At 35.3% G+C, this 57671-nt stretch carries 56 protein-coding genes and 8 pseudogenes; 21 read left to right on the forward strand and 43 right to left on the reverse strand.

Annotated features, from left to right (window positions below):
* The first annotated feature begins 180 nt into the window (after positions 1-180).
* The gene (locus LIT25_15770) at positions 181-798 is read left to right on the forward strand and encodes a cell wall hydrolase (GenBank protein ID USK32077.1); all 618 of its coding nucleotides are present in this window, start codon (positions 181-183) and stop codon (positions 796-798) included.
* A gap of 142 nt (positions 799-940) precedes the next feature.
* On the opposite strand, the gene LIT25_15775 is transcribed toward LIT25_15770, so the two are convergent.
* The 3 genes from LIT25_15775 to LIT25_15785 form a co-directional block, all read right to left on the reverse strand.
* Entirely contained in the window at positions 941-1573 is a 633-nt protein-coding gene (locus LIT25_15775; protein ID USK32078.1) for a glutamine amidotransferase, read from the reverse strand.
* Positions 1574-1648: 75 nt separating this feature from the next.
* Positions 1649-2611 carry a YafY family transcriptional regulator gene (locus tag LIT25_15780; protein ID USK32079.1) on the reverse strand — a complete coding sequence of 321 codons (963 nt, stop codon included), beginning with the start codon at positions 2609-2611 and terminating at the stop codon, positions 1649-1651.
* A 63-nt stretch (positions 2612-2674) separates the two neighbouring features.
* Positions 2675-3250 (reverse strand): recombinase family protein, encoded by a 576-nt coding sequence (locus tag LIT25_15785; protein ID USK32080.1) that lies wholly within the window; start codon positions 3248-3250, stop codon positions 2675-2677.
* A gap of 150 nt (positions 3251-3400) precedes the next feature.
* On the opposite strand from LIT25_15785, the pseudogene LIT25_15790 reads away from it, so the two are divergent.
* Positions 3401-4646: pseudogene (locus tag LIT25_15790) on the forward strand (DUF4158 domain-containing protein).
* 1 nt (position 4647) lies between these two features.
* On the opposite strand, the pseudogene LIT25_15795 reads toward LIT25_15790, so the two are convergent.
* Positions 4648-4971: pseudogene (locus LIT25_15795) on the reverse strand (Tn3 family transposase).
* Here LIT25_15795 and LIT25_15800 point away from each other — a divergent pair.
* Positions 4968-6365: pseudogene (locus tag LIT25_15800) on the forward strand (Tn3 family transposase). The pseudogenes LIT25_15795 and LIT25_15800 sit on opposite strands and share 4 nt — an antisense overlap.
* Before the next feature lie 190 nt (positions 6366-6555).
* On the opposite strand, the gene LIT25_15805 reads toward LIT25_15800, so the two are convergent.
* Complete coding sequence (locus LIT25_15805) at positions 6556-7986, reverse strand: IS4 family transposase (protein ID USK32081.1); 1431 nt, start codon at positions 7984-7986, stop codon at positions 6556-6558.
* Positions 7987-8170: 184 nt separating this feature from the next.
* Here LIT25_15805 and LIT25_15810 point away from each other — a divergent pair, with 184 nt between their 5' ends.
* Positions 8171-8482, forward strand: coding sequence for a metalloregulator ArsR/SmtB family transcription factor (locus LIT25_15810; protein USK32082.1), 312 nt, complete (start codon positions 8171-8173; stop codon positions 8480-8482).
* Between the two features lie 120 nt (positions 8483-8602).
* Positions 8603-9691 (forward strand): saccharopine dehydrogenase, encoded by a 1089-nt coding sequence (locus LIT25_15815; protein USK32083.1) that lies wholly within the window; start codon positions 8603-8605, stop codon positions 9689-9691.
* A 279-nt stretch (positions 9692-9970) separates the two neighbouring features.
* Here LIT25_15815 and LIT25_15820 read toward each other — a convergent pair whose 3' ends face one another.
* The 11 genes and pseudogenes from LIT25_15820 to LIT25_15870 form a co-directional block, all read right to left on the reverse strand.
* Complete coding sequence (locus LIT25_15820) at positions 9971-10114, reverse strand: FbpB family small basic protein (protein USK32084.1); 144 nt, start codon at positions 10112-10114, stop codon at positions 9971-9973.
* Positions 10111-10197, reverse strand: a pseudogene (gene fbpA, locus LIT25_15825) (Fur-regulated basic protein FbpA). The gene LIT25_15820 and the pseudogene fbpA overlap by 4 nt, the downstream one beginning before the upstream one ends.
* A gap of 158 nt (positions 10198-10355) precedes the next feature.
* The gene (locus LIT25_15830) at positions 10356-11534 is read right to left on the reverse strand and encodes an MFS transporter (protein USK32085.1); all 1179 of its coding nucleotides are present in this window, start codon (positions 11532-11534) and stop codon (positions 10356-10358) included.
* A 51-nt stretch (positions 11535-11585) separates the two neighbouring features.
* Positions 11586-12332 (reverse strand): ABC transporter ATP-binding protein, encoded by a 747-nt coding sequence (locus LIT25_15835; GenBank protein ID USK32086.1) that lies wholly within the window; start codon positions 12330-12332, stop codon positions 11586-11588.
* Positions 12319-13143 carry an ABC transporter ATP-binding protein gene (locus tag LIT25_15840; GenBank protein USK36304.1) on the reverse strand — a complete coding sequence of 275 codons (825 nt, stop codon included), beginning with the start codon at positions 13141-13143 and terminating at the stop codon, positions 12319-12321. The genes LIT25_15835 and LIT25_15840 overlap by 14 nt, the downstream gene beginning before the upstream one ends.
* Positions 13144-13146: 3 nt before the next feature.
* Positions 13147-14043: an ABC transporter permease subunit gene (locus LIT25_15845; protein USK32087.1), complete on the reverse strand. Its 897-nt coding sequence runs from the start codon at positions 14041-14043 to the stop codon at positions 13147-13149.
* A complete protein-coding gene (locus LIT25_15850; protein ID USK32088.1) occupies positions 14044-14976 on the reverse strand; it encodes an ABC transporter permease in 933 nt (310 codons plus the stop codon). It abuts the gene before it with no gap.
* A gap of 85 nt (positions 14977-15061) precedes the next feature.
* Positions 15062-16678: a nickel ABC transporter substrate-binding protein gene (gene nikA / locus LIT25_15855; protein ID USK36305.1), complete on the reverse strand. Its 1617-nt coding sequence runs from the start codon at positions 16676-16678 to the stop codon at positions 15062-15064.
* A 116-nt stretch (positions 16679-16794) separates the two neighbouring features.
* Positions 16795-18123, reverse strand: a complete 1329-nt coding sequence (locus LIT25_15860; protein ID USK32089.1) for an opine metallophore biosynthesis dehydrogenase — start codon at positions 18121-18123, stop codon at positions 16795-16797.
* 28 nt (positions 18124-18151) lie between these two features.
* Positions 18152-18946, reverse strand: a complete 795-nt coding sequence (locus tag LIT25_15865) for a methyltransferase domain-containing protein (GenBank protein ID USK32090.1) — start codon at positions 18944-18946, stop codon at positions 18152-18154.
* 27 nt (positions 18947-18973) lie between these two features.
* Positions 18974-19807 (reverse strand): diaminopimelate epimerase, encoded by an 834-nt coding sequence (locus LIT25_15870; GenBank protein USK32091.1) that lies wholly within the window; start codon positions 19805-19807, stop codon positions 18974-18976.
* 394 nt (positions 19808-20201) lie between these two features.
* On the opposite strand from LIT25_15870, the gene LIT25_15875 reads away from it, so the two are divergent.
* The 3 genes from LIT25_15875 (at position 20202) to LIT25_15885 (ending at position 22035) form a co-directional block, all read left to right on the forward strand.
* Positions 20202-20753 (forward strand): recombinase family protein, encoded by a 552-nt coding sequence (locus LIT25_15875; protein ID USK32092.1) that lies wholly within the window; start codon positions 20202-20204, stop codon positions 20751-20753.
* Between the two features lie 70 nt (positions 20754-20823).
* The gene (locus tag LIT25_15880) at positions 20824-21801 is read left to right on the forward strand and encodes a DUF4158 domain-containing protein (GenBank protein USK32093.1); all 978 of its coding nucleotides are present in this window, start codon (positions 20824-20826) and stop codon (positions 21799-21801) included.
* Positions 21802-21933: 132 nt separating this feature from the next.
* Positions 21934-22035, forward strand: a complete 102-nt coding sequence (locus tag LIT25_15885; protein USK32094.1) for a YjcZ family sporulation protein — start codon at positions 21934-21936, stop codon at positions 22033-22035.
* A 391-nt stretch (positions 22036-22426) separates the two neighbouring features.
* Here LIT25_15885 and LIT25_15890 read toward each other — a convergent pair whose 3' ends face one another.
* The 6 genes from LIT25_15890 to LIT25_15915 form a co-directional block, all read right to left on the reverse strand.
* Entirely contained in the window at positions 22427-22930 is a 504-nt protein-coding gene (locus tag LIT25_15890) for a DinB family protein (protein USK32095.1), read from the reverse strand.
* Between the two features lie 231 nt (positions 22931-23161).
* On the reverse strand, positions 23162-23749 hold the full coding sequence (locus LIT25_15895; protein ID USK32096.1) for a GNAT family N-acetyltransferase: 588 nt from the start codon (positions 23747-23749) through the stop codon (positions 23162-23164).
* 259 nt (positions 23750-24008) lie between these two features.
* Positions 24009-24671, reverse strand: a complete 663-nt coding sequence (locus tag LIT25_15900) for a hypothetical protein (GenBank protein ID USK32097.1) — start codon at positions 24669-24671, stop codon at positions 24009-24011.
* Positions 24672-25067: 396 nt separating this feature from the next.
* Positions 25068-25361, reverse strand: a complete 294-nt coding sequence (locus LIT25_15905; GenBank protein ID USK32098.1) for an antibiotic biosynthesis monooxygenase — start codon at positions 25359-25361, stop codon at positions 25068-25070.
* 615 nt (positions 25362-25976) lie between these two features.
* The gene (locus tag LIT25_15910; protein ID USK32099.1) at positions 25977-27410 is read right to left on the reverse strand and encodes a cell wall-binding repeat-containing protein; all 1434 of its coding nucleotides are present in this window, start codon (positions 27408-27410) and stop codon (positions 25977-25979) included.
* A 115-nt stretch (positions 27411-27525) separates the two neighbouring features.
* A complete protein-coding gene (locus LIT25_15915) occupies positions 27526-27690 on the reverse strand; it encodes a hypothetical protein (GenBank protein ID USK32100.1) in 165 nt (54 codons plus the stop codon).
* A gap of 336 nt (positions 27691-28026) precedes the next feature.
* Between LIT25_15915 and LIT25_15920 the strand changes: the two genes are divergently transcribed.
* The 3 genes from LIT25_15920 to LIT25_15930 all read left to right on the forward strand — a co-directional run bounded on the left by LIT25_15920 (position 28027) and on the right by LIT25_15930 (position 29965).
* Entirely contained in the window at positions 28027-28401 is a 375-nt protein-coding gene (locus tag LIT25_15920; protein USK32101.1) for a hypothetical protein, read from the forward strand.
* A gap of 329 nt (positions 28402-28730) precedes the next feature.
* Positions 28731-29324 carry a recombinase family protein gene (locus LIT25_15925; GenBank protein ID USK32102.1) on the forward strand — a complete coding sequence of 198 codons (594 nt, stop codon included), beginning with the start codon at positions 28731-28733 and terminating at the stop codon, positions 29322-29324.
* A gap of 383 nt (positions 29325-29707) precedes the next feature.
* Positions 29708-29965: a hypothetical protein gene (locus tag LIT25_15930; protein USK32103.1), complete on the forward strand. Its 258-nt coding sequence runs from the start codon at positions 29708-29710 to the stop codon at positions 29963-29965.
* A 596-nt stretch (positions 29966-30561) separates the two neighbouring features.
* Here the strand turns inward: LIT25_15930 and LIT25_15935 are convergent.
* Positions 30562-30768, reverse strand: a pseudogene (locus LIT25_15935) (sporulation protein YtfJ).
* A 425-nt stretch (positions 30769-31193) separates the two neighbouring features.
* Complete coding sequence (locus LIT25_15940; GenBank protein USK32104.1) at positions 31194-31754, reverse strand: cupin domain-containing protein; 561 nt, start codon at positions 31752-31754, stop codon at positions 31194-31196.
* Between the two features lie 316 nt (positions 31755-32070).
* On the opposite strand from LIT25_15940, the gene LIT25_15945 reads away from it, so the two are divergent.
* Positions 32071-32943 carry a recombinase family protein gene (locus tag LIT25_15945; GenBank protein ID USK32105.1) on the forward strand — a complete coding sequence of 291 codons (873 nt, stop codon included), beginning with the start codon at positions 32071-32073 and terminating at the stop codon, positions 32941-32943.
* Between the two features lie 371 nt (positions 32944-33314).
* Here LIT25_15945 and LIT25_15950 read toward each other — a convergent pair whose 3' ends face one another.
* The 9 genes from LIT25_15950 to LIT25_15990 form a co-directional block, all read right to left on the reverse strand.
* Complete coding sequence (locus LIT25_15950; GenBank protein ID USK32106.1) at positions 33315-34610, reverse strand: neutral/alkaline non-lysosomal ceramidase N-terminal domain-containing protein; 1296 nt, start codon at positions 34608-34610, stop codon at positions 33315-33317.
* 16 nt (positions 34611-34626) lie between these two features.
* Positions 34627-35484, reverse strand: coding sequence for a PTS system mannose/fructose/sorbose family transporter subunit IID (locus LIT25_15955; protein ID USK32107.1), 858 nt, complete (start codon positions 35482-35484; stop codon positions 34627-34629).
* Complete coding sequence (locus LIT25_15960) at positions 35484-36260, reverse strand: PTS sugar transporter subunit IIC (GenBank protein USK32108.1); 777 nt, start codon at positions 36258-36260, stop codon at positions 35484-35486. Before LIT25_15960 ends, LIT25_15955 begins: the two co-directional genes overlap by 1 nt.
* A gap of 18 nt (positions 36261-36278) precedes the next feature.
* On the reverse strand, positions 36279-36755 hold the full coding sequence (locus LIT25_15965) for a PTS sugar transporter subunit IIB (GenBank protein ID USK32109.1): 477 nt from the start codon (positions 36753-36755) through the stop codon (positions 36279-36281).
* 14 nt (positions 36756-36769) lie between these two features.
* Positions 36770-37198, reverse strand: a complete 429-nt coding sequence (locus LIT25_15970; protein USK32110.1) for a hypothetical protein — start codon at positions 37196-37198, stop codon at positions 36770-36772.
* Between the two features lie 79 nt (positions 37199-37277).
* The gene (chbG, locus tag LIT25_15975; protein ID USK32111.1) at positions 37278-37997 is read right to left on the reverse strand and encodes a chitin disaccharide deacetylase; all 720 of its coding nucleotides are present in this window, start codon (positions 37995-37997) and stop codon (positions 37278-37280) included.
* Positions 37985-38974, reverse strand: coding sequence for an ROK family protein (locus tag LIT25_15980; GenBank protein USK32112.1), 990 nt, complete (start codon positions 38972-38974; stop codon positions 37985-37987). Before LIT25_15980 ends, chbG begins: the two co-directional genes overlap by 13 nt.
* Entirely contained in the window at positions 38971-40416 is a 1446-nt protein-coding gene (locus LIT25_15985; protein USK32113.1) for an APC family permease, read from the reverse strand. Before LIT25_15985 ends, LIT25_15980 begins: the two co-directional genes overlap by 4 nt.
* 133 nt (positions 40417-40549) lie before the next feature.
* The gene (locus LIT25_15990; protein USK32114.1) at positions 40550-41263 is read right to left on the reverse strand and encodes a GntR family transcriptional regulator; all 714 of its coding nucleotides are present in this window, start codon (positions 41261-41263) and stop codon (positions 40550-40552) included.
* 229 nt (positions 41264-41492) lie between these two features.
* Here LIT25_15990 and LIT25_15995 point away from each other — a divergent pair, with 229 nt between their 5' ends.
* A complete protein-coding gene (locus LIT25_15995; protein ID USK32115.1) occupies positions 41493-42884 on the forward strand; it encodes an NDP-sugar synthase in 1392 nt (463 codons plus the stop codon).
* A 59-nt stretch (positions 42885-42943) separates the two neighbouring features.
* Positions 42944-43672, forward strand: a complete 729-nt coding sequence (locus tag LIT25_16000; protein ID USK32116.1) for a sugar isomerase domain-containing protein — start codon at positions 42944-42946, stop codon at positions 43670-43672.
* Positions 43673-43697: 25 nt separating this feature from the next.
* Here the strand turns inward: LIT25_16000 and LIT25_16005 are convergent, their stop codons facing one another.
* From LIT25_16005 to LIT25_16015, 3 genes are all read right to left on the reverse strand, one after another.
* Positions 43698-43976, reverse strand: coding sequence for a hypothetical protein (locus tag LIT25_16005; GenBank protein ID USK32117.1), 279 nt, complete (start codon positions 43974-43976; stop codon positions 43698-43700).
* A 1-nt stretch (position 43977) separates the two neighbouring features.
* Positions 43978-44139, reverse strand: a complete 162-nt coding sequence (locus tag LIT25_16010; protein USK32118.1) for a hypothetical protein — start codon at positions 44137-44139, stop codon at positions 43978-43980.
* Positions 44140-44527: 388 nt separating this feature from the next.
* Entirely contained in the window at positions 44528-45037 is a 510-nt protein-coding gene (locus LIT25_16015) for a DUF4158 domain-containing protein (GenBank protein USK36306.1), read from the reverse strand.
* A 198-nt stretch (positions 45038-45235) separates the two neighbouring features.
* Here LIT25_16015 and LIT25_16020 point away from each other — a divergent pair.
* From LIT25_16020 to LIT25_16030, 3 genes and pseudogenes are all read left to right on the forward strand, one after another.
* Positions 45236-45795, forward strand: a pseudogene (locus tag LIT25_16020) (site-specific integrase).
* A 141-nt stretch (positions 45796-45936) separates the two neighbouring features.
* On the forward strand, positions 45937-46392 hold the full coding sequence (locus tag LIT25_16025) for a XoxI protein (GenBank protein ID USK32119.1): 456 nt from the start codon (positions 45937-45939) through the stop codon (positions 46390-46392).
* Positions 46393-46460: 68 nt separating this feature from the next.
* The gene (locus tag LIT25_16030) at positions 46461-47417 is read left to right on the forward strand and encodes a hypothetical protein (protein USK32120.1); all 957 of its coding nucleotides are present in this window, start codon (positions 46461-46463) and stop codon (positions 47415-47417) included.
* A 439-nt stretch (positions 47418-47856) separates the two neighbouring features.
* On the opposite strand, the gene LIT25_16035 is transcribed toward LIT25_16030, so the two are convergent.
* The 4 genes from LIT25_16035 to LIT25_16050 all read right to left on the reverse strand — a co-directional run bounded on the left by LIT25_16035 (position 47857) and on the right by LIT25_16050 (position 50609).
* Entirely contained in the window at positions 47857-48306 is a 450-nt protein-coding gene (locus LIT25_16035; protein ID USK32121.1) for a peptidoglycan-binding protein, read from the reverse strand.
* Positions 48307-48406: 100 nt separating this feature from the next.
* Positions 48407-49228 (reverse strand): hypothetical protein, encoded by an 822-nt coding sequence (locus LIT25_16040; protein ID USK32122.1) that lies wholly within the window; start codon positions 49226-49228, stop codon positions 48407-48409.
* 188 nt (positions 49229-49416) lie between these two features.
* Positions 49417-50358: an IS3 family transposase gene (locus LIT25_16045; protein USK36307.1), complete on the reverse strand. Its 942-nt coding sequence runs from the start codon at positions 50356-50358 to the stop codon at positions 49417-49419.
* Positions 50280-50609, reverse strand: a complete 330-nt coding sequence (locus LIT25_16050; GenBank protein USK32123.1) for a helix-turn-helix domain-containing protein — start codon at positions 50607-50609, stop codon at positions 50280-50282. Before LIT25_16050 ends, LIT25_16045 begins: the two co-directional genes overlap by 79 nt.
* A gap of 794 nt (positions 50610-51403) precedes the next feature.
* Between LIT25_16050 and LIT25_16055 the strand changes: the two genes are divergently transcribed.
* Positions 51404-51544 carry a hypothetical protein gene (locus LIT25_16055; GenBank protein USK32124.1) on the forward strand — a complete coding sequence of 47 codons (141 nt, stop codon included), beginning with the start codon at positions 51404-51406 and terminating at the stop codon, positions 51542-51544.
* Positions 51545-51711: 167 nt separating this feature from the next.
* Here the strand turns inward: LIT25_16055 and LIT25_16060 are convergent, their stop codons facing one another.
* Positions 51712-52251 carry an NAD(P)H-dependent oxidoreductase gene (locus tag LIT25_16060; protein USK32125.1) on the reverse strand — a complete coding sequence of 180 codons (540 nt, stop codon included), beginning with the start codon at positions 52249-52251 and terminating at the stop codon, positions 51712-51714.
* 252 nt (positions 52252-52503) lie between these two features.
* On the opposite strand from LIT25_16060, the gene LIT25_16065 reads away from it, so the two are divergent.
* The 3 genes and pseudogenes from LIT25_16065 (at position 52504) to LIT25_16075 (ending at position 54003) form a co-directional block, all read left to right on the forward strand.
* Entirely contained in the window at positions 52504-52869 is a 366-nt protein-coding gene (locus tag LIT25_16065) for a helix-turn-helix transcriptional regulator (GenBank protein USK32126.1), read from the forward strand.
* Between the two features lie 258 nt (positions 52870-53127).
* The gene (locus LIT25_16070) at positions 53128-53556 is read left to right on the forward strand and encodes a nuclear transport factor 2 family protein (GenBank protein ID USK32127.1); all 429 of its coding nucleotides are present in this window, start codon (positions 53128-53130) and stop codon (positions 53554-53556) included.
* A gap of 120 nt (positions 53557-53676) precedes the next feature.
* Positions 53677-54003 (forward strand): annotated as a pseudogene (locus tag LIT25_16075) (IS4 family transposase).
* Positions 54004-54414: 411 nt separating this feature from the next.
* Here the strand turns inward: LIT25_16075 and LIT25_16080 are convergent.
* Together LIT25_16080 and LIT25_16085 are read right to left on the reverse strand one after the other, a co-directional pair.
* Positions 54415-55688, reverse strand: a pseudogene (locus LIT25_16080) (IS110 family transposase).
* A gap of 444 nt (positions 55689-56132) precedes the next feature.
* Positions 56133-57626, reverse strand: coding sequence for a S8/S53 family peptidase (locus LIT25_16085; GenBank protein USK32128.1), 1494 nt, complete (start codon positions 57624-57626; stop codon positions 56133-56135).
* Between the last annotated feature and the right edge of the window lie 45 nt (positions 57627-57671).

Raw genomic sequence — 57671 nt, forward strand, 5'->3', positions numbered from 1 at the left:
TCCTACCCAATTTTTCATTATGTAGAGAGCGATTACCTTATACAGCAATCGCGCCCTTTAATGGAATAACTTTTTTAGGGAAAATTAGACTAGTTAAAAATAGAACTATTTTATGAGAAATATACTTTGCTTGTATGATAAAGTGAAATTTTAGAAAAAAAACTCGAAGGATGTGGTATCTTGAGGTTAAATGTAAAAATTTTGTTTGTTGTTTTTATTTGTTTCATGTTTTTTATACCAAATTCAACCTTTGCTCAAGAAGTTTTACACAAAGGAAGTCAAGGACAAGCAGTTTATGACTTGCAAGAGAATTTAAAGAAAATGGGTTACTTTACCAGTAATCCTACAGGGTATTATGGTTCTATTACAGATAATGCAGTTAGACAATTTCAGCTAGATACTAGACTATTCCCAGATGGAGTCTTTGGATTCCAAACGCAACAAAAATTAAATAGTATAGAAATGATGGCAAGGGTTGTTCATGGAGAAGCTCGCGGTGAATCTTATGAAGGAAAAGTAGCTGTAGCTGCTGTTATTATGAATCGGATGTCAACGCCAGGTTTTCCTAAAAATACTTACGATGTTATTTTCCAGACGAATGCTTTTACAGCTGTACATGATGGTCAATATTATTTGACCCCTAACAGCTATTCTTATCGAGCAGTCATTGATGCTTTAAAAGGCTGGGACCCTACGCATGGTTCTGTTTATTATTATAATCCCCTCTTGGCATCTGATGAATGGATTTTTACTAGGGAAACAGTAATTAGAATAGGAAACCACTTATTTGCAAAGTAAAAGCTAACCTACATAATACTAAGTAAATCTTATATTATAGGGGTAGCGTCAGGAAAATGCGGATTTACAACGATAAGGAAACAAATTAAAAAGCCCAACTTCTCTGCAAATCAAAATAGAGAAATTGAGCTTTTCAGTTACTTCATTTATTTATTGAATTCATTAACTGGAAGAAGTATTCAGGTTTATGAGTCTTATTTAGGTTATACCATGAATGTAATGTATCTGGTGTAAATACATCTATTTTTTTCAGTACTTCCATCGCAAATTCCAGAGGAGCTACTCCTGATGCAGTAACTAAATTCGCATCAGATACCGCAGGTCCCAACTCATAAAACTTTTCTCCTTTATAATTAGGACATACCATATTAATATACTCTAAGTTATTACTTGTATGCTTTCTAGAATCTAGGTATCCCATATTCGCGAGGCCCTCAGTTGCACCACAAATTGCAGCAACAATAGTGCCAAGCTTTAAAGCTTGGCCAATTCTTTCCAAGATAGGTTGATGAATATCTTCTCTCCAAGTAGTCCCTCCTGGTAAAATTAAAAGATCTTTACTCTCAAGAGTACATTCATCAAGGGAAATATCTGGTTTTATGCTCAGTCCTCCCATGGTAGTAATAATTCCTTTATTAGCTCCCACTGTAATTACTTTTAAAGGTGCTAAATCCTTTTTGAAATATCTTCCTGAGTTTAGTTCAGCAATTAAATGTCCATATTCCCAGTCTGACATTGTATTAAATACATAAAGATAAACTTTTTTTGTTTGCATCCAATAACACTCCAATCACAATTGATATAGCCTATTATAAAATAACTTCCCTGACAGCTAACGTCAGGGAAGTTATCATATTTGATAAAATTTTATTAATTCCGACAGAACTTCAACAAGTCTTTTCTTAAGACTTATTGGCTCAATAACTTGAATAGATTTACCGTACGGTAAAAGTAAATAAGGTACATATGTATGTATCATACCTTTTTCAAGAAGAAATACTGCTTGATTTGAAGTCCGTTCTTGTAAATAATGTCCTAAAAACCAATGTTGGCAAATATCATCCAACGCCCTTGTATTTCCATTAATAACTAAAGAAATAATCCCTTCCTTATCTTCTATAGTTGGAAGGAGGTTTATCATAAAAAAGTCACGTGCTGAAAAGTTTTCTGGCCGGTTAAACTTATTTTCGATTAGCATTAGACTTTCAATTCGATCTACTCTAAAACTTCGGATATCATTCCTAAGATGACAAAATCCAATCACATACCACTTATTATTCCAATAAATAATTCTGTACGGATCAACCAATCTATACTTTGATTTCTCTTCGCCACTTTTATAGTATTGAATTTTTACAGTGTATCCGTCAGCTACGGCCTTCTCCAACTCCCTCAAGAAAGGTTCCATGGAAAGGGAACTTAATCGACTTATTACTTCAAGACTGGTTAAATGTTGGTTTATCTTTGTTTCCTGCTCTTGATTTGAATATTTGCTTAGCTTTGAAATAGCCCTAATTAGTACTTCACCACCATAATATCCGGCTTCTTCTGCAAAAACAGCAGCATGATAAAGTGAGGTTTGCTCTTCAAAATCAAAAAAAAGAGGAGCTTCAATAAAACTGTTCAATAAAGTGTATCCACCGTTATGTCCTGGTTCTGAAATTATAGGTACGCCACTTGTTGAAAGTGTATCAATATAACGATACACAGTCCTTATATTCATCTCTAACTTTTCTGAAATTTGTTTTGCAGTAATTTTTTCACCTGAACTAAGCATCCATAGAATTGCTAGTATATTGTCAATTTTAGGCATATAATTCCACCTCTATATGGAATTTATTTTCTACTATATTTTTCCGATTTTTAGTATAACCCATCAACTGTTCCCTTCTGATAGCTTTCTATATAATGAGGCCCTAGACACATTTGTAATTTCACAAATTTGATTTACAGTCATATTTCCTTCTTTATATAGCTTCACCGCATAATTCATTCCAGCATGATTTTTATGATATTTCTTTAATCGGCCTTTAAATTTTCCTTCTTTCTTGGCCAGATCAATCCCTTCACGTTGACGCATACGAATAAGATCTCGTTCTAATTGGTTAACACCAGCCATTATCGTAATTAAGAATTGGCTGTATGGATTATCTTCTGATAAATCTAACCAAGTATCTTTTAATGATTTTAAATTGGCCTTTTTATCCCGTATGTAATCAATCAATTCAAATAAATCCTGCGTACTTCGAGTGATCCGAGTTAAGTCTGTAACATAAATAATGTCACTCTCCTGTAAATCCTCTAACATTTTTTGAAGTTGCTCACGATCCTTTGTTGCTCCAGAAACTTTTTCTTCAAAAATAATATCCATTCCAATTTCGTTCAATTGCTGAAATTGCCTTGATGGATTTTGGCTAGTCGAACTGACACGTATATAACCGATTTTCCGCAAAATATCACCTCATTTTTGAGACAAGTCTTATGAGACACTCTTAACTACGATTTTATCAGTCTACTATACTTGTATCAATAGAGTACACTCTATTGATACAAGTATAGTAGACTGATAAACTGAATAGTTAAAGAAATGAGGAGATACAATTTGAAAATTGCAAGAGGAAGAGAATTACTTACAACAGATCAAAGGAAGCTTCTTATGGAGATTCCGGAAGATGAGTTGATAGAAGGAACCTACTACACATTTTCTAATCAAGAATTGGCAGTTATTAATAAGAGGCGCAGAGAAGAAAATAGATTAGGATTCGCAGTGCAATTGGCTGTTCTTCGATATCCAGGCTGGTCATATACACATATTAAAAACCTGCCTGATTCGTTTATGCGATACATAGCAAATCAAATTAATGCAGACCCTTCTTCACTTAGTCTTTATCCTCAAAGAGAAAATACATTGTGGGATCACTTGAAAGAGATTCGGAACGAGTATGGTTTTATAACATTTACTCTAAAAGAATATCGAATGACATTTAAACACCTTTATCAATTAGCATTAGAAAATGGTGATGCCCTTCATTTACTACACGAGAGCATAGATTTTTTGAGAAAGAATAGAGTTATACTGCCTGCTATTACAACACTTGAAAGGATGGTATGGGAAGCTAGGGCATTGGCCGAAAAGAAGATATTTAATACCGTCAGTCAATCTCTAACTAATGACCAGAAGGAGAAGCTTGAAGAAATCATTACATCTCCGCATCGATCTGAAAACAATAAAACAATATTGGGTTGGCTAAAGGAAGCACCAGGTCACCCTTCTCCTGAAACATTTTTAAAAGTAATAGAAAGACTTGAATATATTAGAGGAATGGAACTAAGAAGCGTTAAAATTAATCATTTACACCGGAATCGCTTTTTACAGTTTTCTCGCTTAGGTTCAAGATATGAACCTTATGCTTTCCGTGACTTTCAAGAAAACAAGCGTTATACAATTCTAATCGTATATTTATTGCAGCTTACTGAAGAGTTAACCGATAAAGCTTTTGAAATACATGATAGACAAATACTTAGTCTGCTGTCAAAAGGACGAAAAGCTCAAGAAGAAATTCAGAAAAGAAACGGTAAAAAGGTAAATGAAAAAGTCATACACTTTTCTAGCATAGGACAAGCATTAATAAAAGCGAAAACGGAAGGACTAGATGCCTTTGAGGTTTTAGAGTCCGTTATTGAATGGAATTCCTTTGTCACCTCAGTAGAAGAAGCTCAAGAACTAGCCAGACCAGGGGATTATGATTATCTGGATCTACTCCAAAAGCGCTTTTATTCCCTTCGAAAGTATACACCGACACTATATGAAGGTTCTTGATTTTCATTCAACAAAGTCAAACGAACCACCCTTTCTTGGAGGTAGTCTTCGAAAGATAAGCTAACTGATAATCGTGTACGGTCTTTGTCTTGGTTCCACGTTTCTTGTGAAAACAAATATTCCTCAAAATCTCTATATTGTCTACTGCCAGAGATAGACACATCACCAGCCCGAACATGCTCTCTCAATTCCGTTAAAACCGCCATTTCATAATAGTGCCGATTGATTGTACCGTCTTCTTCATACAAATGCTTTTTCCAACGATTTGAAACAAAATCTACAGGTGCTGCTGCAGGGACTTTTCGCTTTCCAGAATCGTTCATTCCACGTATAATCTCAACCGCCTGCAAAAGCCAATATCCTTAATGAAAGACTAAAATGGCTATCTAACAATTGGAATAATCTAGAGGGAGTTTCGCTTGAGAAAGGGAAGCAATCAATTGCACGGTTGGAGAGGGACATTCCAGAGGAAGCCAGAAAATTTAGTGCTTGCCTTTATCAGATGCTTCCTAGGATAAAATTAACCGATTTACTCATGGATGTTGCTCATTTAACTGGATTTCATGAACAATTTACTCACGCCTCAAATAATCGTAAACCTGATAAAGAAGAAACGGTAATCATCATGGCTGCCCTATTAGGAATGGGATTGAATATTGGGTTAAGTAAGATGGCTGAAGCAACGCCTGATCTTACATATAAACAACTTGCCAATGTATCTCAATGGAGAATGCATGAAGATGCCATGAGCAAAGCGCAAGCTGTATTAGTAAACTTTCATCACAAGCTAGACTTATCTTCCTATTGGGGTGACGGTACAACATCTTCGTCAGATGGAATGAGAATGCAGGTAGGCGTTTCATCTTTACACTCAGACGCAAATCCGCATTATGGCTCAGGAAAAGGTACAACAATCTATCGATTTACCAGCGACCAGTTCTCATCGTATTACACAAAAATTATTCATACCAATTCAAGGGATGCAATTCATGTCCTAGATGGATTATTGCATCATGAAACCGACTTAAATATAGAAGAGCATTTCACAGATACAGCTGGTTATACTGATCAAATTTTTGGATTAACTCACCTTTTAGGCTTTAAGTTTGCACCCAGAATAAGGGATTTGTCAGATTCAAAGCTGTTTACATTAGAAAAGGCAAGCGAGTATCCAGAATTAGAGTCTATTTTACGTGGCCAAATAAATATAAAGATTATAAAAGAAAATTATGAGGATGTTTTACGATTAGCTCATTCTATAAGAGAGGGAACTGTCTCAGCATCACTTATTATGGGAAAACTAGGTTCTTACTCTAGGCAAAACAGTTTAGCCACAGCTTTACGTGAAATGGGAAAAATCGAAAAAACTATTTTTATTCTCAATTACCTTGCTAGTGAATCTTTGAGAAGAAAGATTCAAAAAGGCTTAAATAAAGGAGAAGCAATGAATGGTCTCGCAAGAGCTATTTTCTTTGGGAAACAAGGGGAGCTTCGGGAGCGAACGATACAGCACCAACTACAAAGAGCTACCGCATTAAACATAATTATCAATGCCATTAGTGTTTGGAATACGCTGCATCTGACAAAAGCAATGGAATACCAAAAAGGTTTAGGGGATTTTAAAGAGGACTTGTTGCACCATATGTCCCCTTTAGGCTGGGAGCATATTAATTTACTAGGGGAATACCATTTTAGTCCGGAGAAAATGGTCTCGTTAGATTCTTTAAGACCCTTAAAACTTTCTTAACGTTGTTAAAACCAGGCTAAGCGTCAGGAAAATTTGCTTAACGTTGTAAATCCGCATTTTCCTGACGCTACCCCATACCCATCAAGCTAACAACATAAATTACAAGATACGGGTTGATCATTGTTTTAAAACAAACGAGTAATGAAAAAGTTGACATGACAAAAAAGCCTATTAAAATGCTATTTTTTTGCTAGGCAGCTTGTCTATCCTTCACCGTTTTTTCATATACAACTCCAAGAATATCCAAGACAGTCATCTTCTTATAACGATGACATTTACGACCATTCTTTTTGAGCAACTGATAAAGGCGATGCAGAATGTTCAAAAGTTCTTCTGTGCCAACTGCCATCGCTTGAAACAGTAACGGGAAGTAATCTTTAATCATATAAATTGCTTTGTATTCACTCAATTCCTTCTTTTTCTTTTCAAGAAGTAACTGTCGCATTTGAAACATGGTAGAAGAACAGAGGAGAATGCCAATGAGTTGGCCATATAAATGGCACTCAAGGCGTTCTTTTTTGATTGTTTTGCATTCATCGATTTCAAAGAATGACTTCCATGTTTTAAACAAAATTTCGATTTGCCAACGCAGGGAATAGAGGGAATGAACATAGTCAGTGGGAACTTCTTCTGGTGATGTATTCGTTATGTAGACATTCATACCCATCAAGTGCTTACTTTTCTCCTTCATGACAATGCCTTTCTTCTTTTCTCGAATCGCTTGGTTTTTTAGGCGTGTTTGCGTTTGATCATCGGTTAAACGATGGATAATGACACGTGCTGGAAGCTTCTGATTTTGACCAATGTATGCTTCAGTGATTTCCAGTGTTTCACCAGAGGTTAGACGGGACATCATTTGTGTCATATCAAGCTGGATGTATTCGGTTTGTTTTTTTAACGTGCCATTGTTGAAAAATTCTGGATCAGGGTTCTTGATATAAATACGTGTATTTAACTTCAACCGAGAAATATAATAAGCCTCTTTATCATGAATGGCTTGTAAGTCTCCTAAATCAAAGTAACCAAGATCACGTAAACATAAATCGCCTTTCTCTACAGTTTCAAGGCAGATTGTACCGTATGTTTTATCATTGTTTTTTCCTGGTCCTAACTGTACGTTTAAAAATTGGCCACTTAATAAATCGTATTCCAATTGGATTTTCACCCCTGCAGTATGACTACTCCCTCCAGAGCCTTGATAATTTGTGGCGAAGGAATCAGGTAGCTGAAATACAGTCGCATCTAAAATCCGAATACGTTCGAAAGCAGAAATCATGTGTGAAGAAAGCGAATGATTTAAACAGAGATTTTGTGTTAGGAGTGAAGTAAAGACTTCTCGGAGGAATGCGACAGCTGCTGGATTAAAGCGCTGATTCAGCCCTTCTGGGCTTATTAGTACACCCATGGAAGCCTCCAAACGACTACATAATTGCGTAAGTGATGTACTAGCGACTTCTTGGCTGAGCCAAACGCACAGGGCGATAAGTCCATTTGCTTGATACTTACTAGATCGTTGTACAAAGCCCACCTGTTTGGCAGTTTCTTGTAGGACTATTGGGGATAGAAAACGTTGTAATTCTTTTGCAAAAAGTGTCAGTTCACTGGAGACGATAGGATTCATAAAAAAACACCATCCTTTCTCGTAAACTTCTTACGATAAGCATAGCGTTTTTTCATTTTTGAAGGTATTGTTTAAACTTAGCTTGATGGGCATGTGGTGGTACCCCTTTATTGCATTAGATAGTAATGTAATTTATAATACGTTTAAATGATTAAATTCTTAAACGGAAGGTAATGTTAGCGAAATGAACTGTAATGATAAAGTAATGCATATTTTAGAAAATTTAAGACCATGTTTTCAAGGGTTGGGGGATCCAACTCGTCAGCAAATTGTATCACTTTTAATTGATAAAGATAGCTTGAATGTGACGCAAATTGCGGAGAATATTCCCATGTCAAGACCTACTGTATCTCATCATTTGAAAATATTGAAACAATCAGGGTTACTTCAAGTTCAGAAAAAAGGCACTGAAATGTATTATTGTCTTGAATTTAATGAAACAATAAATCTTTTAAAAGAACTTGTTTCTTTAGTTGAAGATGAATGTAAGAACTAGGTATTCATTTATAGTTTAGGGACACCTTTTGTCCCTTTTTTTAGCGATAATATGTTAAAAGGTTTAAGTTTTTAATCATTTAAACTTATAATCTCACACTAATTAAAATGGAGGTTTCAGATGAATAAAAAAACAGTATTAATTGTTGGTGGGTATGGAGTTGTTGGTAGTCAAATAGCTCGAATTTTACATGATCGACATCCTGATTTGGAAATTAGATTAGGAGGAAGAACCTTAGGGAAAGCGTTACCTTTTGAATCAGAGAGAGTAAAAATAGTCAAGGTAGACAACACAACAGATGATCCTTTAAGAAATTTGGATGATAATTTCACATTAGTTGTTAATGCGGTTAATGACCCTCAAGATAGACTACTCCTATCTGCAGTTCGAAAAAAAATTCCATTGGTTGACATTACTCGTTGGACTGAACGCTTTAAGAGTTCTATTGATCGATTAAAAAATGTTGAGGTCCAATCCCCTGTTGTATTAGCTTCAGGGTGGATGGGGGGGACAGCAGCCCTTTTTTCTAAAATTTATTCAAAAGATCTTCAAGAGGTTACGGTTGATATCAACGCACTATATTCTCTTCAAGACAAAGCAGGACCAAATTCAACAGCGTATATGGACCGGTTAACTATTCCGTTTGAAGTCAAAGCTCGAGAGGGAATGCGACAGGCTTATCCAATGACTAATCCAATCAAAGTCCGCTTTCCAAACGGTTATATAACCAAATGTTATCGTTTGGATACTCCCGATCACGTAACCCTGCCAGAATCAATTCATGCTGTTTCGACTAACTTTCGTATTGCTTTTGATAGTAAAATATCTACATATGGACTGGTTTCTCTGGTGAATACAGGGATTTGGAAAATGATTAGTGGAGAAAAATTTACCGATTTACGGAAAAATATTCTCTATAAACCCGGAAGGGGAAGTGCACATAACATAGTTATTCATCTTAAAGGTTATGATGCTACTGGTGTATTGCATAGACGATGTGTGAACATATCAGATCCGTTAGGACAGACACATCTTACTGCTTTAGGAGCAGCTGTCCAAGCAGAGAACATTTTACAAACATCTGATATTGTGGTTCCGGATTCTGAAATTTACTTTCCGGAAAATCTATTAGATTTGGGTGTGAATGCATCTGCAATTTTAGATTTTTATAGGGAATATGGGGTTAATATTACGAAAGAAAATATATAAAAGGTACCGTTCTATTCGTGGTAGTACACATATGGCTATCAAGCTAAGAAAAGTAAATACCCCCAGAACGAAATTTTTTGCTAACTTGTAGCAAAAAAGCTCATTTTTTCGTTTTGGGGTAATTCTGAATGCTTAAGTTGATGGGCATGGGGTCCCACCAACAAAACGCGGAAAACATACGCTAAGCAAATTTCGACATAAAAAAAGCCGATTTTTCCTCTCTAAGGAACCATCGGCTTTTTTTCGAAAAAGAAACAGAGTAAATCTAAACTTGTTTCTTTATTTCAACTCAAAGTTTTTCTGACTTATTGGTTTTAATTGTCTATCTTCAATTTTTTTGTAGATCTTCTCTATGAAGGTTTTATCCTTTAAAATATGGCTTTTATTTTCACTCACTAATTGTTTAAATGTTTTCTTTTTCATTCCTTTTCCTCTTCTCTTTCAAATAACCTATATTCTCTTTCCAGATCACTAAGACAAAGCTCATATAGCTGTGCATTCTCTTTTTTTTATATACACCTATGCTTAAAAGTTATTGAACTGCTTCACGTAATATTTTGCTCATAAAAGGAGAGAAGTCCGTTAGTAAAATTTCAACAAAATAAATCGTAACTATTACTATTTAAAGCGTAAATGATACATTCGAACGACTCCTCCTTTATGATTACCCGACAAATATTTTTCGCCGATCATAAGCAAAAAAGAGCATCGCCACACCAAAAATAGCACAAATCATATACATAGTTGAGTATGAGTAAAAATCTGCTACCGGCCCCATAATCACACCACCTAAGGAAACTCCTAAATCTGCCATCGCAATAAATAAACCAAGTAACACATTGCGATTCATCTGAGGTAAGACAAAGCTTAAATATGTTGTTAATGTTGGATAGAGGAGTGCCTGAGCTATTCCCATTAAAATGGCACCAGCATAGAAAAAGATAGCTCCACCATTTATAGCATAGCTTACAGATTGTGCCCCCATTGCTAAAAGAAGCATTGTTCCCATCATAAAAGATGAATTCCATTTTCCGTCAGAAGGGATTTTTTTTCTTAAGGAAAACCGAGAAAAAACAACGGTCCCTGCCATTAACATTAGAAAAATTCCAGCGTTTCCGTTTTTCACCTGTTCAGCATATAGTGGTATGAAGATAGTAATTGCTCCAAATACAATAGAACCAACTAACATAAGAATACTACATTTAAATAAATGCGGATTTTTCACTAACTGACCAAATGAATTAAACATATTTACACCCTGCTTAGCATTTTTTGTAAAAGGCTGGGCTTCGGCTTTATCCATTTTGGCACTATAGCCAAACACCCCAGTAAAAATGACAATTGCTATCATCACGATTGCAAAGTATTCCATTCCTCCTTGCCAAATACCTAATGCCAATAAAGGACCAATAATACCTGGTATATAGGAAAATAAAGAATAAAGTGAAATTCCCTGAGAACGATCTTTCTCTGGAAGTGCATCAATAATTCCTATCTGTAATGCCATTGAAAAGAAAGCTGTTGACACCCCTTGTAACATACGAGCAACTAGGTAGCCACCTATCCCAGTTATCGTATATAAGATTAAAGCAAAACCATTGATAATAAGAATAATGCGCAACACTTTTATCGGCCCATACTTTTGAATAATATGACCTGCCCATGGTCTAAAAAACATGGTTGTAAACAAATATGCCCCCATAATCAAACCTATTGTTGTATTGGTGGCCCCTAATGCTCCCCCTTGTAAAGGGATAATAACATTTAGTATCGAATTGGCACTAAAATAAAGAAGCACCAACAGATACAAACGTAGAAAAGGCCAAGACATAGCTCCACTCACGATTTTTTCTCCTCCAAACCTGTAACTAATTCTGTTACTTTATGTAGCTGGTTAAAACGTTATCAACGACTGTAATAATTTTCTTGCATAAAGAGATTTAACGTCCTTTAAGTGTTCAATTTCGACTACTTCTTCAATTTGACCATCCCTAAAAATAATGACTCTGTCGCAAATATAGGCAGCAGCCTGTATATCATGCGTGATAAAAACGTAACTAATGTTGTAGACTCTTTTTAATTTCTTAAGTAATTCAAGTACTTGTGTTTGAACAGATACATCTAAAGAGCTGATTGCTTCATCTAATAAAATACATTTTGGTTCTGTTGAGATAGCTCTCGCAATACATACTCTCTGAACCTCTCCCCCTGATAACTCATGAGGATATTTGTTTCGAAAAGACGAAGGTAATCCAACCTGATTTAATAGATTAACAATCTTGTCTTTATTCTCTTTTCTACTCTTGTTCTGAAATTTCAATGGCTCCATGATTGCTTCTTCAACAGTAAAGAATGGATTAATGGAAGATTTGTAGTCTTGAAAAACAGCACTTATATTACCTAGTCTCACTCTTCTGTCTTCTACATTCATACCATTAAACAAAACTGTTCCACGATCAGGCTTTTCAATTCCCAGCATCAAGCGCCCTAAGGTTGATTTACCACTCCCACTTTCTCCGATAATACCAAGACACTCCCCACTTCTGCATTCAAGGCTAACATTCTTTAAAACATTCTGCCTTTCTGCGGAAAACAACCCACCTTTTTTATAGGATTTCTCCACTCTATCAACTTTCAGCAACTATAGTTCCTCCCCCCATTATCCTTTTAAAATTATTGCTCAGAGCCAGTCTAGTGGAGACTAAATATTTTGTATATTCATGTTTTGCTCCTGTAAAAATCTTTTCAGTATTTCCTCTTTCAATGATTTCTCCATCCTTCATCACTAAAACTTCATCCGCAATTTTTCTTACAACACCTAAATCATGGGAAATAAAGATCATCGAACAACCCATTCTTTCTCGCAACTTAATAAATTGTTCAACTACTTCAAATTGTGAGATGGTATCAAGTGCTGTTGTCGGTTCATCAGCTATAATAATATCCGGCTCTAGGACAATGGCCAGCGCAATCATAATTCGTTGCAGCATTCCACCAGATAACTGATGTGGATATTTGTTCATAATTTCTGTTGGGTTTTTCAACATGACACTTTCCATGGCATTTGTCATTTTCACTTCCATTTCGTTTTTACTCCAATTGAAATGTTCAGCAAGTGTTTCCCTTAAATGTACACCGACCATACAAGAGGGATCGAATGCACTCATCCCATTTTGTAGAATCATGCAAAGGTTTCTTCCCCTTTTCTTTCTCATCTCTTTATTAGAAAGTTGGTTCATGTTTTCTCCTTTTAAAAAAATATCCCCTGCTTGGTGAAGAGAGGACCTGTTTAATCTCATGATCGCCCTACAAGTAACAGACTTGCCACTTCCACTTTCCCCTACAATCGCAAGACAGCTTCCGGCCTTTAAGTGGAATGAACTATCTTGAATAATCTTTTTACCAGAATGAACATCCCATACCTTTAAGTTTTTAACTTCTAATATATTCATCATCTAATTAGCCACCTCTTTTTCTTGAACCTTTATCTTAGAAAGTGGTAAATTTTCTTTATGCATGTTTTTAGAGTTTACTAATTTAGGGTCTAGAGTAACTTGAAGTGAATCAGATAAAAAATTAAACGCCGATACCACAATAACAATGGCTAAACCGGGAGCTAACATTAATTCTGGTCTCGTAAACATAACTTCCCTCGCTTCATTTAACATCATCCCCCATTCGGCATTTGGAGCCTGAATTCCTAAACCCAAGAATGAAAACCCTGAAATTTGCAATATCATCGATCCAATAGATCCACTTGAAATCACTGAGATATCAGAAAAGGTAACTGGAACAATGTGCCTACAAATTATTTTCATACCACTAATACCAGATGCTTTGGCAAATTTGATATAATCTAATTCAGCATACTGCCTAACAGACGTTCTGATTACTCGAGCAAACCATGCCCATTTAATCAAAGCAAATGCAATTAGGATATTTTCAAGACCTACGCCTAAGATACCAATAACTGCTAGCGCCATAACGTATCCCGGAAAAGAAAGCATCGTGTCACATATTTTCATAATTATCGCATCGACTTTTCCTCTAAAATAGCCAGCTAGAAAACCTAAAATAGCCCCAATTAAAACAGATATAAATAGAACAACTAAAACCCATAATACACTTGGTCGAATTCCATATATGATTCTGGACAAAATACATCTCCCTAGATGGTCATTACCTAATAGGTATTCCCACGAAGGTGAAGCATATGAAAGACTCATATTGACTTCATTAGGGTCATATGGCGCAAATAATGGCGCGAAAATGCCAACAATAATCGTGACAACAATGATCACTAAAGATATCGTAGCTAACTTATCTTTACTTAAGTTTTTCAATATTCTCATTTAAAGATCATTCCTTAGCTTAGGATTCATCGCAGCATTTATAATGTCGGATATTGTATTAAACAAAACAAAGGCTGCTGCTAATATAAGAACGTATGCCTGGATAATAGGAAAGTCTCTGCTTAGAATTGCTTTAACACTTAGAGTTCCTAACCCTGGCCATGCAAAAACGTTTTCTATAACGACTGTGCTTCCCAATATAATAGGTATAGCCATACCAAATATCGAAATGGCAACTTGCAATGAATTTCTTAGTATGTGCATGGTAATTTTCATTTCAGATAACCCAGATGCCCTTCCATACAGGACATAATCCTCATTTAAATTGTTTAACATGGAAGTTCTAACATTTCTAAAATAGATACCGGCATAACTTATCGTGATAACAATAACCGGTAGAATATAACTTTTATATGAATCCATTCCGCTTGTTGGTAACAAATCCAATTTAACCGAGACATACCAAACCATAATGGACGCCAACCAGTATGACGGCATTGCTGTTAGGAAAAACGAAACCCCTCTTACCGATTTATCGATCATTTTCCCTTCCTTCAACGCACAAATAACACCTAATAGTATAGACATAAAGATAATGACAACAGATGAAACTAACGTTAACTTTAACGTATTTAAAAATGCCGGACCTATTAATGACCACACTGGTTTCCCATTAATATATGAATCTCCAAAGTCCAACTGTAAGCAGGAGATGAGCCAATCAAAATATCGTAAGATAAATGGCTTATCCATCCCCAATTCTTCTTTTGTTTGTTTTAATAATTCTTCTGTTATCTGTGGAACACCTTGCGCTTGTAATACCACTTCAGCTGGGTCTAAAGGAGAAAGGTTAATTAAGATAAAGGTCAAAAACGAAATGGTTAAAAGTAAAGGGACAGAGATTAGTATCCTGCTAATGATGTAACTTACCATAGAAGATCTCCTTTCCATTAAAATATCAATATTTAACGTTTATACTTCCTCATAAAAAAAAGGGGGGAAATTCCCCTTTTTATTTTTATTTAAAGTTCATCAACTCAAATGGCAGCTCAAATTGAGTTTGCTTGAAAGATATTCCGTTTAAATTTTTTTGGGCTACTACAGTAACACTTCCATTTGATATAGGAATAAAAACTGCTTCGTTATGAACAATCGTCAAAATATCAGCGTACAATGATTTTCTGGTTTCCTCATCTGTTGAAACCATAACTTGTTCAATTTTCTTGTAAAGTTCATCTGCTTGCCCGATGCCTTTGGTCGTATGCAAATAAGAAGCCTCAGAAGTAAAAGCAGCGATTGTACTTTGTGGGTCATACGCTAGACCCCAGGTTTGATTGAATAATAAATCATAGTCCCCTGTTGACCTTCTATTAGCGATTGAAGTTGACTCCTCACCGATAATCTCCAGCTGCATACCAATCTTTTTTACTGATGCTTGAATAAATTCAGCCTGGTATTTTTGAGAAGAAGAATTGCTATCATAATAGAGTTTCATGGCTAATTTCTTGCCATTTTTCGTTCTAACTTCAGCACCATTCTCAAATTTCCAGCCAGCTTCTTCTAAAATCTCCTTCGCTTTTTCTACATCATAACCTCGTTTCTTTAAATCAACATCGGCATAATTGACGTTCGGAGAAAATAGTGTGTGGGCTACCGTTTCAGTACCATTCAAAATATCCTCAGTGATGGTTTCTCGATCAACCGAGTCCCAGATAGCTTCACGAACTGCTGTTTCACTAATTGGATTATCAGTTTTACTGCTATTTGCTACGATCATTTTCGTATTCATTGGTTCACTTCTAACAAGTTGATATTCACCTGACTCAACTAATTGATTCATTGCTTCGACAGCAAGACTGTCAGCACCGCGATCATCTGTAAAAACAAAGTTTACTTCCCCTTTTTTTAAGGCTAAGAATGTCGTTTCACCAGCTGGAAGAACTTTAGACGTAATTTTCTTAATTTCAGGTGCGCCATCCCAGTAGTTTTCATTTGCTTTAAAAGTGGCGTACTCATCGGTTTTATGTTTAGTGAGCATATATGGTCCTGTACCGTTAAAACCACTTACGCCATCTTTAGTTTCCCCGTTTTTAAAATCTTTGGGTGATATGAATACATACGGTCTGGTCATAGACAATTCAACCAAAGTTGGATAGTATGCTTCTGACAATACTAATTCAACAGTATACTCATCTATTACATTTACACTTTTTATTTTTGTAGATAACTTAATCCAGGCATGCTTTTCTGCATTATTCTGTACAGCTTCAATATTTTTCTTCACTGCCTCTGCGTTAAACGACTCTCCATCATGGAATTTCACATTTTTTCTTAAGTGAAACGTGTACACTTTTCCATCCTCTGAAACTTCCCAGGATTCAGCAAGCAAAGGCTTGATCCCATCTTCCGTATTTTCAATCAATGATTCATAGACCATTCCTTGAGCCGGCATTGAACCTGTATAGAAATGCGGATTCATATCATTAATATCTTTGGCTGATGCATAAACTAACTCGTTTTCCCCATTAGCTGCATCACCATCCTTTTTCTCACTAGTAGAATTTTCTGCAGAGCAGGCAACTAGAATAGATAAAACCAAAAATATTAGACCCACTAACTTAAATTTTTTAATTATCAATGTATTTCTCTCCCTTTAGCTTTACTTAATTGTCAAATATAATCTAAATTAAAACCATCTCCCTCTCACAAAACGAAATCATTACTATTTACATAGTAAATTACTCTACTAGCTTAAGACAAGTGTTCCTCCGATTTCGTTGCTCCTATACTTCTTCCTATTTCACTGCATATCATATTCAAATCTTCATCAAAACTTTGAACGACAAATGCATTAGACAACAATTCGTTTTTATGAAATTGAGCAACTTCTTCAATTTTACTCTCATATGTTTTAATGAATTTATCTATTGTTGGACAATCTGAGTCTAAATATTTTGCGATTCCTTGTATTATTTTTATACGGTAATAATCTTCCTTAGGCATCCTTGGAATATCCAAATACCCTTCTCTATTGACAAACATCTTTCTAATTGGAACAGCAGAAAAATCAAAATATCTTCCATCCTTATCTGGTTCTGAAAAAGGATCCATTAACAGTGAGGTATAACGTATATACAACAAGTACTCTTGATGAATAGTCTCAAAATGATTAAAACTTTCTATATCATGTCGGGATAAACTTTCCAACCTTATCGGATAATTATCGTCTGTCATAAATTTAAGTAAATTTATACTTTTTATATTTATTTTCTCTAAAACATTCATTATTTCTTTCCATTGGGCCAACATATCACGAATTAAAAATTGCGTAATAGGCCCTTCAGGATAAATTTTATACACATATTTTTTGATATTTAAATCTCCAAATATTGCACTTAATGAAAAGTTATTCATAAACAACGGTGGGTGGACATATAAAGAAATATTTCTTGTTTCCGCCTCAAGTGGAGAATCCATGACTTCTAGTGCAATACCTATTTGCTCATATACCTTATATAGTCTGTCAATATTTTTAGATGGATGGTGCGTCGAGCCTATGTATATTTTTTTCTTGACCGCTGTTGTTAAAACATGATTAGACGGTTTATCGTGCATCCATCGAGTATCACCATAATATGTAGAAAAACTAATAATTTCCGCATTTGAATTATGCTGGTTCATATAATTCTTGATTAAGTTATTTGAACCGAAAGTTGGAGAAATTAAAACAATACACCTTACTTTTTTTAAGAGCTTATCATTGATTTGTTTTATTACTTCTATATAGGCATCTGTTGTTACAGATAGAATAATGGTATCCCATTCCCCCTGTATTGTTTCATACCCATTAAAAACTTGGTCAATGAAGCATTCACCTTTCATAGCACGATGCTTTTCGTTTTGAATACTTACACGAATCAGATGATCACTCTGCCTAAGCGCCGAAAAAAATGTATTTGAGCGAACAGATTCTCTTCCAGCAATCCCTACGTAACAATCCAATTGTTTTTTTAAATTTACAGCAAGTTGAATTGATGTAGGACCAGTTCCTAAAATTAAGACTCGCTTAAAATCACTCATAAAATCCTCCCTTTCCTACAAACACAAGCTATACTTTTTTATACAACGCAATATCAAACACATGATCTGGGCGTAATATATTTTCAACCATCTTCCATTTTTGTTCATTAACCTTTTTCATTGGATAATTAAATAATGATTTCAACCGATCACCATATCTCATGGCCACAACTACATTTTCATTCGACAATGTATGTAACTGATCTAGTATTTCATACTTTATTTCAACGGTTGAACTAAAAATAATATGGGTCGCTTCTTTCGTGAAATCAAGATCTTCTACTAATGATTTTTCTAGTCTAATATTTGATCCACTGCTTAATCTCTCTACAACGTTTAATCCAAGCTTAATGGCCTCATCATCAATATCTATGCCAACAACCTCTGCTCCAGTTTGCTTAGCTATTAACAACGGTGTCATCGGAAATGAACCCGATCCTATTAATAATACTTTTGATTCAGAATTAACTTGAAAACTACCAAATTCTTTTTCAATACATGACTCTATATTTTTAAAATAATCGGACATCTCATCATTTCCGTTCAATAACTTCAATGCACGATATTTTTCCATAATAGCAACACAAAGTGCCGATTTTTTCCTCAAATCCGACAAAAGCTGATTAAAATCACTAGATTCTTGTAGTTCTAGTTGTTCCCAAGTTTTTTTGTTGCTCTCGCTTGTTATGAACTTTGAATAGTCATCTATTAAAGTCTCTAATTCTGAACAATTATTGATTGTATAATCATATCTTCTTGCTAAATCATCGAATTTTTCTAAAAAACCATTTAAATATTCATGAAAAGTTTTTAACGCAATCATTAATATTACCCCTATTCAATGTTATAATTATACATCTATAAAAGCTTTGCCTTGTGCCACTATGCCAACGTATCCTTCAATCTTTAGACTTGTTAATTCTTCTTCCTGACATTTAGCAACTACATTAATAGTGCCACCAGGTTGCCTTATCTTTGCAACAATTCCCCCTTTATTCTTCCAAGCTAGATAGGCTCCTAAGGAGGCTGTACCTGAACCACACCCCCTTTCCCATATCATACTGTCTAGGTGTGGGACGTAAATGAGGGGAGCTAATTCATCAGATTTCGATTTATACAATAAAATGCCAATTAAGTTAGCACCTAAGGTTACTCCAAGCAACTTTGCTAATGATTGCGCTTTTTCCCTCACTGTCTTACTAAATTCATCCACTTCTATCACAATATGTATGAAGTCATGATATCTCACTATAATCATATTCAAGTCGCTGCCTTCATACTTTATTGTTCGCTGCTCTATCTTTTTAGGAATAGGCATAGCAACTTGACAGTAATATTCTTCTAAATTTCTTTTCACTTGACACATAATTAATTGATCTGTACCTGAAGCTTCTAATAATATTTCTGTCAAATCATTTTGCTTTAGTCCTTTTTCAGATGCAATAAAAGCTGCCAATGCCATGCAAGCATTACCACAAAACTCACTACCAGCCATCTGTAGATGTGCAGCAGCTTTATTGTTTACCGGCTTTTCTATAAAACCTACTTGTTCAGCATACACATTGTCATATGACATAATTTTTGAAGCAATGTGCTTATACTTCTCAACTGGATAATTAGTTTTTATAAGAATTGTCATATTTTGTGTGGGATTAAATTTTATAAAATCTATTTCCTGTTTCATCACAACATCCTTTACACTTTTATTTTTATTTGCTTCTGAGTATTATATAATGCAAATCGTAATTATTACGATTTTCATATTACTAAATGAATTATAGCATGATACCAGATACTGTCAATATTGTTCTGGCTAATAAACACTAGTTTTACTTAAAAGAAATAATCCAATATTTAGTTATCTATTTCACTGACCTTAGGGCAAAATGGTCCCCCCCACTATAAGGGAATTATTGTACATAAATTCATCAGTTTCTGTACACTTTTTTTGCGAAGCAATCAATCTATCAATTTTTTGTATTTTGTGTTCATAAACTCTATCAATAAAACTATGTTCAGTTAATCCCTCCCCTCTTAAGTTATGGTACAATTATTTGTAAAAAGATGGGGGATGTTTTATGAAAGTGGGCTATGCACGTGTTTCCACAGGTGTTCAGAATTTAGATTTACAACTTGACGCACTAAAGATACATGGCTGTGAAGAAATCCTGAAGGATAAAATCAGTGGAGCTAAAGAAAAAAGAATAGGACTAGAAGAAGCTCTACGTTTTGTTCGTCCGGGTGACACTTTGGTTGTTTGGCGACTTGATCGCTTAGGAAGAAACATGCAGCATTTAATTAAAATCGTAAATGACCTAAATAGTCGGGGGATTGGTTTTCATAGCTTGCAAGAAAATATTACGATGGACAAATCAAGTGCAACTGGACAATTAATGTTCCACCTGTTTGCTGCATTTGCTGAATTTGAACGGAATTTAATACAAGAACGTTCGGCAGCAGGTAGAATAGCAGCTCGAGCTAGAGGTCGACTGGGAGGTAGGCCAGAAAAATTAAGTAAGAAGGATATCGAAATGTTAAAAACCCTTGTTGCAAATGGAACTCCTATTAAAGATATTGCGCAAATGTTGGGAATTTCTCGGACAACTATTTATCGATATTTAAAAAGGTAAATTAATCACTTGTATTTACATCTCTGAGTTGACAATAAAGCTAAAATCTTTTTAAAAAGGATGGTAGGTAATGTCGTTACGAGGAAGAGAATTACTAACACCTGAACAAAGATTAGAGTTAGTTCGTATTCCAGAGAATATTAGCGAACAAGAATTAGGTAGAAACTTCACCCTATCCGATTTTGATCTAGAGCTTATTAAGAATAGAAGAAGGGATTATAATCGCTTAGGTTTTGCAATTCAGTTATGTGTCCTGCGCTTTCCTGGATGGTCCTTAAACGATGTTGAACCAATTCCTAGAAAAGTCCTTCAACATGTTGCAAGGCAACTTAATGTAGACCCTGACTCCTTTGACTTATATTCATCAAGAGAAGCGACTAGGTATGAACATTTAGAAGAAATTAGGAAGGTTTATGGCTTTAGAAATTTCTCATCCAGTAAATATCGAGCAATTTCACGGTTGTTACTAAAACATGCAATGCAGAATGGGAATACAATGTACTTAGTACAAACTCTTATAGAAGAACTTAGGAAACAGAAAGTTATCCTACCAGGAATGACTACTATGGAAAGACTGGTTTGGGAAACAAAAGCTCGAGCAGAAGAAAAAGTGTTTAACGTTTTAGCACGGTCGCTTACAGAAGATAATATTGCGAGATTAAATGAAGTCATAAATAACGATGGGAATGGATCTAAAACCAAACTAAGCTGGCTTAAAGAAATTCCAGGGCAATCATCTCCCGATGCTTTTCTTAAAGTAATCGAACGATTAGAATTTATTCGTTCTATGCAACTTACATATAATGTCGAATCCATTCATCCTAATAAACTTCTACAAATGGCTCGTCTTGGAGCAAGGTATAATTCCCAGGCTTTACAACGTTTTAAAGAGAACAAACGGTATGCAATATTAGTGGCATACCTCTCTACCCTAAGTCAAAATCTAATTGATCAAGCTATTGAGATTCATGACAGGCAAATGATGATTTTACAGTCTAAAGGTCGTAAAGCTCAAGAAGAAATACAAAAAGTAATGGAAAGTCTTTGAATGAAAAAGTAGTTCATTTTATTGATTTAGGAGCAGCTCTTATTAGAGCTAGAGAAGAAGGTCTTGATCCATTTACTACTATGATAACTCACATAATGTATTAGTAGCTGATATTGGAGGGAGGAATCATAAATGAGTGATTTTTGCAGAAAATACAACGATTTTGTGTTAATCGTTGTATTGTTTATCTTATTGATTATTGTAGGCGCTTCTTTCATGAAAGATCACTACTAAAAGCTGTTTATCTTCCTCTACACAAATGGGGTATACCACCAGATACCTCATTTTTTAGGCTGCTAATGAAGTATCGGCAGCCTTTTTCTATACCTAAGATGCAAGGTAGTCAATCACCTCATACAAGAAATGTCCGTAAAAGAAGAGCGATGAAAGCAGCGATTATATATATCTAAAACCGAAGCTAAAAGGAGTCGTAAAGTATCGCACCTTACAAGAAAGGGATTTTTACGGATACCTTCTTTTGAGCATTGGACAGCATAAAAGCCCTCCTAACGGAAGGCTTTTTCTATTTTTTGTGGCACTTATTCCATTAAAGCCCCCGATTGTGGAATATCGTGTATGTTGTCTTATCGAAGAATAGCGCCCCTTAACGGAAGAATGGATTTGATTACATTTTTGGGGGTTCCATACCAAAATTAGCCCATTCCTCTTTTGAAGGGCCATATATACCTGGAACAGTTAATCCTGCTTGACGCATAAGAACAGTCATTTGTCCTCGATGGTGACTTTGATGCTGAAGTAAGAACATCAAAAGAGAACCATTTGGCATTTGTCTACCCAAAAAGTTGATATGTTCTCCTAAAGTTTGGTCCGTCCATTGAGTTTCTAAAGCTTGTACAAATGCTTCACTGGCTTTCCTATAACTACATGCTATAAACTTAGCTGAATCAGGGACTGGCCAATCTTCTGCTTGGGCTTCAAATCTTAATTTTGTATTTGAAGTAATGATATGAATGGACGCAACTGTATGCCAAGCAATACGTCCTAAATTCCAGTTCTGTGAAGTAATTTCCTGTTTTAGTGACTCATCAGTTAGATTATTCAGTAGGTTCTGTGTGGCTCCAGATTCGTACTCCCAGGATTTTAAAAAATGGTTTAGGTTTTGGAACATAAAAATCCTCCAATTTTATTATAAATAATAGTTTCGCCAAATCTTGTATATTCCCTTCCAATTTATAAAAGTGTCTATACGGTCATATTAGTTTAACTTAAAAAGACTTACTCAAGAATATGGCCCGATTGCTGATCAAACTCTTGAAACCACTCTTCAACTATACTGCCCTTTACTTCATAAGAAGAGGCGACACTTTGTTAAGCAATCGCCCCCGATTGCTGAATAAAATCAACTAAAATGCAAGTCGATTCCATATTGATATAAGTTTAGTTTTCTCGCAACAGACTGTGATGAAAAATTATCCCAGGCAGTGCTATAGAGAGGCTGCAACCCTAATTTCTTCACTTCATTAGCCCAAGATATTACACATCTAGTGGCATAGCCTTGACCTTGATACCTTGGCGATGTTTCCACACTTGCTTCAGCAGCTGTTGAACTTTTTCTAGCACTTGAGCAAACGGACACCGCTTTACCATCTTGTACAATAACATACAATGGCTGTTTCCATTCTAGTTCTCTCATTAGATTAGGAAATTCTTCAGCCAATATCTCTTTATTTTCACTAGTTATCTTAATTGCATCAGATATCATATTAAAGCCTTCAGGAAAGGTGTATGCTGGTCCCAACCATATGGAATTTATCTTCCTGATCATATTAACATTAAAAATGAGTTTTCCAAGATCCTGGTTGTCTACCTGTGTTAGGATTTCATTCTTTTCAATTTCAGAAATAGTTTTATCAAGCCGAATTACATTTCCTGTCTTAGTACGTCCAATGAAAAGGAACGGTGCAGTTGTATCTTCACGTTCGTTCAATCCAGTTATTCTTTTTAGTTTATCGATTTTAAATAATACTTCAGTCTACATTTCCATCATTTTTTTCTCTATACTCATTTTCATTCTCCTAGTGTCGATTTAACCACTTAAAAATGCTTCTGTATACGACAAACGCCCCCGATTGTGGAATATCATTTTTGGTTGTCTTATCGAAGAAAAGCACCCGATTATTGAAGATCATGGCTGCTAAAGATGGCTTACACTTATTGAACTCTAGCACCTTTTAGTTCAACAAGGATTATTCTCTTCTTAATAAATTTCTGTATAGCGTTAAATGAGAAAATGGGTCAATCTCATCTTCATTAGGAACATACATCTCTTTATCATGATAAGGCAGTGTGATCTGTTGCCAATCCTTATTATTTTCTGTTTCACCTGGCAAACATGATATGAACAATTCATAACCTTCACCATCACTTGTTGTGGTAACTAACCTGCCTTCACCATATTGAATAGCATTGTCAATAACATCTCTCAATTCTTTAAGTGCTGTTTTGTTTCCAACTATAATTGCATCATCATGCCAGTGTTTTTGACCATAAATATGAAGATATGGAGATTCTGTATAACCCTCCTTCTTTTCTGCAATCACTTTAATGAATTTAGGAATAAGAATTTCGTGCGATATGTCAGTTGTAAATACATCCATTTCTGTGTGGCTTTGACCAAACATTTCTTCAAATTGTTGAATAAAAGGTGTTACTTCCACAAAAAAAATAAAAGCATCTTTAAAAAAATATGTACGAATTAAGGTATCTTGTTTTTCATAACAAGAAAATGTAACAGTTGGAGACAACTCTTCATACTGTACTCTTCTAATCTTAAATTGTTTTCTCTTTTCCATATTTGATGATTTAGAAAGGCTAGTGTCTATACCAATAAATAATGTTGTTTTAACCAAAACTCTTACCCCTTTTCAATTCATTTGATAAAACAAATCTCATATATCACTAACCAATAAGTAATTTCTTTCCGTTAGCCATACTTATCATTTATTTTATTATTTTCGAATCCTTATTGCACTAAACTGCGACGTTAGCTTAAGTACATTTCTTTACAATCTCTTCGCTATACAATCTAACATGTTATTCAAGAATATGGGACCTTATGTAGAAAAACTTCAGAATCCGCTTACTCCGTTAAACTGCCCTTTAATCATTTCGAGATGAACCACCTAATTGCCTTTTTTACTCCAGAATATGGCCCGATTGTTGAAGGAATAGCAAAATACCTCAATATCATTAAAAAGGGAGCTGTCCGTTTAAGGATTCGCCCCTGTTCGTTCAATAACCACCAATTAAAGATTAACCTTCTCAAAATGTTCAACTGTCGGGAAGGGATCATAAAAATGATGTAATTGCTTTTTCCATTCTTGATACTCGTTTGATTGTCTAAATCCAACTGTATGATCTTCTAATGTTTCCCATTGCACCAGTAATAAATATTTCCCCTTTGCTTCCATACAACGCTGTAATTCGTGAGATACGTACCCTTTCATTGAAGATATAATTTCTGATGCTCTAAGAAAAGCTTCTTCATATTCAGCTTCCATCCCATCCTTAACTTGCAGCATAACAGCTTCCAATATCATTTAATTCACCCCTTTTTCAATCAGTCATACTTTTTGTTGAAATATTCTGCGCATTAGGAAGAATTCAACAAGAAGAGCGTTAATCCTTTTTGGATTAACGCTCTCTTAATATATCTATTATTTCCTATCGTGTGTGTTTTTTTCAATCAGGCTACTGTCCGTAATAAACCATCTTTCATCTTTATAAAAGCTCTATTGTTTAGTATTCCAATGACCCTAAATGGAATGGCTCTTAGAAAGAAAAACAAAGCTAATAAAATGGAAAAAGTGGTCAGTGTTTCATACATTTGTTTCTGAAACAATTACTTTCTTAGGCGCACGAGGGCTTATAGCCCTTATAAGGACTTTTTTTCAATAGGGAACATGGGCTTTTTTTGAAAAAATCTTACTCAGCATCCAGCCATTGTCTTAACTAAAGAGGACGATTACTATATGCTGCAATTGCCCCCGATTGCTGAATATTGCATTCCATCATACATTTTGGGATTTTTAACGTAAGCCCACAGACAGTCTGGAATATTCAGAGAATGCTGTCGGATAAGTGGTTGTATTGAAGGATGTGCTGATAAAGATTAACGCATTTTAAAAAGCGTGGCAATAGGCCACGCTTTCCATCTATTCTTCAAATAATTGATCGATTGCACTTTGTGGAAGAGCTGTCTCTCCTCCAAGGATATAGTAGACGTACATTTGGTCCATATATTTTTCTACTGTCGTTTTGGTAGCTATGTTCGCTTTAGCCGGATTTGTCAAAATGACAGGACTGGAATATTGAGCTGCAAGAGCAGATCCTGCTAATGCATCAGGATAATTAGTGCCAGTTGCGAAATAAGTGAAAAACGTATCAATGTCTTCAATAAACGTATCAATAATTTTACTGTTTGTTGCGTAACGGTCTGCACCGCTGATTCGTTTTACTCCGGGCAGTTTTTTCGCAGCCGCATCTGAAATAGCATTAACTCCTCCGATAACATAGCTTCTTTCTACATCCCAATTATTAATAAAGGTTGAAACAGCGCCTGGTACTGAATCCTTCCTAGAAAGAAGAATTGGCATTTCCAATTGAGCAGCAATCGGAGCTATTGATAAAGCATCAGCGAAGTTGCCTCCTGTTGCAACTACAACCGCACCTGCTCCAATTTCATCTGCAATTTTCACAGAAGTCGAATATCTGTCAGTACCGCTTAGTCTAGTTACTTTAATCCCCATATTCTTAACCTGTTTTTCAACATCTGCTGAAACAGCACTTGTGCCTCCAACGATGAATACTTCGGATACGCCTAAACGAACAAGCTCATTTTTAACAACTGCTGGCAGGGATGCTTGCCTTGTCAGCAGCAATGGTGCACCGTAGCGGTATGCAAGCGGAGTTGCACTGAGGGCATCAGGAAAGTTTGCTCCAGTCGCTAAGACAGCCGTTTTAGCTTCTCCGTCCATCCACCCGTCCTGTGAGATTTTGACTGATGTTTCATAGCGGTCTTCGCCGGCGAGTCTTTCAAATGATTGTCCATACCCGTAAACATCATGAAAGATTGCATAATTTTCATTAAGAACAGTTGAATAGGAATTCGTGACTTCCAAATAGTAGGTTCCAGGTGTAAGAACGCTCTCAACGCTTTGCAGATCATATCCATCCTCACTGAACAAAGTGCTCTTTGCTACTTCTTCTCCATCTGATGAAAGTACACGTATTTTAAGTGTTTGTTCTCTTTGATTCTGAGTATATGCAACGAGAGAATAATCTTCTTCATCTTTTAATGTGAATTTATAAAGATCAATATCCTTTCCATTATTAACAGACTGGTTGTGACTGCTTCCAGCCAAAAAATACCCAGTCTCTACAGGAGTGGCTTTTGCCAAAGTATCGTTTGGCTCATCTTCATAATAAGTTCCTTCATCTTCATTAAATCCAAATAGTTCCATTTCATTTGTCTGATGCTGCTGCAAAGCTGACCATTTTTCTGCCATTGCTGTTTTTCCCTCTGCAAAACCCTGCCCCACAGGAAATGCAAGAAAGAGTCCGCAAGCTAACAATAATTCTTTTTTCATAGTATCCCCCTGAATATATGTATTAAATCTACTAGATTATACCTCCTAATTAATTCAAATGTAACAGGTTATTACAATTATATGTAAAATATATATATTTTTTTTTCGACTTTTTTTACATAAAGAACTCCCTAACAATGGTTAGGTCGATAATGTTTATTTCACAACCATCAAGCCCAGGATTGGTTTCGTCAATGAAACTTGCAACTTCTTTAACAGTAAAGCCTTTATCCAAGTTTTCATCTTGATTATCCGCACCTGGATTTTCACTTTTATTCAAGTTTCCAACCATCTTTCTAACTTAGATCCATACCTGGTTAAGATAGATAAATAGGGTTGATAAGCAAATTTGCAAATGTTTTAATCATTATAATTTAAAATCCATGTGTCTAAAAGTGTAACTTTTAGATATAATACCTTTTCTTAAATACCCAAAGGATACCCACCCCATTATAAATGATACGTACTCAAACAAAGGTTCTGGTCAAAACTCTCGATTCATCTATTTTCTCTTGGTTTTAAAACACATTTTTTTCCTGCATAATGAAATAGTTTAGACAAGTTACTCATTTTTTCCATACGTTATAGTCAGACTGGAAAAAAGGAGGTCCTGTTCTTGGAAGAAGAAACATTTGATAAACCTCTTACTGACCAAGAAACAATAGATTCTGATAGTGTAACGATCAACGTTGAAAGCATAGATGGCGCTGACAGTGCCGATGGCGAAAGCGTTATTATTGGCAGCGTTGACGAAGAAAGTGGTATTAAGATCAATGTTCCCGGTGTGTATGTAAACTTTAATCTTTCCAAACTTCTTCAAGCCATCGGTTCTGTGATAGCAGCAGCAAGAGTCACAGGGGCAACTGCTGATGGTAATGGTGGTAATGGTGGTAATGCAACAGATGGTAACAACACTGGAAGTAGCGCAACTGGTGATCGCGGTGGTGACGCTGAAGGCAGTGACGGCGGCAACGCAAAAGTAAGAAACTAATAGTTTAAATTCTACTACGGTGGTTTTTATGAAGTTGATTTAACCAGTTAGAACATTATTTGCCTGACAACTCAACAAGAAATAGAGATATTGTCACCAACGATAAGGTAATCATTAAAGAGTTGTTCTAAGAGAACAGCTCTTTTTTACGTTAAAAAATATTCAGCAGAACTTTTTTCTATGAAGAGAGCTATCTAAAAGTTGTAACTTCTAGACACTTATGTTTAGAAGTTATTTTTTATGTATTTTTTAGTAGAAATTAGTCTAAAAGATAGTCTATAATTTAAAGTATAAAAGATTGTTAATTTATAGACAAAAGGAGCTTAATAATGAAAATTGGTTATGCGAGAGTCAGTACAGTTGGCCAAGATTTAGCATCTCAAGAAGAAATCTTAAAAGAAAATGGCTGCGAACGTATCTATGTAGAAAAAATTACTGGTACGACCACTAAAAATAGAAAAGAGCTAAAAAAGTTATTAGAAAATGTGAGACCGGGTGATACAGTGATGGTGACAAAAATAGATCGTTTGGCCAGATCGATTATTGATTTAAATAAAATTATAGAAACACTACAAGAAAAAAAAGTTGATATCTTTTTTATCAAAGATAATTTATCTTTTAAGGTCAATGAAACAGCAAACCCTCTACAATCATTATTATTCAATGTTTTAGGTTCTTTTGCGCAGTTTGAAAGAGATATAATAGTTGAACGAACATCTGAAGGTAGAGAAAGAGCAAAATTGATAGGAAAACACATGGGTCGTCCTTCACAACCGAGAAAGAATATAGAAGAAGCCTTACGACTATATAATAGTAGAAACACGAATGGATTAAGTGTGAAAGACATTGTGAAACTTACTAGTGTGCCTAAAGCCACTTTATATGTGGAAATAAGAAAGAAACGTGCAAACAACCTAGAATAGTTGTTGCACGTTTTAAATGTCTCAAATACACCCGGAAAGCCTTCAGTCATCGTGGAGTATACGTGCAATATCTGGAATATTATAGGATTTTAATCTGATCCTCTATTTCCACCTGCCTTTACATTGTCAAAACGTTACTCATTCAATCATATTCTATCAATTGAAATGAAATCATCCGAATACATGAGTATTCATGAGAAATACTTATCTAGCTGAGGGAGTTGAAGAAGAATGCTAAACTACTATACGCTTGGAGTATTGGCTCCAACAAGGATTACAAAAATTTACTTTATCTCCAAAAGATATAACACATATTATCTTTCACATTGGGAAGTTTAAGTAAAGATTTACAATTAAAAATAAAATAAGGAAGGTGTATTACCATGAATAAAAAATGGTTCCACTTGCTTACAAGTGTATTTTTCTCTGCTTTAATATTAGCGGGATGTAATGTTGGAGATAATCAGGATCAGGATCCTGCACCTCCAGAGGAAGAACAAAATAATGATACAGAAGGTGTACCGGGTGTTGATGAAAATGACACTATCAACAAGGATGATGAAGAAGATGCCGAATCAGATCCAGAGGATCCAATAGAAGACCCAGAAGATATGAACGATAAAGATAGGCAAGACGACTAACAAATCACTTAAATAGGAAAGAGTCCTCAATGAGGACTTTTTTAGGTTTTTTATACCAACTTCATTGCGTTTGCTTAATGCTATAATCAAGCCTAATATAGCTTTCCCCTTTGCAAATAATCACTTGCTATGTGAATAGAGATACAATTTATAACCCCGGCTAAAAATCGAAAATAAACGCGATTTTCAATCTTTTTAACACAATATAAAAAACTTTTTATTAAGAACAGGAAGCCTATAGCTATCAACTTAAGGAATAATTTGTTATGTAAATTACATATAAATATTTCCGAACGATCAGAGTAGTGTCGAAAAGGGTATTGAACACCTTTTGGAAATAGCTAAAATTAAAAACAGTCATTTCTAAATAAGTATAGAGCCTTGGTTAGGTTCGACAAGCATAAGGGGAGCCAGCAGGAGGTTGTGTTCATTTACTTTTTTGACGATCTCTAGTCCCGGGCACAGGAGCTAGAGACCTGTCTAACTTCAGAAAGATATAATTTCTGATAGGGTAAAAAATGTTAAACCTTCTCAGAGTAAAAGTTAACGTCTTTCACTTACGAATTCTAAATCCTGCTTTGGTCCATTATAACCTTTCAGATTGAGCTTTGATTCTGTTGATTCTGACTGCTATTGTCATCGCCTTTCTTATTGAACATCTGCTGAATCTTATCTACTGCTTGAGGAGCAAGATCGAGTATCTTTTCATATAAATGCGTGCTTTCATCAAGATGAAGCATTTTCACCTCATTGGAATTCACAATTAAGAAGGCAATGGGGGTAATGGAAACACCGCCTCCGCTTATTGCTCTTTCTCTATATGCCTACACGCATACGTGGTGGGCTCTGCCCCCACACCCGCCAAATGTAGCATCACTCCTTTTTAAAAGGACTATGGCCACATTTATAAAAACTAAAAACACCGATCCGATTATTCGGACGGTGTTTCTGCAATAACCTATCACTTTATGGGAAATTAGAAATAACTTTAATTTCTCAACAGACCGAGTCATTACCCTTGGTCTGTTTCCCTATTTAAAATGAGTTTTTCCTTAAATCCATTTCCTATTCTGGTCAAAAAGTAAAAGACACATTCCTAAAGGAAAGCGCCCGTTAATTGAATAACAAACATATAATATAATTACAAAATAGTTCTCTAATTTCATAAGAACAATTCTAATAATATATTTTTGCAAACACGTTCTTCTTTTTATTATTCACAGTAGTTTTATTCAGCTGCCATGGCATCGGATTTTGTTACATGTACAGTACCGTGTGGATGTTGTGGAGGTGCATATATCGAGTAAATTTTTAACGGGATATTACCTGTATTAGTTACATTGTGCCATGTTCCAGCAGGTATCATTATTGCCGAATCATCATAGACATTTCTTTCAAAGTTTAAATCATCTTTACTCTTGCCCATTTGAACAATCCCCTGGCCTTGTTCAATACGTAAGAATTGATCAACGTTAGGATGCATTTCCAAACCGATATCTTCGCCAACATTGAGACTCATTAAAGTAACTTGTAAATGTGTTCCTGTCCATAAAGCAGTACGATAGGTATTGTTTTGCTTCGTTGCTTCATTGATATTAACGACAAATGATTTTGGTCCATAATCTGTTAAAAAAATTCTTCCATCACCGTTGTAAGAGTGAAAAGAATCAAATCTGTTTGCATGCTCTATCTCATTAGGAAAAGTCCAGTAAACAGATTGTCTTTCATAGTTATACGTTGGTACATTAATATAATAAGGATATGGATTCATATAAGGAACATAATACATTATTCTCAATCCCTTCACAGTATATAAATTATCCTATTCACTTGTTAAGGAAATGTATTTAGATTCAAGATGACTTATTGAAAAAAAGCTTTCTTAGCCCAAAACACTTTACTCCATTAAATGGCCCGTTTATGGAGTTAAGCAAGTAAAGGGGGATTTCAATTTTCTTATCAAAAACGAATGTATTTGATAAACTTTACTTTCGAAAATTTTAACCTGCAAAATCCTTATTCATTCGTTATCAAAACTATTATCAAAAACAAGTTAACAATAACACCCTTTAATGATAAGATTATCGCTAAGAAAAGGGGAGAGTATGATGCAATACACTTATGGATATGCAAGAGTTAGTACCAAGCAACAAGATTTGATTCGACAACTGGATTTGTTAAGCGAATACAACTGTACCGAAATATTAACAGAAAAAATGTCAGGTACAAAAACGAACAGACCAGAACTTATTCGATTAAAGGATAAAGTTAGACCCGGAGATTCAATTGTTGTAGAAAGTTTTTCAAGATTAGGCCGAAGTACAAAAGATTTGATAGAGTTAGTTGAGTATTTTGAAAGTAAAAATGTTAAATTGATTAGCATAAAAGAGAATTTTGATACGAATACTCCACAAGGTAAACTTATGCTTACTGTATTTCAAGCATTTAGCCAATTCGAAAGGGATCTAATTGCTCAACGGACAAAAGAGGGGTTAGAGAGTGCAAGAGCCAGAGGAAGAAATGGCGGACGTCCAAAAGTGAAAGAAAAACAGATAAATAAAGCTTTAAATCTTTATCACTCTAAGGAATACAGTATTAGCGAGATTGTGGAAATGACCGGAATAAGTCAAGCAACATTGTATCGTTACATAGGAACAACACGGCAAAGCAAAGAGAAACAATCTCCTATTGATCTAGAAAACACTGCAAAAATAAGAATGGGGCTGCGAATCGAAAATAACAATAAATTTGTAGGTGGCAAAGGGAAGGTAAGAGAAAGTATCGAACAATTCCTAAAACATCATTATAAAATGGAGATCATTGCAAACGAGTATATAATCTACGTCCCCTATACAACTATCGATGCGTTAAAAAAGGCAGTGTATGATATTCTCGGTGAATTGGATAGTGAGGCTGATATGAGGAATTGTTTTATTGAGGCAGATGTTTATTGCGATGAATTAGGACTTACATGGTAATTTCAATGGGTTTGTTTTGCTTTTTCCTATTGTCATTTCTTTTCTATTCCTTATTAAACAATTAAATTACTTTTTTTGGAAATTATCCTGCGGACTAGAGCAGCTACCCTGTCACTAGGCCATATACACTGGCTTGTGAAAACGAAACATAATGCCAACTATATGAAGTGAACAAACGCCAATCCCTTACGGTTGAAGGGATTGGCGTTTGTTCATTTTTTTTCGTTTATGCAGAATTTTATACATCGTTGATGAATCAACGTTTTCGATTTCTTCAGAATACTATTTCATGGACGCTTTTTATAAAAAATTTGATCATTTTCTGTTTGTGTTGTTAAACAATCGCGCCATTAATGGAGTAAAACACTCACCTACACTTGGTCCATCATATAGAGTATAGTGTCTTTTATTTTTTCTGAGGATCCTTTTTCTAATAACGTCATATATGCCTCATAGCTGTCACTCGCATAGTAGCCTTCTGGGACTATATATCCTATGTAGTCGTTAGTGTTACCAGCTATGAATACTGGTACTCCATTGTAGTTATTAGTTATTTCTGTTCCAGTTTCATTAAATATTTCTCCAGGTATTGATACGAATAAGATCTCACCCAGCTTTAATACTTGTATTTCGGTAGAAATGGTTAACGAGTTTTCTAACACTCCTGATTTCTTGATTAATGCAGAAACACCTTCAATCTCTGATTCTATCTTTCTTAAATAGGCACAGTTGTTTCCAGCTGTTACCCTTTGGATTTTATGTTTTTGTTTAAGTTCGTGCAATTTATGTTGCAGTTGCGCAGAATCTTCTATGTTGTGAAGGGCCAAATCTACTTTCTCTATTTTAGAAGTTACGGTATCAACCTTGATTTGTTTTTTGTGAGTTAATAATTCCAATATCGCTGCAGATAATACTGTTCCTACCCTTCTTACTTCATAAAAACTTGCCTCTTTTCTTGTAAAACGTGTACTAATATCACCTGACGGACCATTTATAAATAATGCAATTTCTACATTATTTTCATTTTCTAAATTAGAGCTAGTTACTCCAGGGAAATCAGCACTAATTAGAAGGTTGTCTCTATTCATTATCGTTGGATGGCATGCAAAGTGATACACTATAACCTTTTTGTTCGTGCTGCAATATTCAAATTCTATTACTTTTAAAATTGAGGAATATTCTATTTCAGCTGATATCCTATTAGCAGCAATGCCGCTGGCTTCCCCCTCACAAATACTAACTTTGCATTCTTCTAAATTTTCCAATGCTAGTTTAACAGCATCAACAATCTTTTTATGTTGTTCATTTACAAGTATTCTATCGTATGGCATCCATAAATCAGGAAATGCTCTCCAGATGGGAGATGTTTCATGAATAGTCCCCCCCGGACCAGAATGAGTATGCGTAGCGTGAAGAAAGATACATTCTTTTAAAACATTTGTTTGGTCTGAAATTTTTTTGCGAAGTTCGACTGTATAGTTTTGATCTATACAAATCAAATCTAAGCTAACCAGAATTATAAAAGTCTGTTGAGATCTGATTGCAATAATTCGTGCATTAATTGGGTCATGAATTCCCTTAGATTGTCTTGTAGCCATATAACCTGCTAAAAGCTTACTTTCAGTAGGTGTGATATCAACTTTAGCTGATCCACAATAAATATTCATTTGATCACCTTATTCATTATAAAATACCAATCCATTTACCCAATACACAAAAAATAATCATTCCCATTAAAATTTTGATTGCACTAAAACCTTTCTTAATTAATAGGAAACTAATAACTGTAATAGCTAAGGGAAGTAAGCTAGGTAAAATCCCATCAAAGATTTCCTGGAACTTTATTTCTGTACCTCCCACTTTTAGTACATAAGGAGTGGCTAATTGTACAAGTTGCGGGATTAAACCACCAATGACTACAATCCCTAACATCGTTGCCATTGCAGTATATCTTTGAACAATTCCTGATTTTCCGGCTTCAGCTAAAAAGTTTACGCCTTTTTCATATCCTATTTTAATACCGTACCATTTAAGTGGAATATTAACTACGTTAAATAGAATAAGAGCAAGAATTGGCCCGAAGATATTTCCATCTTTAGCAAAGGCGGCTCCTATGCTCATTGCAATAGGCATCCAAGTAAGCCACAAAATACTGTCTCCCAGTCCTGCTAGAGGTCCCATTAACCCAACCTTAATGCCCGATACACCTTGGCCAGCGCCATTTCCACCCTTTTCTTCCATAGCAGCAGTCATTCCTAAAATGGGTGCTGCCATTGTAGTGTGGGTATTAAAAAACTCTAGGTGTCTTTTCAAGGCTATTTCTCTCTCATCTTTGGTTTTATAGAGCTTTTCTATGGCCGGTTTTATAGTAAATGCAAATGCTAACGCTTGCATTCTTTCGTAATTCCATGAAACCTGAAATAATTGCAATCTCCAGAACATACTTCTAAGTATTTTTTTATCAATTTTAGTTTCAACATTTTTTTGCACTATTAAATTTTCATTGGCTTCAGCAAAATTATCTTTCGCAACTTCACTCATTATTCAAGACCCCCTCCAGTAGGTGTTTCTACCGAACCACTATCTATAGATTGGTTTACAAAACGGTCATAAAGGACTGCTACGACAACTCCAACTAGTGCTATACCTATTGTAGGAACTTTAAGATAAGCTGCTAAAAAGAATCCTATAATAAGGAATACCCACATTTCTTTGTTGAGCATTAACGATAGGAGCATTGCAAAACCTAAGGCTGGCAGCACCCCACCTGCTAATCCCAAACCATCTAAGATAACTTGAGGTATATGTGAGAATAAATCTTCTACGTACTTTGCTCCTAATAACACGGCTAAAAATACTGGAATAGCCCGCGTAAGTACTACAAAAGGAATACCCAATAGATGATACCGCTGTATTTTATCAAGATCACCATCAAGCGCAGCTTTATCAGCCTTATGCATAAGAGTGATGGTACCTGTTCTGAATAAAATATCCAGTTGTTGACTTGCTACAGCAACTGGAACTGCAATTGCTATGCCTGCGACTGCACCTTCACCTGATAAAATTCCTATTGCTGTTCCAATAATAGAACCTGCCACTACATCAGGCGGAACATAAGCTCCTACACTTACAACACCAAGCCACATTAATTCTAAACTCCCTGCAATAATCAATCCTTGAACCGGATCGCCTAAAATTACTCCTACCCCCGTTCCGGCTACTAGTGGACGCCAAAGGGAAAGTTGAGGTCCGAACAAATCTAAAGTACAGATTGCAGCCCAGATTGCCACAAGTATTGCTGGAACTAACATTTCCATAGATCAAACTCCTTTTTATTAAATGAAATTTTTGATTTGATCATAATCTTTCTTTGGTGAACTGGGTACCATTTGTAAATCGATCTTTATACCGTGGCCTACTAATCTATTAAACGCTTCAATGTCTTCTTCTGTGACAAAAACTGATTCTGTTATTTTTCTCTTTCCGTTTGTAAATTTCATTCCTCCAACATTTAGCGAGGAGATTCTTACCCCCTCTCCCACTATAGATAGTACATCATGGGGGTTGGTCAGAATTAGCATCGTTCTCTTTTTGAAACCTTTTTTATAAGCTTCGGTAAAATCTTTTTTTGTTAAGAGAACTGCATTCACTCCTACCGGTGCAGCCATTTTTATCACTGATGTTTGAATTGGATCATTTACCAATGTGTCACTAATTACGGCTATTTGTTCGACATCAAAATTTCTTACCCAAGTCGTCGCTACTTGGCCATGAATTAAACGGTCATCTATTCTGACAAAAACAATTCCCATTTTGTATTCCTCCCTTAATTAAGCGATTGTGAATCTTCTGTTAAAATATTGGTTCTAATTGTTTGAATCCCTTCTTTACCAACCGTCTCTAACTCTTTAGCTAATGTATCAGGATTTTCAGTAGAAGAAGAATAGAATTGAACTAACATAGGTAAATTCATCCCAGTTATAAGAATAATTCTGTCAGGATAAGATTCTGCCAAAAACACCGATGCATTACTCGGTGTACCCCCAAATAAATCGCTTACAATAAAAACGTGCAAACAATCGCTTAACTGCTGAATATTTTCTTCAATAAGTTCTCTGATATTAGAAAGACCCATACCAGGTTCGAGACTAATTGTTACTGTATTAGATCGAGGTCCCATAATCATCTCTACCGAAGATAATAGACCTTTTGAAAGTCCACCATGGCTAACTAAAATTAATCCAAAAGAGTTCAATATCGTAACCTCCCCACTCGGTTTAAAACATATAATTGTAGAAATGGAAAAGTACTGCATGTAGACAGTATCATTACCATCAGAGCTCCTTGTAAGATCTTAACTGGATCCTAGCTTTTTGAATGGCAGTTATTGTCAAGGGATCAGTTAATATATCTAATTCCTTTATTCTTTGTATGCTATAAGAACTGTGATTTAAAAGTTGTTGATCAACAAAACCAGGATGACACATCATTTCTAAAGGGATCACACTTGCACTCTCAAAAATATCCAATAAAGTTTCATAAGAAGCATTATCATCATGAAATTTAGAAGAAAATTCTAGAGTGTTTATCGATTTATCTTCATTATTTAATCGACGTATTCGTAGCTGATACTCTTCAGCCAAAACTTTTACAATCGAAGAAACCGGTTCTGTTCCGTGTAAATTATGATGAGTATCTAAGTGAGTAGGGATCAATCCAAGAGTGTAAAATTCGTTAATTTGTGCCCTAAGTTCTTTTTCAATATCAAGTACATTAGTTTTGTTTAAAACATCTTTCTTGCTATGGAAATATCCCTTTTGATTGACTAGTGATGGAACATTTAGATGAATAGGTTTACCTGCCGTTAGGTTGAGGTGAACTCCAACACCCAAAGAAGGATATTTTTTTGCTAGGCTTGAGGCATGTTTCGCTGCCGGCATGTTCACCATAAGCGTTGTTGATGTAACAATTCCATTTACATGTGCATCAATAATTCCGTAATTTACTCCTTTTGAAAGACCAAAGTCATCAGCATTTACTATTAAAAATGGCATAATGAGTTTCTCTCCGCACTAGAAGGGAGATTTTTGGCTAAATGCCATGCTCCCCATAAACCGCTCTGTCCGTTAAGTGCAGCCAATTTAAGATCCAGATGACCCCTGTGAATTTTGAACAAGCGTTGATTCATTTCATTTTCTATTAATGGAATTAATAGTTTTGACTGATTATTCATAATTCCGCCTCCTAAAATTATGGCGTCAGGGTTGAAAATCTGTATTATATTTGCCAAACCAATACCTAAATATCGGCAAGTTTGTTGGATGATCGAAAAACAGGCTTGATCTCCCAACCTAACGGCCTCAAAAACCATTTCAGCAGTAACCGAATTCTTACCGGCAAGTTCTAATAATACTTGAGATTGCTCTTGAATCAATAATTGCTCCCCTTTTTTTGAAATAGATGTTCCAGAAGCCAAAGCTTCTAGACAACCAAAATTCCCACAGGAGCATGGTGGTCCGTCTGGTGATACCGTCATATGACCAATTTCGCCCGCAAGATCTTGTTTTCCATAATATAGTTTTTCATCTATAATGATTGCACCTCCAATACCTGTACTGACTGTCAAATATATTTGATTCTTATAGCCTTTTCCTGCTCCATAAATCGCTTCTGCAATACCAGCAGCGTTAGCGTCATCATCTATGATTATTGGAATATCATTGAGACTTTTTCTTAGTTCTTCCACAATCTTAAAATTGGACCACTTTAAATTTCCTGTGAAATGAATAACTCCATTTTGTCGATTTAACGGACCCGGAACACTTATACCGACCGAGTTTAATCTTCCATATTTATGGTCCGTTTCAGCTATTAATGAATCGAATTCTTTCATAAGAATATCTATCAGCATTTGTGGTGATTCTATAGTTTTAGACATCAACTGACGTGTGCCAATAATTTTTTCATTAGTGGCTATTCCAATTAGGGTTTTAGTTCCTCCAATATCCACTATTCCATACAAACCACTCATTTTATCACCTTTTCTACAATTTTTTCTGAACCATCTGAACTAATAATTTTACTAACATCCTGTACAAGGTTTTGCGTTTTTCTTTTTAGGACTAATCCTAAAATAAAACCAACTAGGATATAGACCAAAACTAGTATCAATACCAAATTATATGGCCAGGCCGGAAACGGAAAAATGGAGCCATAGATCGGCAATAACATAACAAGAGCACCAATTATTGGGGCTATACCGTGTGACCACAAGCTAAATTCGTTCCGATGGTTTTTTCTAATAAACATGATTAATGAAATAGAAGCAAGCACATAAAGAAGTAAAATGGGCAAAGTTGCAAACGATCCCAGCATCCCATACCCAACAGGGTAAGGACCAAATATAAAGCCCATTAGTAGTACTATTATAGTTGCCAAGATACCAACAGCATTAATTGCATGGACGGGGGTTGCGTATTTCTTATGGGTAATACCCAATTTGCTAGGAAATACTTTTTCTCTTCCCATAGCATATATTACTCGAACTGCGGCATTGTTTAATGCAAGGCTTATGGCAAAAGCACTCACAATTCCTGCAATTGCAACAGCAATTCTTAACCAGTCCCCTATGTAAGTTGCAGCTAAATAATCCATAGCCAGTACTGATTTAGCAAACTCATCCCCATTATGTGAACCAAATCCAATTGACATTGCATAGGTTACAATGATATAAAAAATCCCCATACCTACTACTGAACCCCAAATAGCTCTTGGGATATTTTTTTTAGGGTCAGAAGTTTCTTCCGCCACGGTAGCTACCGACTCAAAACCCATAAAAGTCATCATTGCAAAAATCATTCCAAAAAAGATGCCAGACCAACCGCTTGGGGATCCCTCAGCTGTCATGACTTCAAAAGTGTGACCGTCAGCTCCTCCCTGAAGGATAATAGCAAATACTACTATTAGGATAATTAGCATTTCCGCACCCACAAAATACAAGTCAGCTTTCATAGAACTACTAATTCCCCTAGTTGATAAATACCAAATAATCACAATGAAAAATATTGAAAATAAACTCCAATGAATATCGATACCAAAATGTTGAGTTATTATCTGCGAACTAAAAAATGATGCCACCAAGATGTTTTGGGGATAAAACACAAAATAACCACTCATTAGCAACCAACCAGATAAGAATCCCATTGTTTGACCGAGACCAGCAGAATTATAGGCAAAAAAGGATCCAGCGTGCGTTATCCGTTTAGCAAATTGCACAATTGTATTAGCTACAAAAAGCGAACCAATTAGAGCGATGAAATATACCAAGGGGACAGATGATCCTGCAGATTGAGCAACTACCTGTGGAACGAACATCATACCCGCTGCAGGTGCCATTATAGCTATGGACATAGCTATCGCTCCAGATAAACTAATAGCGTTTTTCTTAAGATTATTGGAAATTATTAAAACCACCTCCAGAAAAAATATTTATACCAATTTTAAATTGGTATTAACCAATTTACATAAATTTTATATTTGTCTGATATTTTTGTCAATTTAATTTTTAAAAAATACGGATCCCTTATTTTGGATCCGTAGTCATAGTCTAGCTATAAATTTCAGTATCTATTTCATATCTGTCTCCCCTATATACTGAATGAGCAACCTCGAAAATTTCGTTATTTTGATCAAAGGTTATCTGTTTAAAATGAAAGACGGGTACAGAGTAGTTTATTTCAAGTAATTCTGATTCCTGAGGAGTCGGCATTCTTACCTCGATTTTTTGTTGAGCCTTTGTAATCTTTATACTGTATTCATCCTCTAAGATTCGATATAGCGATTCGTTCTCGAAGTTTCTACTTTCAAGATTATTAAACTTTTCAATCGGCAGCATTATTGTTTCAATTGCTAAAGGATACAGATCTGCCAATCTTAAACGCTTCAGCATAAGAAGTTTTCCCTCAGATTTTAAATCAGCAATCATGTTTGCAGGAGGTTCTACAATTATTGTTTTCTCTAGAACCTTGGATCCGGGCAACAGCCCTCGCGCGCGCATGTCTTCACTAAAGCTCTTTAAACGCCTACCTTGTGGAATTTTAAGTTCAGCTACATATGTCCCGCTGCCGTGTCGTCTTATGAGAATATATTCATTGACCAATTCTGAAATAGCTTGCCTCACCGTCATACGACTCATTTCGAATAATTCTGCAAGTTCTCTTTCAGGTGGTAACACATCACCCGGTTTCAACTCCCCTCTTTCAATTTTTTGTATAATTTCCTTTTTCAGTTGTTTATATAAAGGGGTTTTTTTATTGTTCATTTTTCACATTCCTTTTATTTAAGATTATTCTATTGACATTATAAACATATTTTTATAATAATTAAAGAGAATTGGTATATATCAATTTACAAAGGAGGTATAAAATTCGAATTATGGTGTAAATCTTTATGGATATAATCCATTAGATTTAAACAACTTAAAGGACGTAATGCATTACTTTTTAGGGTTTAATTAAATCTTGACTAAATAAATATACGGAGTGATTGATGTGAAAACAGCTATTATATTGGCTGCAGGTAAAGGAAAAAAAATGTGGCCATATAATGATTATTGGCCTAAGACAGCTTTACCGGTAGCTAACCAAGGAAATATCGTTCATCTCGTAAACCATCTTAAGAACTTGTCTTTTGACCGAATTATTATTGTGACTAGTTATCTAGGACGCAGAATTAAATCTCTTGTTTACGATATTGAAGGAGTTGAAACTATTGAACTCTCGGTAACTGAGGGGACTGCAGATAGTTTGGAAAAAGTAGTGTCCCTCGTTAACGACGAAAACTTGTTGATCATGTATGGAGATATATTTATTACTCTAGAGAGATTAACTAGTTTTGTTGATGCCTATCAAAAAGAACTTAATACTGTAGATACACTCATTTTATCTAAACCTATAACAAATGAATTTGCGCCTGATTGGTTTGGAATTTCCAAAGGGACCGGAAACAGCGTTCAGAATATTTATGGTCACCCTCGTCCTCATTATGTACAAGAGCGAATCATGGGCGTCTTTGCTTTAAGTACAAAAGTGCTGAAGAGAATGTTGCACCATAACCCAGGTTTCATGAAAAATGTACCGACAGGAGTTATGCCACAACACGAGATGGAATTTGAGCAAAGTCTACAATGGTTAGTGGAAGAAGGATATACGGTTTCATCCTATCCTGTCACAGATGGAGTAATTGATATAGATAAGCCTTGGCACCTAATGCAAGCTAATCAGCTGGCACTATCGGTTATGACAAATGAACTTCAACATAATGATATTCCTGAGACTTGTAATATCCATCCGACAGCTGATATTCAAGGATGTATAAAGCTTGGAGAACATGTGGAAATAGGAAAATATGTAACGATAAAAGGAAATGCGATTATTGGAGATCATACAAAAATTGAAAATAGTGTAACTATAGAAGGAAACGTAGTAATAGGTTCTCATTGTCGCATAGAAAACTTTTGCAGGATAGGTCCTGATAGCGTCATTGGGAGTAAAAATCGCATTGGACATTGTGCAGAATTTAGAGGTATTACCTTTGATAACGTCAGTTTTATACATTTTGGTGAAGTGTTCGGAATCATAGGTGAATCAACAGATATCGCTGCTGGAGTCACAGTAGGTATTACTCGTTTTGATGATCTGCCTCAAACTCAAAAGGTGAATGGTAGAAGAGAAATTCCTGAGGAATTTGGAAACGCTGTTTATTTTGGCGACTTTACTCGGACCGGTATTTTGAGTCTATATATGCCCGGAACTAAAGTAGGCAGTAATTGCGTTATCGGATCAGGTGTTGCAGTGGAGAAAGATATACCATCCAAGACGTTATTGTATGCCCAACAAACTCTAATTGAAAAAGGATGGGACATTCATCGTTATGGATGGTAAAGCTTAAAAGCTATCGTAGTAATAAATTCAAAATAAAAACTTTTAATGGAGGAAGAACAATGGGATCATTATTTGCGGATTATAGTAAATTCTTTAACAATATTTTAATGGAAGTTCAAGAAACACAAGAAGAAGCCATTATAGAAGGTGCTAACCTCATCTCAAAAGCTGTTAAGTTGGGTGGAAGATTCTATGTATTCGGTTCTGGACACTCCCATATGATTGCCGAAGAGATTTATAATCGTGCAGGTGGACTTGCCTTAGTCACAGCTATTTTACCTCCAGAGCTAATGTTGCATGAACGCCCAAATAAAAGCACCTATCTTGAAAGAATCGAAGGACTTGCGAAGTCGTACTTAAATTTACATGAAGTATCAGACAAAGATGTAATTATGATTGTATCAAATTCAGGAAGAAATATTGTACCCGTTGAAATGGCTATAGAGGCAAGGAAAAAGGGAGCAAAGGTCATTGCTATGACGAGCATTAAACATTCTCAAAGTGTAACTTCAAGACACCAGAGCGGAAAAAAACTATATGAACTTGCTGATGTAGTACTCGATAATGGCGCTGTTATCGGTGATGCTGGTTTCCGGATCTCAAACTCTGACATTTATTCTGGAGCTACTTCAGATGCCGTTGGATGCTTCCTTGCTCAAGCTCTCATCGTTGAATCTCTACAACTTTTAATAGAAGCTGGTTTTACCCCTCCAGTATTTAAGAGTTCAAATGTGGATGGGGCTGATCAATTTAATGATGAGATATTTTCAAATTATGTGAAATGGTAGGTAATCCATAATTTGTGTTTCTTTATTACGCTATTAAAAATAAACCAAGAAAAGGAAGAGAGTGCCAAAAGTCTGACTTTTGGGCACTCTTATTACTTTTCCCTCTCATTACAGCAAGCCAAAAATCCCAAAGCTTGAAGTCTTTTGAATCCTTTCTGAAAAGATCGAAACCAGCTTCCGATATATCTTTATAGTCATTATTCTCAATCAGATTTAAAGCCTCTTCAATGTTAAAAAATCCAACTTCTAAACTTTCTGAACTTGTTTGTAGTTCCCCACTTACAGGTATACCTAACCACCACATATTACAGATATTTTTTCTGAATTACTGCATCTTTAATTGCCTCTTTGGTTTCTACAATACCATCAGGCAATTCCCAACCTCTTCTGGGCTCCTTCTTTAACAATATTCTATTCTGGTTATCGATAACGACCGCACCTGATGTAATTGTGAATTTATTTATCATATAATCATCACCTTTATAATTAAGATATCTCTATTTTAACTTTCCATATGTTTATTCTTCTTTTACAAAACCAATTCTTTCTTAAAAAAACTGCCAAGAAAGCACAATAAGCCTTATTTCATTGAATGGCTCTTCGGAATATACTGAAGTTTTTTACAACAACATCATAAATAAGAAATCAAATTACTGTAACAAAAACGACCGTTTATGGGCATTACCATTACTTAATCAACAAATAGTCTATTAATGCTAATTTACAGTACCAAAACTCATTCCCTAAAACAAGGTAACATTTTTACTATTGAACATCGTTTTTGGTACTACATTTAGGAAGCAGATAACAAATATCCAGAGTAAGATATACATTTTATGTAAAACATCTGACGGACTACAGCAGCAACCCTGTGACTAGGCCTGGTAGAATGACTTTCCACTTACGCAATATCTGGATTGCAGTTTGGATAAGGTGTGTAGGGTTTCCATTAGCCATAGCATCATCGAACAGAAGTCTAGCAAGTTGGCGATATTCTGAAGTTGTAAATGTTCGATATCCATACTCTTTACGGATTTCTACCAAATGTTCATATTTTGTAGCTTCTCGTTTTGAGTACTTTAGAAACTCATTTGGATTCACTTTAATTTGCTTGGCAATATAAGAAATGGCTGTTGAAGGAACTTCATCCATATCAGATAAGGTCCATCCTGAAAATCGGATAATGCAGAGTTGTACTGCAAAGCCCAAACGATTATAGTCTCTTCTATGGCGAAGAGTGACATCCAAATCATGTTGACTAAGCGTGAAGTATGTACCTAATGTCCATTCATCCAATTCATTAGGAATCGACATATACGTTTTACGTTCCTCTGAAGTTAGTAATTCTCTTACTCGGGCATATATAATATAAGAACTCCTTTCTTGAGGAAAATGGTTCTTGCGAATGATACATAACTATCTTTTGTATCATTCGGAATAAAGCGATAACCCTTGATAAATCAGAGTTTCCAAGGACTATTTTAAATCTCTTACTTTTTTTAGCATTTGAATCATACATAATATATAATATTATACATTAAGGATCATAGTTTTGGAGGGTTCATTTGGGAATATGTTCAACCCATTCGGAATAGGAAACAAATAGATGCTATTAAGAAAATTCTAAAGGCTACTAATATAAGAGACTATTGTCTTTTTAATGTAGGAATTAATTCAGGACTTCGAATCAGCGATTTGCTTCAACTAAGAATTGTTGATGTAATCGACGAAAAGGGTAAGATTAAGGATCGAATTTCACTTCGGGAAGTAAAAACAGGAAAAACCAAAGATTTTCCCATTGGGGATACGTCAAAAAAAGCAATTAAGGAGTACTTGATGACAAGAAATTGTGATGAGAACGAACCTTTATTTCGCTCCAGAAAAGGGAAAGAAGCATTAAAGCGACTCGAATTATTAATGAAGCAGCAAGAGCAGTAGGAATTAAAGAGAGAATTGGGACTCATACATTACGAAAAACTTTTGGCTACCACGCTTATCAATCTGGAGTTGACCTCTCAATTCTTCAAAAGTTGTTTAACCATTCAGCACCAAGCGTTACGCTAGCCTATATTGGTATGACACAAGATGATCTCGATAACGTGTATTTAAATTTAAATTTATAAAATTTGACTCTTTATAAATAAGCAATTATACAAATTATCAATTTAATGGTAAATATTACTTAATTTTCAAAATTCCTTATAATATAGAAGGGAATTATTTACTTTTGGGAGAAGTATATAAAAAGGACAGGAGGTATTGCAATGAAGATGAAGAAATCATTAATTTCAACAACATTAGGATTATCGATTTTATGTTTTGGTACGGGAGCAAGTGCTGCAGAGAATGATGCTTTGGTGGACTCCGATGTAACACAATCTATAAAACAAGCAGAAAATCCAAATTTAATTGGCACCATGGCCGCGCCAACGAATTCATCTAGAACAGATACATATAGCCCTTTTTTGGGGGGAACATATGCAGTATCTAAATCTTCTTCAACAGCAACTGAGGATTATATTTACGCAAGAGCTAGAACATTCAATGGTGATGGAGCTTTAATTAATTCAAAATCAGCAAGCGCAAATAAAACGACTTATATTTGTGCAAGAGCTGACAACGGGACAATATACTTTGGAAATGACTGGGCACTTGGAAACCACACATACAAGCTTAGTGGATATAAAGATGTTGTTCATGAAACTAAAGCATATTGGTAAATAAAAAGAAGATAAAAGAGATATGCTCATCGCATATCTCTTTTATTTCACAAGGAGAAGGAAGTTCAATGAAAAAATATCACATCATTCTAGTACTATCTGTATTAATATTACTTGGAGTTTATTTCTTATTTAATAGTAGCTTTTATTCTGAATTATTCTCAAATAAAGGTTCAATCACTTCAGGTACTAATGATAATGGAAAACGAGAAGATGGCAATACAATTGCATATGGACTAAAAAATGTTAATGGTGAAAATATAGATAACGGAAGTGTACTTAATAGTGAAAATAATGAAGTGACAGTGTATGTATCACTAGATCACAATATTAATGAAGATAGAGAGTATGGATTGCTTGTATTTGAAGATTACAAACAAAAGAAATTTAAAGTTGAAAATAATGAGCAGGAATTAAACAAATATTTCTTTGAAATGCGACCTCGAAGTTCATTGGACATAAAAGTTTCTGCACCTATTAAGTCCAATTCTAGTGAACTAACATTTTTACTCGTGAAAAAGCCGGAGTATAAATTGAAGGAAAACGATCTAAATAGAGCAGCCGTTTTGGAAGAAGTTTTAAGTATGCGGTATTCAATTAATAAAACTGTTAGTACTAGTAAGGAAGAATTAAAAGAAGGAAAATCTAAAGCTATTAAAAGAGATGGTTTAAATGACTACTTATTTGTTACGAATAGTACGGAGAAGTTGCAATTTATTTTCACTGAAACGGAAGGAGAAAAACTAACACTCTCTGCCGGTAACGATACAAATACTGAAATTAGATATGCAATCTTAGCTTTAAAAGATTGGGAACAAGATATTATTATTGATAATAATGAGGTTTTATATACAACTGTCCCTCCAGAATCAAGAAAGATTTTTGATTTTAAACTACCCAATGTAGAAAGAGAAAGTAATTTTCAATTTATTGCCCTCCCATTTCCTTATGAAGTAAGTAGCGACAACTATATGAGTCAACAAGCTTTTAGTTCCTTCAGAATTGTGATTCAAAATAAAGAATAAGTTTATGAACAGAAAGGAACGAATAAAATTGTTTACTGTAATTACTTTGGCAATTGTATTTGTCATAATAGTTTTCTTAGCAATAGACAACTCCAAAAAGTAGTTGTTCCCGGAAAATAATTAGAAATGTTTTTACGTGTTTGATTAGGTATTAATTACAACTAAATACATATTCTATTAAGCCGGTAACTCCTTATATTAGGGTAAATCGGCTTTTATATTCCAAAAATTGTCTTAGCGTATATTTACGTTAAAATGTTGGCGGTACCCCATTCATAGAATCACCTCCCATCTATTGAATCGTTCGTTATATCGCTCTAGGCAACTTATTTGCCCAAAAACCATCATTTTGGCAACCATCGACAAACGACAAATAACCCTGAATCAATTCCAGAGTGAAAAACATCTATATTGTGAATCATTGTTTTACTTTGAAGATTTAATAATGCCCGGAAAGCCTTCTTTTTTCAGCTTTTTCCACCATTTGTTCAGCATTTTCTAACTTGCTAAATGCTCCGACTTGAACAAAATATTGCACAGCTGTCGGCTGTTGTTTTTGCTTCTCTTTTGCAAGTTTTTCAGCATAAACCTCAATCAATTCACGCTTCGTATTCGGGCCATAGATCCCATCAGCAGCAATTCCTCTTGTTTTCTGGAATGCTGTAAGATGCTTTTCTGTGTTCGGACCAAAATATCCATCAACTTCAATCGTGTTCGCTCCTAACCAGAAATTCAGATAGGTTTGAATGATCTTCACACCTTCAATGTACTTAGATGTAGGTTTGATCACTCCATCAGGAAGAGCAGCTTCTGCCGATTCCTGAATCGCTGGCACAATATCAGCATTTGTTTTAGGTGCTAAAAGCGAAAGACTTATGAAAAACGCCATCCTTTCCTATTTCTTTACAGAAAGAATAGCGATTTTTTTCGATTTGGGGTATTAATTTGCCTTAGCTTGATGGACATGTGGTAGGACCCCTTATTGACCTTTATTCTGTTAAACACTCTTCTTCAGGTTTCATATTCACCTGTTTCCACTTTTCATCGCCTACTTTGCGAAATTGAGCTATTTCTACGTCAGTTCCATTTGTTAATGTAAAGAATATAAAATAATAATCAGCTTCATCATTACCATGAAAGTAAATATTTTTAATATAACCATTTTTTATCGTTGGGTACATGTGCTGAATCATTTTACACCATTCTCCATATTTTATTTTTACTACCGCTTCCCCGTCATGGTCCCATCCATGATATGGTGCACATAGAAAATCTTCTTTAATCTTACTCAAATCTGAAATTCGATAACCATCCTTTTCGTGTTCAAGCTGGATAAATCCATACGAATAGCCAAAGTACTCAACCATCAAGTCTTTTGACAATTCAATCGTTTCAATTTCATAAAAAAATCTTATTCCTCGTTCTCCACCTGGGACTCGACAAAGCTTTATTAAACTCGTATGTCCTATTCCTGAAAACGAATCTACATATTTTTCAAAGCTTAGTTTATTTTGATAGGCTTTGGATAAAAAATTATAGGCAATTGGAAATGGAAGATCCCCCTGACCGATGGAACCGCAACTCCTCTCTCCTAGATTTACTGCTTCCCGTAAAATACTAAAATAGTTGATAAGTGTACCCTCTGGTGTCCTCGTCAATTCAGGAGGTAACTGGATTTCGTCATACGTTTTATCATAATATGGAGCGAAGAATTTCCAATTGTTAAATTTTACATTTAAAGCTTTCAAGCAAGATGGACGAAAATACTTTTGATGATAAGAAGTTTTGTCCATTTGATTTCGAAATAACACATTCATCCCCCCACTTTTTTAGTTTATGGGCGAACGAAGGATACGTGAAAAACTTCATTTCTTCTCTTTTTCACATGAATACTCTATAAAAATCTAGTTAACATAAAGCATGTTATAGATACTAAAAAAGGATCTTCCAAGTTGGTCTTACCCCCGTCAAGTAGACATTTAATTAAAAGGTGCACTTATTAGGCAGCCTTAGCCCTATATTCAGTAGGGCTAAGGTTATTTAATTTTTTTTGAAAACGTTTATTGTTATAAAACTTAATATAATTTTTTACTGCTGTCTTAACCTCTTTCGAGGTCTCAAATTGGTATCGGTAAAAACATTCAGTTTTAAAGTGACTAAAAAAACTCTCCATACATGCGTTATCTAAACAATTTCCTTTTCTAGACATACTTTGCTTAATATTGTATCTTTTTAATAGTTGGTTATATCTTATTGAGGTGTACTGGAATCCTTGATCGCTATGTAATAGGAGTCCTTTTACGTCTCTTTTTTTTATGGCCTCTTTTACAGTATCAGCTACTAGCCTTAGGTCATTTCTTTCACTTATTTTATATGAGACAATCTCATTGTTATAAAGGTCTAATATCGAAGATAAATAGATTTTTTTCCCATTAAAAAGTAAGTAGGTTATATCTGTTACCCATTTTTCATTCGGGCGTTTAGCTGAAAATTCTCTATTTAAGTAATTATCGGAAAGGACATATTTTTCTTTACGCCCAAAGTGCTTCCACTTTTTTTTTCGTATCTTTGCTTGAATACCATTCGTTTTCATTAAACGATAAATTTTCTTATGGTTGACTTTCAGTCCATACTCTTTTTTTAGCCAAGTTCGAACTCTTGGATAACCGTAGCTCCAATTAATATCAGGGTCTTGTTGGCATTCAATAATTCTAGATACAATCGATTGATCATCTAAATCCCTTTTAGTAGGGTTACTCTGACGTTTTAGCCATTTGTAATAGCCACTCTTTGATACGCCTGCAATTATACATAAAATACTGATAGTAAATTGATTTTTAAGCTCATGAATGATTTTGTATTCTATTGATTTTTCTTTTCCTGCATCCTCCTCCTTTTCGCATCTAAGAGCTTTTTTAAATAGGCATTCTCTGCTTCTAATCGACTTATTTTTTCTGTATCGCTTTCATAGTCTTTTTTAGGTATACCTTTAAGTGGGCTACAAGATGTTCCTCTCTTTTCCTCTAACCCCTGAATTCCTTCTCTTTTATAGTGAGCTATCCATCTTTGTATAGTTGTATATCCAATCCCTAACTCTTTGGAAATTGATCTAATACCCATATCTTTCTTTTGGTATAAATTAATCGCTTTTAGCTTAATTTCTTTTGTATAGGTTGTTCTAATTTTCCCCATGAAAAAATCCCCCCATAGAAGACAGTACAATCCTTTCTTTTTACTGTCTACTATAAGGGGATAATATCAAAGTTGAAGATCCTTTTAGCTATTGTTCAATTAATGCGCCCGTTTTTTTGAATACACCAAGTTATTTTACATGTGTTTTTTTCACAACCTCCCACTCATCAAGTGAATATCTGTTCGAATCATTTTTTAGTGCTTCAGGAACCTCAACAAAACACATAAATTCTAAGCTGTTTCCGTCAAGATCTTCAAAATGGGGTCCCACCAACATTTTGACGTAAAACCCACGTTAAGCCATTCAAGGGTTTTAGCCTTAGCGTGGGAAATGTGATAAATAGTTGGCGGTACCCCTAATTGGATAAAATGTATAATAAAGTAAGAGGTGACCCGAATGAGTATTATCCTTTTTGCTTTAATTCATATATTTGTTGGAATAGCATTAATATACTTTTACAGCAGATTGCCAAAAGCTTTAACTACATTTGCATTTGTATTTTTCACAATGAGCTTTTTGTATTGGGGAAAAGTTGTATTAAATGCTTTTTTTAATTAATGGGGGCGATTGCAGCACATAGTTTTCGCCCATTCAGCTTGGAATTGGGCAGGATTCTTGAGTAGGATAGGGAGAAGAAACAAATGAGATATTTATATGAAATATTACTAGCTATTATTATTTCAGCTCCTGTGGCTGTCCTTTTATCATTACTTAGTGAATTTGTCTTTAACCCAGACGTTTTTGCAGACAGTAAATAAGCGATTCCAATTTTAAACATTTCAGGAGTGGTTTTATGAAAAATAAAAAAAAATATAAGCAGGTATTTTTAGATATTATTAGAGATTTAAAAGCACAGAAAATTAACAGTCTTTACATAAATAGGGTACCGCCAGCAAAACGCGGATTTACAACGTTAAGGATATTCCAGCATTAAAAATCCCAATCTCTCAGTGATATAAATGAGAAATTAGGATTTAATTATTCAACAATTGCGCCCTTTTCTTGAAGAACAATAGCCTGTTCCAGTAAAGAACTTTTTATACAGAACACTAGTTCTCTTTTAGGCGACAACTAATCATCATGTTATTTGGCACATAGAAATTAATGGATAAGCACACCCATGGAAGTTTGGATATGTTCTGCATACTTTTTAGCCTCTTGCTCGAGATATTCATTCGTGCCTTCGTTCGCATTATAGGTGACGAATGCGGGAAGATAGGTGCCGTTGCATCTGGTGAGGGTACTTTGTATTGGTCTTAATAATTCGCTGATCGTGAACCAGTCGTAACCCCCCGAACGGTATTGCCTTTCCGTACCGCCTGTCGTCGTTGCGACCATAAACTCTTTGTCTTTCAAATTATCGCCTCCGGGTCCAAAAGCCCAGCCAAACGTCAATACATCATCGTACCACTTTTTTAAAAGAGGAGGGCAGCTATACCAATAAAAGGGGAATTGAAACACAACCCGGTCATATTGAAGCAGCAATTGTTGTTCCCTCTCCACATCGATATTCCAATTGGGGTACTCCTGATAGAGGTCACGAAAATAGATGTCGGTGTGAGCTCTCAGCTCTCGTGCCAACGCCTGATTGGCCCTGGAATTATTTAGATTGGGATGTGCAGCGATAACCATAATTTTCATAACGATCATCCTTTCTCATTTTTCGTAGCATCGTGATCTACACCCCCATTATTATGCGGAATTTCATTTTTGCAAAGTACGCTTTTTTTTCAGACTAGGTCCTGTGAAACGTACAATAGACGTCGCCTGATGTTGGTAGGTAGTACGGTAAACCGTACTAAGTATGATAAATCATCGTACTGTTTTCATTCTGGATACTTTGATAAAATTACAACTAAGAAGGTAAAGATCATGTGATCGGGAGATGGTAAGATGCGAGAGGAAATTCGCGATTCTAATAAGACACAGGGGATATTGGCCACTCTGCAGGTGATCGGAGGAAAATGGAAGCCACTCATTTTGTTTATTTTACTGCATCAAGGCACAAAGCGGTTCGGGGAATTGAGACGTCTGCTTCCGAATGTCACTCAAGGAATGCTCACCAATCAGCTTCGTGAGATGGAACGGGACGGACTCATCGTACGCCGAGTGTATCAAGAGATTCCGCCCAAAGTTGAATATTTTTTGTCCGATCACGGAAGAACGTTAAGTTCGGTTTTGACCGACATGTGCGGGTGGGGATTTAAGCATATCGAATTTATGAAGAATGCGAATGGGGACGACGCGAACACCCTTTGATCTCAATGAAAAAAAGACTCTGGCAAAGGTGTCTTTTTTCGTTCCTCTACATACCATTTCATTTCGAACATACATGTACTTTTTTATCGTCACGCGGCGTAACTTCCGTCCTTAAAGCTGTTGATTACAAATAAAGTTGTTAACTTCCGAAGCATTTATTAAAGGGCCATTTAATGAAGGAAGGCTTATTGAGCAAACGGGGAGTTATGTGAAATAAAATATTTCACATTTAACGAATGAAAGAGGACATTGATAGTCATGAAAAGAAATAACATTATAGTAGGTGAATTTTTACATAGAGGTGTTAAGATGGAAGAGAATGTTATTTATGAATATGAAGAAAGATTGCGGAAGGCAATGGTAAATGGGGATGTAGAAAGTCTTGATAAACTTATCAGTGATGAACTTACTTTTGTTTCTCATTTTGGACAAATATTTACAAAGGAAGCTGATATTGAAGCTCATAGGTCAGGCATATTGAATATCACTGAAATTAACTTTTTAAACCAAAAGGTAATTCCATTAGAAGATGCCGTTGTTACAATTACACAGGCTAAAGTAAAGGCAATTTTTGCTGGAGAACATATGGAAGATGAACTGTTTTATACAAGAGTTTGGCGTATGGATAAAAATGAATTGAAAGTTATTTCAGGGCATTGTAGTTCAGTTCAAAAATTAGTGGAGTAGATTTTTTAGTTACTGGGGTCCCACCACATCGCTATCAAGCTAACAAAACAAAATACCCCCTAAAATGAAAAAAATACGCTATTCTTTCTGTAGACTCATAGGAAAGGATGGCGTTTTTGTATGTCTATTTCTGTATCTGATGAATTACAACTATTTGCTCAAGAAATTCAAAACTTCTTATCTCCAAATTTCTTACGAGATCTTGCTAGAGATGTTGGTTTTGTACAACGAACCAGTAAGTACCAAGAAAAAGATTTAGTCGCTTTATGTGTATGGATGAGTCTAAATGTCGCTAAAACCTCTTTAACTCAGTTATGTAGCTGTTTAGAAGCATCAACAGAAGTGCTCATCAGTCCTGAGGGACTGAATCAACGATTTAATGCCACAGCCGTGCAATTTCTACAACAAGTGTTAGCCGAACTTCTCAACCAAAAGTTATCTTCAACTCCCTCAGTTTGATACGAATCTCTCTCGAATGCTCACTTATTCGCAGGATTTCATACCCCTTGTAATTGGATTACGTGTAAATGAAATGAGTTCAGATCATTTTGGCTTCGTGAAGGCATAGTTAAATAAAGGAGTCAGCTACCACTCCATATTTTACCATATAATGCACATCTCCACGCCGCCCCTGGAGGCTTTCCCTCCCATGTCTCAACGGGTCAATTGCCCTCTCATTCCTTCGTCATGCCTATCCAAGGGGTGGAGGCCAGTTATGCTAAACTGATGGGTCACAGTGCCCTTTTGTTGAAGAAACCTGGTACTCCGTACATATTTGAAATCCTACGAATAAGACAACATTCAAAATTAAAGTTAACTATTTTATATGATACATTTTATATAACTAATGTTTTATTTCTATGCTGCTAAAGGGGATAATACTTGGACTTTATTTGGACAGTAAGACTCGTTTCGTCGTGCTATTCCTACAAAAATCCTTGCTAGTTTACCTATCAGTTTCATTATTGACTTCATTTTTTTTATCTTTTTTACCTTCACATTATGGGAATGGACTGCTTTAAACTCAGGGTTATTCATCACAAGGCTCATAGTTGCTAAGTAGAGGAAGCGTCGTAGTCTTGACCTTCCACGCTTTGAAATAACAATCTGACCTTTCCATTTGCCTGAACTTGCCTCTGCTAGATGTAATCCCGCATGACGTAATAGAGAGTTTCCGTGAGAGAATCCACTTAGATCTCCTGACTCACCTAGTATCCCAGCTAATGAAATTTCACTTATTCCTTTAATCATAAGTAGTTTTTTTGCAAATGGTATTTTGTTGAGAACTTCATTAACTTGTTGTTCAACTCTTTCGAGTTGTTTTACAGCGAGGTCATATTCTTCTAATAATTGTTCTAGATGGAATTTATAAGCATCAAGTGCTTGTCCAGTTCCAATAGAAGATTTTGCTAGATTGATCAGTAATTGAGCTTTTTTAGGTCCTGGTTGTCTTTTCATTAATGACTTCCATCCCCTCATGACATCTAGTTGCTCCATTGAAGATATTTCATATGGAGTTGGAAACAAACGAAGGGTTGCGATGGCACCTTTACACGAAACATCTTTAAACACTTGTCTCAGCTCTGGAAAGACAACATCTACCCATCGATTTATTTGATTAATAGACATTACGAGACGTTTTACAATCACATCACGATTAGACATTAACACTCTAAGCTTCTCAAATGATTCTGATGATGGGCGAATAAAGGAGTAATAGCCGTTTTTGACCATATCCGCGATAACGAGAGCATCTTTTTTATCACTCTTAGATTGAGTTTTATCACGATTTTCTTTATTCCTTTTACTAAGTGGGGATTGACTGTTACTACCTCAATATTTTGGTTATATAACCATTTTGATAGGTTAATCCAGTAATGCCCTGTAGGCTCCACACCTACTATTTCTGCATCTAAGTTTTTTATTCTTTTTAAATCTTTAATCCAGTTTAATAGTTTAACGAACCCCTCTTCATTATTTTCAAATGTAATAGGGTCTCCAATTACAATTCCACGGAAGTTAACTGCTCTGGCAACGTGTAGTTGTTGAGCGATATCCACACCAACAATAAGATGTGTATCGGAAATTCTTTCTATTAGTTGATTTTGTTTGTCTTGCATTTTAAAATTCATAGTAGGGCTTCCTCCTTAAGACTCTGAGTTAGATTGGACTCTATACTCGTATCTTACTGAGGGGCTCTATTTTTTTCAAACCTGATATTTAACGATCTACAGGAATGCTAAACTGCCCCGTTAGTTTAAGTGTATCACTTCACAATTCCAATAGAGTAGAGTCTATTGAGACAGACATAAAATCGTGCAAAATAAGGATTCTTAAAGTCTCATACGACTTGTCTCAAAACTCTTACCGTTGTAAATCCGCATTTTCCTGACTGTACCCCTTTTAGACTTTGGTTATTAAACAAAACTTCCCCTTAGCAGTATTTAAAAAGCGTTTCCTCTTATTGAAGAAACGCCCCCGATTGTGGAATATCATTTATGTTGTCTTATCGAAGAAAAGCGCCCTTTAACGGAATAACCGAAACATGGAATTTGTTCAAAATAACTTAATTCATCTTATATACCCGTTCTAATTTCTTTTAATTGTAACTTTTCCTTTTTGTATTGTTTATAGGCTTCATGTAAAGCATTTGCTTTTTCAGCTATTAAATCTGGATCCGGTGTAAGTTCAAATTTTGGAAATTCCGATGACTTTAATAGATATTTGTCTACACACCATCGTACAGACAAATTTTCATCTTTTGCCCAAGGTATCCAAGATTCAATTTCGTTTGCTGGAGCATCTTGAAGAAGGCCATACATATATATCCCTCTCACACCTCCTTCACTTTCTGTCTGTAATTGGGCCCAGAATTTTTCTCTTTCTTCCGAATTTGCTGGTTTATGTAATCCTGAAACAGCAATGTTTCTAACGATACTTGAGGGATCTAATGTATACATCCATAAGTCTTTCCTGCTGCAGAGAGAGTGTTCTACTAGATATGATAGAGCTAAAGCTCGTTCTATCTCGCATTTCGATTGTAATGAATTTGTAGGATTTTCTACAGTAATTGGCCTTTTTATTTGAGGAGGAACATTGTTTGAATACCCTGTTTCCAAGGCTTTTAATACTTTTGAAACATTGACTTTTGGTGCAGGGTTATCATAGTTATCTATATAATCTCCCAGTTCCTTTAGAACATTTTTAAGTAATTGAATGTCGATATGTGGAAACTTTGAAAATAAGTATGCACAAATACCTGCTATTAAAGTTCCGGATCCACTTGTTCCGCCATAAAAGGCCACAGATCCTATAGAGCCATCTTTTTTATGAATAGGTACGGGTAAATACGTTCTTGGTCCTAAAATATCAGGTCTCATATGTCCATCCCCATTCGGTCCCCATGGTTCATCGGTATGAGGGACATGTTGCTTTAAATCAGCGGAACCTCGATCGTTATAACCGCCTACAGCTAAATATTCAACAGGTGGTCTAATATTCGTTATTCTAGAATTTCCATTCGAACATACCACTAGAATGTCTTTTTCTAAAACTGGGGCCAGTGCTTTTACCGTGGAATTGTATCGGGTATTTTTTAACAAGTGAGTATTATCTAAAGCATGCCATCCCATACTTAAAACAATCTTTATATTCCATTGTTCTTGTTTCTCTAAAAGCCAGTTGATTCCTTTTTGTAGTCTCTCTCCTTCTCCTTCTCTAAATGCTCCATGGTTTAGTACTAAGAAGGTTGCTGCGGGAGATATTCCTGTATGAAGTTTACCATTGATTTTGCAAGGTTGATGGGCTAAAGAAAGGACAGTTAATAATCCGTGTTCATCTTCAAAGTTTTTTATTTCTGCCGGTTCCTCAAATGCAGGCATCTGTACTTTAATCGATAAATCGTCATGAACAGTAATGTATATAAGCCGTTCTTTTAAATGTTGGATACTTTGATGTGGTTTTAAGGTGTCGATGATTACGATTCCTATATTGTGACCCGATGAATTAGAATCTGGAGCATCTGGAAACCCTAACCTTAACCAATTTGGATCATACTGAGTTTCAATCAATTTATTCACTCCTAAATTTGACATAGTACGCTTAACATCCCTTTA

Source organism: Bacillus sp. F19 (genome assembly GCA_023823795.1).
Classification (GTDB): domain Bacteria; phylum Bacillota; class Bacilli; order Bacillales; family Bacillaceae; genus Bacillus_P.

Excerpts from the sequence above, each read along its gene's own strand:
- LIT25_16065 (USK32126.1), top strand. The coding sequence starts at position 52,504 with ATGCGAGAGGAAATTCGCGATTCTAATAAGACACAGGGGATATTGGCC.
- LIT25_15890 (USK32095.1), bottom strand. The coding sequence starts at position 22,930 with ATGTTCCAAAACCTAAACCATTTTTTAAAATCCTGGGAGTACGAATCT.
- LIT25_16070 (USK32127.1), top strand. The coding sequence starts at position 53,128 with ATGAAAAGAAATAACATTATAGTAGGTGAATTTTTACATAGAGGTGTT.
- LIT25_16060 (USK32125.1), bottom strand. The coding sequence starts at position 52,251 with ATGAAAATTATGGTTATCGCTGCACATCCCAATCTAAATAATTCCAGG.
- LIT25_15850 (USK32088.1), bottom strand. The coding sequence starts at position 14,976 with ATGGTAAGTTACATCATTAGCAGGATACTAATCTCTGTCCCTTTACTT.
- LIT25_15875 (USK32092.1), top strand. The coding sequence starts at position 20,202 with ATGAAAGTGGGCTATGCACGTGTTTCCACAGGTGTTCAGAATTTAGAT.
- LIT25_15980 (USK32112.1), bottom strand. The coding sequence starts at position 38,974 with ATGAGTGGTTTGTATGGAATAGTGGATATTGGAGGAACTAAAACCCTA.
- LIT25_16025 (USK32119.1), top strand. The coding sequence starts at position 45,937 with ATGAAGATGAAGAAATCATTAATTTCAACAACATTAGGATTATCGATT.
- LIT25_15905 (USK32098.1), bottom strand. The coding sequence starts at position 25,361 with ATGATATTGGAAGCTGTTATGCTGCAAGTTAAGGATGGGATGGAAGCT.
- LIT25_16035 (USK32121.1), bottom strand. The coding sequence starts at position 48,306 with ATGGCGTTTTTCATAAGTCTTTCGCTTTTAGCACCTAAAACAAATGCT.
- LIT25_15870 (USK32091.1), bottom strand. The coding sequence starts at position 19,807 with ATGAAACAGGAAATAGATTTTATAAAATTTAATCCCACACAAAATATG.
- LIT25_15965 (USK32109.1), bottom strand. The coding sequence starts at position 36,755 with ATGGGAATTGTTTTTGTCAGAATAGATGACCGTTTAATTCATGGCCAA.
- LIT25_15955 (USK32107.1), bottom strand. The coding sequence starts at position 35,484 with ATGAGTGAAGTTGCGAAAGATAATTTTGCTGAAGCCAATGAAAATTTA.
- LIT25_15780 (USK32079.1), bottom strand. The coding sequence starts at position 2,611 with ATGCCTAAAATTGACAATATACTAGCAATTCTATGGATGCTTAGTTCA.
- LIT25_15845 (USK32087.1), bottom strand. The coding sequence starts at position 14,043 with ATGAGAATATTGAAAAACTTAAGTAAAGATAAGTTAGCTACGATATCT.
- LIT25_16050 (USK32123.1), bottom strand. The coding sequence starts at position 50,609 with ATGGGGAAAATTAGAACAACCTATACAAAAGAAATTAAGCTAAAAGCG.
- LIT25_16010 (USK32118.1), bottom strand. The coding sequence starts at position 44,139 with ATGATAAATAAATTCACAATTACATCAGGTGCGGTCGTTATCGATAAC.
- LIT25_15775 (USK32078.1), bottom strand. The coding sequence starts at position 1,573 with ATGCAAACAAAAAAAGTTTATCTTTATGTATTTAATACAATGTCAGAC.
- LIT25_15815 (USK32083.1), top strand. The coding sequence starts at position 8,603 with ATGAATAAAAAAACAGTATTAATTGTTGGTGGGTATGGAGTTGTTGGT.
- LIT25_15910 (USK32099.1), bottom strand. The coding sequence starts at position 27,410 with ATGAAAAAAGAATTATTGTTAGCTTGCGGACTCTTTCTTGCATTTCCT.
- LIT25_15885 (USK32094.1), top strand. The coding sequence starts at position 21,934 with ATGAGTGATTTTTGCAGAAAATACAACGATTTTGTGTTAATCGTTGTA.
- LIT25_16030 (USK32120.1), top strand. The coding sequence starts at position 46,461 with ATGAAAAAATATCACATCATTCTAGTACTATCTGTATTAATATTACTT.
- LIT25_15960 (USK32108.1), bottom strand. The coding sequence starts at position 36,260 with ATGGAAATGTTAGTTCCAGCAATACTTGTGGCAATCTGGGCTGCAATC.
- LIT25_15880 (USK32093.1), top strand. The coding sequence starts at position 20,824 with ATGTCGTTACGAGGAAGAGAATTACTAACACCTGAACAAAGATTAGAG.
- LIT25_15820 (USK32084.1), bottom strand. The coding sequence starts at position 10,114 with ATGAAAAAGAAAACATTTAAACAATTAGTGAGTGAAAATAAAAGCCAT.
- chbG (USK32111.1), bottom strand. The coding sequence starts at position 37,997 with ATGCCATTTTTAATAGTAAATGCTGATGACTTTGGTCTTTCAAAAGGA.
- LIT25_16000 (USK32116.1), top strand. The coding sequence starts at position 42,944 with ATGGGATCATTATTTGCGGATTATAGTAAATTCTTTAACAATATTTTA.
- LIT25_15840 (USK36304.1), bottom strand. The coding sequence starts at position 13,143 with ATGAATATATTAGAAGTTAAAAACTTAAAGGTATGGGATGTTCATTCT.
- LIT25_15945 (USK32105.1), top strand. The coding sequence starts at position 32,071 with ATGATGCAATACACTTATGGATATGCAAGAGTTAGTACCAAGCAACAA.
- LIT25_16055 (USK32124.1), top strand. The coding sequence starts at position 51,404 with ATGAAAAATAAAAAAAAATATAAGCAGGTATTTTTAGATATTATTAGA.
- LIT25_15950 (USK32106.1), bottom strand. The coding sequence starts at position 34,610 with ATGAATATTTATTGTGGATCAGCTAAAGTTGATATCACACCTACTGAA.
- LIT25_15860 (USK32089.1), bottom strand. The coding sequence starts at position 18,123 with ATGAGTGATTTTAAGCGAGTCTTAATTTTAGGAACTGGTCCTACATCA.
- LIT25_15810 (USK32082.1), top strand. The coding sequence starts at position 8,171 with ATGAACTGTAATGATAAAGTAATGCATATTTTAGAAAATTTAAGACCA.
- LIT25_15990 (USK32114.1), bottom strand. The coding sequence starts at position 41,263 with ATGAACAATAAAAAAACCCCTTTATATAAACAACTGAAAAAGGAAATT.
- LIT25_15940 (USK32104.1), bottom strand. The coding sequence starts at position 31,754 with ATGTATTATGTTCCTTATATGAATCCATATCCTTATTATATTAATGTA.
- LIT25_15925 (USK32102.1), top strand. The coding sequence starts at position 28,731 with ATGAAAATTGGTTATGCGAGAGTCAGTACAGTTGGCCAAGATTTAGCA.
- LIT25_16005 (USK32117.1), bottom strand. The coding sequence starts at position 43,976 with ATGTGGTGGTTAGGTATACCTGTAAGTGGGGAACTACAAACAAGTTCA.
- LIT25_15805 (USK32081.1), bottom strand. The coding sequence starts at position 7,986 with ATGAATCCTATCGTCTCCAGTGAACTGACACTTTTTGCAAAAGAATTA.
- LIT25_15865 (USK32090.1), bottom strand. The coding sequence starts at position 18,946 with ATGATTGCGTTAAAAACTTTTCATGAATATTTAAATGGTTTTTTAGAA.
- LIT25_15930 (USK32103.1), top strand. The coding sequence starts at position 29,708 with ATGAATAAAAAATGGTTCCACTTGCTTACAAGTGTATTTTTCTCTGCT.